This is a genomic window from Bacillus sp. FSL E2-0195, assembly GCF_038003645.1.
In the GTDB taxonomy this organism is placed as follows: Bacteria; Bacillota; Bacilli; order Bacillales; family Bacillaceae_G; genus Bacillus_A; species Bacillus_A mycoides.
This window is the reverse complement of sequence record NZ_JBBOPN010000001.1, coordinates 2,726,303-2,781,722: the sequence shown is the minus strand read 5'-3', so window position 1 is coordinate 2,781,722 and position 55,420 is coordinate 2,726,303. Positions and strand designations below refer to the sequence as shown.

The window sequence follows — 55,420 nt, the reverse complement described above, 5'->3', positions numbered from 1 at the left end:
CACCATATCGACCAATCCAGTAAACAAAGATTTGGGCAATAACCCCACCAATTGTACCGAATATAACTGCGCCTACAAATGAGATACTACCATTGAATACTAAGTATCCCGCATAAGCAAGGACAATCTCACTTGGAATAATTTCAATCATAAGTCCAAGCATTATGCCCCAATAACCTAATCCCTCAAAAAATGTTAATACTGAATGAATAAAACTACTTAACATTGTTGCACCTTCTAATTTATGAATTTTGAATATAAGCCCCTTTATTTAACAATATAAAAGGTTCACTATATGTAGATTATACCTTATTTATATAGGGGATTGCCATTTCAATTCTTTTATGTCTCTCATAAGTATTATAGTAAAGGATATAAGCCCAGTTTTCATGAAGAGATAATGAAAAGATTATTAAAAATTTCTCATAAAAAAATAGAAGCATTTCTGCTCCTATTTTTTACGGTTTCACTTCTAAATTTTGTAAAAACAAAGTTGCTGTTACGTAACGTTTCGCTAACATTTGTACATATGCGGTATGTACAGAAAGGGTGGCGATAATAATGGCGTTACGAATTGCTTCGCGTTGTTCGTTGTTAACCTGATCGAAATTGCTTGCAATTTTATCAGCTCTTTCTTTCACGATATTTTCAATTGTATGGATTGTGTCTGTTGCATTTAATTGTAAGCAATTCCCTTGATTGAGTTCTTCAAATAGAGAAGAGTATGCTCCGTACAAATGAACAGGATTGATTAAGTCATCACTTCGATCGGCCGGGTCATTTACGATGAGTCGTAATAGTTTGCGAATAGATTCAAAATCAAGCGCTGTTTTTAAATCTTCGACAATGAATAGTAATGCTGCTTGTTCGATTGAGTATTTCTTCCCTTTTTGAGGGGAGCCAATCATTTCTTTTATATCTCGTTTCACCCAGTTTTGCATAGCAGTTACAGAGAAACTCGTGTTTTCAATCTGATTGCCAAGCGCAACTATTTCATTTAAAGAAAAACCGACATCCGTATCGTCAATCTTAATCAATTTTTCAAAAATAGGTGAAAGTGCGGTTGTAATAAAAGCAGTAACGCTTTGTCCGCTTTCAATATCTTTTTTATGTGACTTTGCCCAAGCTTCTTGTAAAATGCCGAGAGGCTTCTTCGTATTCCATCCTCTTAGTGATAGAAGGAGCGTTGCCATTTCGTTTCGTGTGAGATGAAATGTTTCCATCTTTTCACCTCCAAAATTATAAAAAGTTCTTATGAACTTATAATATGTTTTGTTTCATTTAAAGTCAATTCCGTTTTGCTTAATTTTTCCTATGTCATGAAATTGTCGTAAGTAAATAATGCTTGCATATTTCGACAAAAGTTCATATAATAAGTTCATAAGAACCTTTAAAATGGTTTTAAAACAAATCTATCATTCTGAATTTACTAGAAAGATAGATTTCACATATATCTATATAAAAGGAGAATGGATATAATATGTTGAAAAAACTTGTAGCAGTAATGACAGCATTCATGGTTATCTTTGGGGCTAGTAGCTTTATGTTCGTAGATCATGCGGCAGCGAAAAGTTACAAATCTGGTAAAAAATCATATACACCAAGTTCAGGTCAAAAGTCAAAAGTTGATTTAAACAAAAAAGATTCTAATGTGAATTCACAAAAAACGACAACTGATTCAAAAACAAAAGCAACAAACACAGCGCCAAAAAGTAATAAAGGTGGCTTTATGAAAGGCCTATTACTAGGTGGTCTTGGTGGTTTACTAATGGGTAGCTTATTTGCAAATATGGGAGCACTTGGTTCTGTATTAGCGTTTATGGTAAATATGTTAGTAATGGCTGGTATCGTAATGTTAGCAGTTCGTGCATTTAAATACTTCAAAGATCAACGTAAGAAAAAGGCAGATGAAGTAGCATGGAAACAATAAAAATTTCTGAACAAGAACTTATAAATGCACTTTGCGTATATATCGCTGAAAAACGACAAGTTGGTCCAGAAGAAGTTTCAGTTGAACTAATGTATGATGATGACTACGGTTTCTCTGCAGAAGTAGAGGTAAATGGTCGCCAGCAAATTTTAATTCAAGCAAACTTAATCGAAGCACTACGCTTGTTGCTTGATCGAGAATACAACGTCAATTCATTTGCAGCAAGATTGCAACTTGAATTAGATGATGAAGAAGGCATTTACGCATTAGCGAAATTTAATAACTCGGACGAGTAGTGAAAAGAGCTGTTGAGAGTAATCTCAGCAGCTCTTTTTAGTATGTGCATATGTAGAAGAATAATCACGCCAAAGTTCATTCATCTTCCGTCTACCAACATCAATCATTGGATTAAATTGAATCGCTGCTTTTTGACGAACAGAGTGAACGTTTTGAATTGCTTGTTGTAATTGTTGGTCGACTACGTCAAGTTTCTCACTTGCATGTTTAGCGACAGATAGACCTGCAACTGTCCCTTGCACCATCGCGATTTTTCCGCTTTCAATACCAGTAATATTTCCAGCTACAAATAAACCTGGAAGAGGGGTTTCCATTTCTTCTGAATGAAGTGGAACATGTCCGCCTAATTCTGGAATGTAATGGAAAGGGCATCCTGCTACAGCGGCAAGCTCAGCAAGCGGATATAAACCTCCGGCTATACAAACGAAGTCTGCCTCATAGATCTTTTCTGATCCGTTAATAATATTCCCTTTAGAGTCAATGTTAGCAACACGTACACCCTCTACTTGATCTGTACCGATAATTTCAAGTGCAGCTTTACGAAGATGAAGCGGCGTCCCGTTTATTTTCATGCCGCTATTTGGATAAAATGTTAATCCAGCTTTTCGAATCCAATCATATTTCATAAAACGGCTACCTATACGTAGGAAGGGAGATGGGGCGAGGTGAGCCGCATTTAAGAGCGATTTTAAAACTTCTTCTGGTTCACCGGCCTTTTGGCTTAACTCGCTTTTTTCAGGGATTACAATATGATCCACTGTGATGCCAGCTAATTGCAATTCGTTTAAAATGGCGAATGACAAAATATTAGCACCGATAATGATTCCCTTTTTACCAACTTGAACGCGGTGAACATTTGTCATAACTTGAGCTGCGCCAATTGACATAACCCCTGGAAGTGTCCAACCGGGTAGGGGAATAGAATACTCCGCAGCCCCAGTAGCAATTAGTACGAACGGTGCTTCTAACGTACCGATATTTGTATGCACGAACCAACAACTCTCATCTTTATCTAAATTATATACGGAAACACCGCACCGAATATCGACTGAAAGGGATTTTGCTTCTTCGTGAAGACGTTTTGATTCTTCTATTCCGTTCCACCATTCCCCAGTAGGCTCTTGATGCAACTGTCCTAACAATCTCCCGCCCGGCTTCATAAATTCATCAATAACAAGTACGTTAAGTCCAAAACGTGCACAAGAGATGGAAGCTGATAATCCTGCTGGTCCTGCACCAATAATAATTACATCGATCATCGCTTTTTCACCATCTCTCTCACGATATTTGGATGCTGTTTTCCGCTGTCAACAACCATATCGTTTTCAACTACAGTTAAGCAAGCTCGTACATTCGTTTGATTGTTTACAGTCACGCGGCATTCAGAACAATGCCCGATATTACAATAAATACCTCGCGGAGTTCCGCTATCTTCATGTACTCTTAACGTTCTTATTCCGTTTGCAAGTAGAGCGGCCGCTATCGTTTCATGTTCATATGCTTCGTATTGTTGACCGTTAAATTGAAAAGTGATGTGCTGATTATTATTTAAATTACCTAAAATAGGGTGATTTGTAATTCTACTCATGATTTTCACCTACCGCTCCAAAAGTAACTGCACGCACGGGTGGTTGATATTTTAATGGAATTTCATTTTGGGATATGTTAGGATTCGCATTTTCTACCATTCGTTCTATCGTCATTCTACATGTTCTACCGCCGCAAAAACCCATACCAGCACGTGTTCTTAGTTTTAGCTCACGAGCTGAGCAATTATATTCAGCAATTGTCGATTGAAGTTGTCCGTATGTAACTTCTTCACAACGACAAACAATTAAGTTCTCTTTATTCGTCATATGTATTCCTCCTCTAGTTCGGTTTACATAAATTATTATGCAAAAACTATGCCAATATAGAGGAGGAGAGGGGTTATTGTAACCCTAGTCTTTTTAAACGGTTATATAAAGTGGCCCTCGTTACGCCAAGTTGTTTCGCACATTCTAATTTATTACCATCTAAAATGCGTAAGGCTCTTTCAATTACCTTTTTCTCGTGCTCATCCATTTCTTCTTGTAAAGAAAGAATCGTATTATTGTTGCTGAGTAATAGGGATTGAGCTGTATGATTGTCTAAAGTTTCATTTGTATGAAATGGTAAATATTCTTGTTTAATAATGCCGTCTGTCGCAAATACGACGAGTCTTTCAACTACGTTTCGGAGCTCGCGAATATTACCAGGCCAATTGTAATGAAGTAGTTCATGCATAATATTTGAAGGTAAGTCTCGAATAGGCCTGTTATAGTTTATTGAAAAATCGTTTAAAAAGGAGTACGTCAATTCGATAATATCCTCTCGTCTTTCGCGCAGCGGTGGAATAAGCAAGCTAACTACATTTAAGCGATAGTATAAATCTTCTCGGAAAGTTCCTTTTCTCATTTCTTCTTGTAAATCACGGTTTGTAGCAGCGATAATGCGGAAATCAATATTTATTTCTTTTTCTCCGCCAACTCGGTAATACTTTCGTTCTTGCAGTACACGTAAAAGCTTCACTTGCATATCGAGCGGCATTTCACCTATTTCATCGAGGAACAAAGTACCACCTTGTGCGAGTTCTATTTTACCTTTCTTACCTTTACTATTTGCACCAGAAAAAGCCCCGCGCTCGTAACCAAATAATTCACTTTCAAATAACGCTTCTGGGATTGCGCCGCAGTTAATTGAAATGAAAGGGGCATTTGCTGTCTCACTTGCTTCATGAATTGCTTTCGCAAACACTTCTTTTCCAACTCCGCTTTCTCCGAGTATTAAAACCGTGGATTTCACTGAACAAACCTTTCTAGCTAATTGAATCGTTCTTTGTATAACAGGGCTTTTTCCATTCATCGCAAGGAAAGGATCGGATGTATCTTTATATTTTGCTACTTCTTGTTCTAATCGGTGCATTTCATGCGACATATTAAATAGTTTTTCATTCAAAGCGACTTGATTTGTAACATCAGTTTCAGAAACGACTGCTCCTATAATTTCATCGTTACAATAAACTGGGTTTGAATTAATTAATACGAACAAATCTGGACGTGGCTGATGGAACTGAGCAATTATGCTTTTTCCGTCATGTAATGATTGTAGAATTTCTAAATCTTTATAATCAAAAAAACGGGTAATGGGTTGTCCGATAATTTCATTATGGTTCACTGAAAAAATCTTTTCAGCGCCATCTGTCCAAGTACGAACGCATTCTTTATCGTCGATGACTGTAACAGAAGAATCAGACGTTTGAATAACAGTGTTATAAAAAGCTAGTAGTTCATTGTAATACTTATAAAGAAAAGGAATCATTTGCTGAGCAGTTATACAGCATAAAGGCTCTTGATTTTCTTTAATGATGACAACGGCTAGTTCATGAGAAAATGCGTCGATTAAAGTAGTGAAAGAGTCATCTTCATATATAACTGCGCACCTCCATTCCTCAGTAGGTGAATGGAGGTAATAAAATTTTTCACCTACCTGTTTCATGCGCTTAACGATACTTGTACAATCAATTGACAAAATTTTTATTAACTCTTTTATTGTTGGGAATGAAAATGCCATATTGCCCTCCTATTATGTATAAAAATTTAGACAGTGATAAAAAAATAATACACCTATTTACGATAAATTTAAAATATTTTTACAAATAAAAATTATTTCATATAAATAGTTCTGTATGTAGAGTTGGCACACCAATTGCATAAATAGAAAGTGAGAGATTTAGGAGAAAGGAGGGGTGCTATGTGAGACACTGTGACGTTTTAATAATAGGCGGTGGTATTATAGGCTGTTCTATCGCGTACTACACATCAAAATACGGAAGAGACGTAACAATCATCGAAAAAGGAGAATTTGTCAGTGGGACGTCTTCACGGTGTGATGGGAACATTTTGGCTATTGATAAAGACCCAGGGTTTGATAGTCAAATGTCGTTAGTAAGTCAAAAATTAGTAACGGATTTAAGTGAAGAGTTGGAGCATTCATTTGAATATAGGGCGCCAGGAAGTATTCTCGTTTGTGAATCAGACGAAGAGATGGAGGCAGCGCATCAATGGGTAAATCGTCAAAAAGAGGCTGGTTTACCATTTCGAATGCTTGATAGGCAAGATATAAGAGAGGAATCACCATTTTTTGCGGATGATTTATTAGGTGGTTTAGAATGCGCAACTGATTCGACTGTAAATCCATATCTTCTTGCTTTTTCACTTCTTACAGAATCGAAGAAATTTGGTACGAAAGCTTTTAATCATACAGAAGTGAAAGAAATAAAAATAGATATAGACGGTTCCTTTATTGTAGAAACGACAAATGGAACGTTTACTGCGAAACAAGTGGTGAACGCAGCCGGTGTGTGGGCTCCTAAAATCGGACAAATGTTAGATGTGAATATCCCAATTGAACCGAGAAAGGGACATATTATTGTAGCTTCAAGGCAACAACACGTTGGCTGCCGTAAAGTAATGGAATTTGGTTATTTAATTTCTAAATTTGGTGGAAAACGAAAAGTGGATGCTTTAACTGAAAAGTATGGGGTGGCACTTGTATTTGAACCGACAGAAAGCCAAAATTTTTTAATTGGTAGTAGTAGAGAGTTTGTAGGTTTTCATACGAAGATAAATAACGAGGTTATTAAATGTATTGCGAATAGAGCAATTCGTTTTTATCCGAAAATGGCAGATATGATGGTGATTCGTTCATATGCTGGATTACGCCCGTGGACAGAAGATCATTTGCCGATAATTTCACGAGTGGAACATATTCCGAACTACTTTATAGCAGCAGGACATGAAGGTGATGGAATTAGTCTTGCAGCAGTAACCGGGAAAGTAATTGAAGAGTTATTAAATGACAAAGAAACAATCATTCCTATTGAACAACTTCGTTTGAGTCGTTTTACAGAAAGGGTGTTAAACGGATGAGGTCACAAAGAGTCTTTACGACGATTGATACACATACGGGCGGGAATCCAACGAGGACATTAATTAGCGGACTTCCTAAGTTAATTGGGGAGACGATGGCAGAGAAGATGTTACATATGAAAAAGGAGTATGACTGGATTCGTAAATTGTTAATGAATGAGCCACGTGGTCATGATGTAATGTCAGGAGCACTATTAACAGATCCGTGTCATCCTGAAGCTGATATAGGTGTTATATACATAGAGACAGGTGGATATTTGCCGATGTGTGGCCACGATACAATCGGTGTATGTACAGCTTTAGTTGAATCAGGTTTAATTCCAGTAATTGAACCGGTTACTTCTTTAAAGCTAGATACACCAGCTGGCTTAGTTGAAGTAGATATTTCTGTTCAAGATGGGAAAGCGAAAGAAGTCTCCTTCTGTAACATACCAGCTTTTTTACTGAAAAATATTTCTGTACACGTCGAAGAAATTGGAACTGTAGAGGCTGATATTGCGTATGGAGGGAATTTTTATGCCATTATCGATGCGAAGTCAGTAGGTTTAGAGTTAGTACCAGAAAACGCATCTACAATCATTGATAAGGCTATTCATATTAGAAATACAATTAATGAGAAGTTTGAAATCATTCATCCAGAGTATTCGTTTATAAGAGGATTAACACATGTTGAATTTTATACAGATCCTACTCATGAAAGTGCGCATGTGAAAAATACAGTTGTTGTTCCGCCAGGAGGAATTGATCGATCTCCATGCGGCACAGGAACATCAGCGAAGTTAGCTGTATTATATGCTCATAAAAAAATTGATATCGATGAAGAATTTGTTCATGAGAGTATTGTAGGTTCTTTATTTAAAGGGTGTGTTATGAATACAACATATGTAGAAAATATTGAAGCTGTAGTAACGAAAATTACGGGATCAGCTTGGCTTATGGGTATGCATAGATTTTTTTACAATGAAAAGGATCCACTTAAAGAAGGCTTTTTGCTAATTCCGCCGATGGAACATGAAACGGAGGATGTAAAATGAACATTCAAAAAATGTATACAGCAGTAGACGTACACGTAAATGGCGAGGCGTTTCGTGTAATGAAAGACGTACCATGCAAATACTATTACAGTTTGGAGCAATTAAATGAACAATTTTCAGGTGAATTAGCAGAAGAAATGAAGCTTTTATTAAATGAACCACGTGGTTTTATCGGTTTAAATGGATGTATTGTCGTTCCTTCTATTCATAATGAAGTGGATGCAGCTGTATTGTTTTTTAATCATGAAGGATCCATTCCTCTTCATTACGGAGGCATTGTCGCAGTAATAACGATGTTACTAGAAAGCGGGTATTTAAAAAAGAGAGAGTCTAATCAATACAAAATCGAAACGCTATCTGGCATATTTTCAGTCGATGCATATGTAGAGAATGATGAAGTTGTATCTGTTTCGATTGAAAGCAAACTATGTTATATGATTGAGAAAAATTTAAAGATTGGTAATATAAGTTACTCTCTCATACAGGCAGATAAAGTATATGCAGTTGTAGAAAAAGATACGTATTCGCCAGAAATCAGTATTGAAAACATCTCTAAATTAAAAAAATGGGGTGAAGCTACACTTCAAACTATACAAAAACAGTCATTAATAAAAAGACTTATTTTAGTAGATTCTATGCAAAAAGAAAAGAACCATATAAAGTCGATTACATTTCATGAAGATAACTTTATAGTACGTTCACCAGGTTTTGTTTCTACTATTGTGTCTTATGTTCATACATTATTTAAAAATGATTATATAGCGGATAAACCTTTTAGAAATGAAAGTATTTTTAATAGCTTTATAACAGTAGAAAAAGTGAAGAAAGAAGAACTCGGATACATTTTTCGATTTGAAAGTAGAGGGTTTATTACAGGTATGCAAACATTTATATTAGATCCTACTGATCCGTTTCCAACAGGTTTCTTATTAAAATAATATGTTAAAGGGAGAGATAAAGATGCAAAAAATTAAAGGGGCATTTCCAGTATTAATAACACCGATGGATGAATTTCAAGAGATTGATTGGAAAGGCGTAAAACAAAACGTAAACTACTTTATTGAGCAAAAGGTAGCTGGAATTATTATTAATGGAAGTACAGGGGAATTTGTTAGTTTATCAAAAGAAGAACGATTTAACATGGTAGAAACAGTATTAAAAGAAGTTGATGGCCGTATTCCTGTCATTGTTGGAACTGCTGCAGAGACGACGAAAGAAACGATTGAATATACGAAACATGCAGAAGCGCACGGAGCGGATTGCGCATTAATTATAAACTCTTACTATTGTAAACCGAAGGAAGAGGAGATTTATTTTCATTTTAAAGAAATCTCAAACGCTGTAAATATACCAATTATGCTATACAATAACCCATTTACTTCTGGTGTTGATATGAGCACAGAGTTAATGCTCCGTATTGGAAAAGAGTGTAAAAATGTTACACATATTAAAGAATCTAGCGGAGATATTCGAAAAGCGAGAGATTTAGTAAGACAAGGTGAAGGTGCTTTCCAAGTCTTCTGCGGATCTGAAGATTTAGTTATGGAATCTTATTTAGTTGGTGCATCGGGATGGGTTTCAGTAGCCGGAAATATCGTTCCAGGACTCGTTACGAAAATGTATGAGCATTTTCAAAATGGTGAATTAGAAAAAGCGTGGGAAATGAACGATGCTATTTTACCTCTTTGTGAGTTTCTTGAAGGATCAGGAAAGTATGTGCAAATCGTTAAACGTTCAATGGAATTACATGGGCAAGTCGGAGGACCTTCACGTTATCCGAGATTAGGATTAACTGAAGAAGAAGATCAAAAGCTTCAAGCTATTTTACTAGAAATTGCAGCTCATGCAGCTGTTTAAATAAGGAGGAGAGTATATATGTTAACGACAAACATTGAGCTGAAACCAAAAGTGAAAGCGTTTTTAAATGAAGAAATTAAAATGTTTATTAATGGTGAATTTGTTTCTTCAATAAGTGGAAAGACGTTTGAAACATACAATCCAGCAACTGAAGATGTTCTAGCAGTCGTATGTGAAGCGCAAGAAGAAGATGTTGATGTCGCAGTAAAAGCAGCAAGATTTGCTTTTGAATCAGGCCCGTGGGCAGAGATGACTACTGCTGAAAGAGCACACCTTATTTATAAATTAGCAGATTTAATTGAAGAGCATAGAGAAGAATTAGCACAGCTGGAAGCTTTAGATAATGGAAAACCATATCAAGTAGCACTTGATGATGATATTTCAGCGACTGTAGAAAATTACCGCTATTACGCGGGATGGGCTACAAAAATTATTGGTCAAACCATTCCAATTTCAAAAGACTATTTAAATTACACACGCCATGAACCGGTTGGCGTTGTAGGTCAAATTATCCCGTGGAATTTTCCGCTCGTTATGTCTTCTTGGAAAATGGGAGCCGCTCTTGCGACGGGTTGTACGATTGTATTAAAACCAGCAGAGCAAACACCTTTATCTTTACTATATACAGCGAAGCTTTTTAAAGAAGCTGGTTTTCCAAACGGTGTCGTAAACTTTGTACCAGGTTTCGGTCCTGAAGCAGGATCGGCAATTGTAAACCATCATGATATTGATAAAGTAGCTTTCACAGGTTCAACAGTTACAGGGAAATATATTATGCGTCAATCTGCAGAAACAATTAAACATGTAACGTTAGAACTTGGTGGTAAGTCACCAAACATCATTTTAGAAGACGCTGACTTAGAAGAAGCGATTAACGGTGCGTTCCAAGGCATTATGTATAATCATGGTCAAAATTGTAGCGCAGGATCTCGAGTTTTCGTTCATCGGAAGCATTATGAAATAGTAGTAAATGAACTTGTAAAAATGGCAAATAACGTGAAGCTAGGGGCAGGTATGGAGGCGGAAACTGAAATGGGACCGCTCGTATCTAAAAAACAACAAGAGCGTGTGCTAAATTACATTGAACAAGGAAAATCTGAAGGTGCTACTGTTGCAGCTGGTGGTAAACGTGCATTTGAAAAAGGTTATTTTGTACAGCCAACAGTATTCACAAATGTTACAGACGATATGACAATCGTTAAGGAAGAAATTTTCGGACCAGTTGTCGTTGTACTCCCGTTCGATTCGACAGAAGAAGTAATTGAAAGAGCAAATCGCTCGTCTTACGGGCTTGCTGCGGGCGTATGGACACAAAATATTAAAACCGGACATCAAGTTGCCAATAAATTAAAGGCAGGAACAGTGTGGATTAATGATTATAACTTAGAAAATGCAGCTGCACCATTTGGTGGATATAAGCAATCTGGTATCGGACGTGAATTAGGTTCATACGCCCTTGATAACTATACAGAAGTGAAAAGTGTTTGGGTAAATATAAAGTAATAGAGAGTCTAACTGTTAATAAATAGAGGGATGAAATAATGAGAGATGCGGACAACTGGAAGGTTTAATAATAGTTGTCCGTTTTCTTATATATAAAATTGCTTTTTCAAAAGAATTATAAGGGGGATTTGGATGGAGCAGTTAGTAGAATGGTTAGTAGGGCAAGTTTGGAGTATTGGCTTAGTTGTTTTCGCATTAGGAGCAGGAGTGTATTTCACAATTGCAACTCGTTTTTTACAAATTCGCTATTTTAAGGAGATGATTAAACTATTATTTGAAGGGAAGAGCTCGGAGACTGGGATATCATCCTTTCAAGCATTTTGTTTGGCGTTATCAGGTAGGGTTGGAATTGGTAATATCGCAGGAGTAGCGACAGCTATCGCTTTCGGCGGACCTGGAGCTGTATTTTGGATGTGGGTGATGGCATTATTAGGAGCAGCTAGTGCATTTGTTGAATCAACATTAGCACAAGTATATAAAAGTAAAGTAGGCAATGAATACCGTGGTGGTACGCCATATTTCATTGAGAAAGGCTTGAAAATGAAATGGTTTGCGGTCATTGTAGCGGTCGTTGTAACACTATCATATGGCGTTTTATTACCAGGTATTCAATCGAGTAGTATCGCAGTTGGATTTGAAAATTCTAATGGTATTAGCAAATATATAACTGGTATATTGTTAGTCGTATTATTAGCAGCTATCATTTTTGGTGGCGTAAAGAGAATTGCGGGCGTTTCTCAAATGCTAGTTCCATTTATGGCAATTGGTTATGTAATTGTTACATGTATCGTATTAATTGCGAATGTAACGGAAATTCCAAGTATGTTTGCTTTAATTTTCTCAAGTGCTTTTGGTGTAAATGAAATGTTTGGCGGCATCGTCGGCGCAGCTATTGCATGGGGTGTAAAGCGTGCTGTATTTTCAAATGTTGCTGGTGTTGGAGAAGCAACGTATAGCTCTGCCGCTGCTGAAGTATCTCATCCTGCAAAACAAGGGCTAGTTCAAGCGTTTTCTGTATATATTGATACAATTGTAGTATGTACAGCGACAGCTCTTATGATATTAATAACAGGTATGTATAATGTAATACCTGAAGGGAAAAGCGCTATTGTAAAGAATATGGGAAATGTAGATGCAGGTCCAATCTATACACAACAAGCAGTTGAAACTGTTATGACAGGATTTGGTCCATTATTTATTTCAATCGCAATCTTCTTTTTTGCATTTACAACTTTACTCGCGTACTACTATATCGCTGAAACGACACTCACTTATTTAGATCGTGACCTCAAATATAGCTGGTTAAAACCAGTTTTGAAAATTGGGTTTTTAATTATGGTTTACATCGGTAGCGTAGAATCAGCTTCGCTATTATGGAACCTTGGAGATTTAGGAATCGGTAGTATGGCATGGTTAAACTTAATCGCGATTCTATTATTAAGTAAAACGGCATTAAAAGTGTTAAAAGACTATGAAACGCAGAAAAAAGAAGGGAAAGATCCAGTGTTTGATCCTAAAAATGTGGGAATTGAAGGTTTAACATTTTGGGAAGAAAGAAGTAAAGAGGTTGAAAGGAAAAATTCTAAAGAAAAAGTGTCAGTAGATAATGGGCTGAAACTGTAGATGTGCAAATTTAAAAGTGAAATAAACTGAAAATTCATTCTATTTTTTAAAGTAAATATTTGTATATGTCCTTTATTTTATCTCATACTAAAGTAAGTGTGAATAAATTGAATGGAGGATATACGATGGAAAATCAACAATATGGCTCTATAAATGATGTATTACTTGATTATAAAGAAGGTATAGGGAATTTTACGCAACAAATCCCTGAAATTGCAGAAACATATAACGCTTTTACACAAGCATGTTTTCAGGAGGGTACATTAACTAAAAGAGAAAAGCAGCTCATTGCATTAGGGATTAGTTTAGCAACACAAGACGAATATTGTACGATTTATCATACGAAGGGCTGTATTGACCAAGGATGTTCTGATAAAGAAATTTTAGAAGCTTGTGGTGTTTCAGCCGCGTTTGCTGGGGGAGCTGCAATGAGTCAGGCAGTAACCTTAGTACAAGAATGTCTGGTGGAATTGAAACATCAAAATCATTAAACAAGAAAAAGCCCTCCTTAAAATATTCTTTTAAGGGGGACTTTCTAGTTTAGTCTAATTTTTTTGAAAGAGTTTCAATTGTTTCATATAGTCGATAGCTTTTGTTTTATTACTCTGTTTAGAAACATAGTGTGCCTCGTTTAAATTTCTATAAAAACTATTAAATATTTCTTCAGAAAGTATGCCGTCAGAGATAGCTTTTTTTACTGCACAGTGTGGTTCATTTGTATGCGAACAATTAGAAAATTTACATTTCCGAGATATACCCGCAATATCTTCATATCCAAAATCAAAGTTACCTTTATGTTCTATCAAGTCAAATCCCATTTTAATATTCTATATTTTTATAAATCGATGTCTCTATATTAGGGAGAAGTGTGTATATGCTCTTACCAATTAAAGATTCTAATTCTTTCTTAATTGCATAGAATCCCTTCCAATGTAAAGAAGTGTGAGAGGTTGTGCCATGACGTAAACCAACTGAAACCAATCTTTTTTCAAGAGTAGTAAAGCCTTCCGCATCAGCAAGTGCGTCACAAAGGGTAATCACCTTATTGTATAAGTCGTAGTCACTGTTTTCATTCAATATTTCAATTAATCGGCTTTCCATATAATCAGGAACAATGCTCCACTCTGCCGCGATATCTAAATGCTCATTTTTGCAAGGAAATGAATGCGTCACACATATAATGGCGTTTCCTGTATACCCTAAATCATTCATATACATATAACCATCATAGGAATGAATAACAGATTTAGTAAAACCTTTATATCTTCCTATGTCATGCAGGAGGGCAGCGTTGTATGCTATATCAGCATCTAGGTCGTACCCATTATTAATAAGTTCAACAACTATCTTTTCAGTTGCAAGGGCAACATTACGTGAATGATCGAACCACGGACCTGGGTTTTGTTCATATGCCCACTGGAGTAATTCTCTTGCATATGTCCTATCTAATATATATTTCATATAGGTATCCTTTCTTTAAAAAATCATATATTTAATAATTTCATCTTAGAATTTCATTATTCCTTCTTTAAAAGTTGTTACAATGAAACAAAAGGGGGAAAAGGAATGCGAAGTATAGTAATAGAAGAAATTAAACGACTTGATGAAGACATTGAAGAGCTTTCTGAACTGTTGAAAACTGTAGTAAATGATGGGGCGTCAATTGGTTTTTTACCTCCACTGGAACAAAAAGAAGCAACAAATTATTGGCAAACTGTATTAGCACCAGAAGTGATATTGTATGTTGCTAAAATAAACAATGAAGTGGCAGGGAGTATTCAATTACATTTAGTTACAAAGCCTAATGGGATACATAGAGCTGAAATTTGCAAGTTAATGACTCATCCGAATTATAGACGAAATGGTATTGGGCGTTTACTTATGCAAAAAGCAGAAGAACGGGCAAAGCGAGAAAACAGATCTCTTTTAGTATTAGATACTAGAGAAGGAGATTCTTCCAATAGATTGTACAAGTCATTAGGCTTTCAAGAATCCGGTAAAATACCGGGGTATGCAATTTCTCCGAATGGTGAGTTAGATGCAACGGTTATTTATTATAAAATGATTTAGTATTTTTATTTAAAAAGAAGGATATTTTCAAACCACAAAGTTGTTATTAGGTCTGAGTATTGATTTATAAAAAGATTGATAAACCCCTGTATAATAGGGGTTTTCTTTTCATTCATTAACTTTATATTGAATGTTCAATTTGAGGGCCAATTTGTATAAGGTTTTAATAGGTTTATAAGAGGTATTATTTAAATAGGAATTTTGAAGTCTTTTGGTGAATATTAAATGTTAATCTAAAAGATGGAGGTTGCTGTGATGTTGAAACTGTTTCAATATAACTGGCAAGTTCGTGATGATTGGTTTACATTGTGCGAAGACATGTCGGCTGAAGAACTGGTAAAGAAACGGGTCGGTGGGTTCGGCAGTATACTACATACCCTATTTCACATTGTAGATGTGGAATATATGTGGATCTTAGGTTTGCGAGGTGAACCAGTGCCTGAGGAGCCATTGTTTGAAGATTATGCTAGCTTGCAAAAAGTGAAAAATCTTTCGGATCAATACCACGAGAAAGTGAAGCCATTTGTGACCTCTTGGACAAATGAAATGGATTCTCGGAAACTTTCAGAAACTGATTTCAATGAAGAACCGATTAGCTCTAGAGACGCCCCAATCAGGCGCCGAGTCATTGAATGTACACACGGAGAGATAATACGTCATGTCATTGTCCATGAAATCCACCATATCGGCCAGTTATCTATATGGGCACGTGAGATAGGAAAGGAGCCAGTTTCCGCAAATCTGAGAGGGAGAGGGCTATTTGATAACTAGACTACCTTTGCCAATTTCGTAATTTATTTATAAACGAATGGTTTAATTGAGTATATTTAAAGCGTGTTTAGATCAATCTTTTTCAAAACACACTTTTTCTTTGTATTATTTTATCTAGGTTTATAGAGTTAATGTAATCAAACTTTTTTCGAAGCTACACTGTGATATATAATTGTAAGTAATTATTAACTACTTTAACGCCGTTTGTATTTTCAGACGGTGTTATAAGTATTTAACAGTAAAACGACAAAATAAATAATAGATTTGATAACTGGTAATTAAAATGCGTGAAGAATTGATATTTTTGTATCTAGAAGAATTTGAGAAAGTTTTTAGAGGGTTCTTTTAGTAATACTCTTCCACTTATAATGGATGTAGAGAAGATGAATAGGCAACTATAGTTATTTTCATTTCATTTTTGGGAAGGGGATGAAAGAATGAAAAAGACAAGTTTACAAAAGGTGAAGAAGGTTATATTAAGTGGCGGGATATTACTTACGGGGTTATTAACATTTGGATTTTCAGAAAAGGCTTCAGCTCATGGGTATGTAGAATCACCAGCGAGCCGATCTTATTTATGTAAGCAAGGGGTAAATGTAAATTGCGGTCCAGTTCAATATGAACCACAAAGTGTAGAAGGAATAGGGGGTTTTCCGCAATTAGGACCTTCTGATGGACAAATCGCAGGAGCTGGCCATTTTCCTGCTTTAGACGTTCAAGCAGTTGATAGGTGGAAGAAAGTTACGTTAAACGGCGGGATGAATACATTCAAGTGGAAACTAACCGCTCCTCATAGTACGAAAGAATGGAAATACTACATTACAAAGAAGGATTGGAATCCAAATATGCCTTTAACAAGGTCTAGTTTAGATTTAGTGCCGTTCTATGTAAAAAATGATGGCGGAGTTAGACCGGGGACAACAGTAACGCATGAAGCAAATGTACCAACTGACCGTAATGGCTACCATCTTATTTTAGCTGTTTGGGAGATTGCGGACACTGGAAATGCGTTTTATCAAGTTATTGATGTGAACCTTGTGAATAATGGTTTAAATTCCAATTTTGCTTTTAACAATGTAGTGCAAGTTCCTAAACTATTTTAAATTAAATATACATTTTGATCATCTAATTCATTTTAGATGATTTTTTTTATGAAAAATATAGAAGAAACTGCAATTATTTATAAAAAAATGTGTCTAAAATATTGTCATATTTGCTTCTTTAAGATATCCTTTTCATGAAGAGGTGGAAAACATGGAAAAAGTACTAGTTTTCGGGCATAAAAACCCAGATACAGATGCAATTTGTTCTGCGATTGCTTATGCAGAATTGAAAAAAGAATTAGGAATGAATGCTGAGCCTGTACGTTTAGGCGAAATCAGTGGTGAAACTCAATTTGCGTTAGACTCTTTTAAAGTAGAAGGACCGCGTTTTGTTGAGACAGTAGCAAACGAAGTGGACAACGTTATTTTAGTTGACCATAACGAGCGTCAACAAAGTGCTAACGATATCGAATCTGTTCGTGTGTTAGAAGTTATTGACCATCACCGTATTGCTAACTTTGAAACAAGCGATCCTATTTACTACCGTTGTGAGCCAGTTGGATGTACAGCTACAATCTTAAACAAAATGTACAAAGAAAATGGCGTTACAATTCGTAAAGAAGTTGCTGGTTTAATGTTATCTGCAATCATTTCAGATTCTTTACTATTCAAATCTCCAACTTGCACAGAACAAGACGTAGCAGCAGCTCGTGAATTAGCGGAAATCGCTGGTGTAGATGCAGATAGCTACGGCTTAGAAATGTTAAAAGCTGGTGCTGATTTAAGCGGAAAAACAATGGAGCAATTAATCTCTCTTGACGCTAAAGAATTCCAAATGGGTAACGCGAAAGTTGAAATCGCACAAGTAAACGCTGTTGATACAAACGACGTTCTTGTACACCAAGCAGAACTTGAAAAAGTTATCACTACAGTAGTAGAAGAAAAAGGTTTGGACCTATTCTTATTCGTTGTAACTGATATCTTAACTAACGATTCTGTTGGTCTTGCGATTGGTAAAGCAACAAACGTTGTTGAGAAAGCTTACAACGTAACATTACAAAACAACACAGCTACTTTAAAAGGTGTTGTATCTCGTAAAAAACAAATCGTTCCTGTATTAACAGAAACATTCCAAGCTTAATATTATTGAGTATGGATAAAAGAAAGGACAAGTAGTCATATTGGCTACTTGTCCTTTTTATTATAAAATTACAGAAGAGCCTATTGGATGGAAATAAAAAAGGATAGCAATAGCTATCCTTCTTATCATTTATTCATAAGATCGTTTCTTATTTATATAAAATGTGATAATAGCTGCAATAATGAAAATAGGTATTGCGTACGCTTGCCCAACAAAGAATTTCCAACCTACAGTATTATAGCCCTCAGATGCTGGAATGATAATCGCGATGATACAAACAATAATATAAGCTAATAATGCTGGGAGTATATTTTTCATAGTTGTTCACCTCCTTTTTATACTATATTTATATATTGTGCTATTGAATAGAGATTGGGAGATTAAGTGTACTTGATTTTACGAAATCTTTACAAATTCACTAAAGGATGAGGAGTCTGCATGCTGTATGAAAGTGACTTTAGTACGGTGTGTTTATGTAATAATACATATGCTTAATAGACTGTTCTGAAATAAATTAAACCAAATATAGGATATAATGTAATTTTATCTTTCGAGATAAGTATATAGTATTCTGTAAAAAAATGTACTGAAAAATTGATATTTCATAAGAAATATAGAATCGAGGTAAGAAATAACGATGAAAAGGTTATGCATAATTCCATGCGGAAAGAAGAAAATTTGGGATAAGTACTCAGATTACAGAGAGGCAGAGGCAAAAGATGTATATATTAGTCCATTCGGAAAAGCATGTCAGGCGTATGCAACTGAGTTTTTCGAGAATTGGGTTATATTATCAGCAAAGCATGGATTTTTAAGACCAAATGATATTGTAAAGGGAAATTATGATCTTGCATTTGATTCAAATAGTAATGAGATTATTAGCATAGATCAATTAAAACAACAGATGATTGATAAAGATTTACTTCAGTTTGATGAAATAGTATTACTTGCAGGGAAGAAGCATAAAAAAGTTGTGACGAAGCTATATCCAGAAGAAATCATTACATATCCATTAGAAGGGTGTAAAGGAATTGGGTATATGTTGCAGAGGTTGAATGGGGCAGTGGAAGCGCAGAAGGAAGTATAGGGATAAATTAGTAATATAGATTCAAATTATACCAAATTAATACATTTAAAATAGACTAGTAAACAAGCCTTTTTACGTTTTTAAACATAGAATATGATGAACGCTATTGAGGGGAGAGTCATATTCATGTGTAATAATTGTGGTTGTAGACGCAGAGATTGTAATAGATTTTGGGATGATTTAATGTTTGGAAGATGTAGACGCAGAGATTGTGATGATTGTGGTTGTAGACGTAAACGTGACTGTGATTGTGATGATTGCCGTCGCAATCGTAAACGTGACGACGATGATGATAAATGTCGTAAGTGGTAATATTTTAAAAAGAGTACTTCGAAGTAAGTACTCTTTTTGTGTATAAACCTTTTAAATTCCATCTTGAACAGATTTTTTTTCAATTTCCCATGAATCCTGTTTTATAATCTTTAAAGCTACATTAGTACCATTAGATTCCTTATAAAAGATATATCCGTGGTTTGATTTAACGTAAGTTAAAGGCTCGCCAATGCAATCTTTAGAACAAGATGTGTTGATAAGTTCAATTAAGGATAGTTCGCTAGGATCGGTTTTACTAGCATCTATAAGTGTATCAAGGTTTGTTTTACGAAAACCTTGTAAGTTTACATCGAAATTCTTTTCTATTTCTCCAGTAACGCTAGTATTCATTACTTCAACTGAATTTTTCTTTTCTAGAAGAAAACCATTTCCATAAAGGAATTTTGTATATCCAAGCCAGGCGATTAAAAATAGTATAAAAAACATACCAGTTGTTTTAAGTTTTCGAAGCCGTTTACTTACGATTGATTCTGAATATTTCATTCAGCCTAATCCTCCAATGTTTTTATTTTAAAGTATGCTTGGGTATATATATTTAGAAGGAGATGAAAGTTAGAGAGTTACTGATTCAAAAAAAGAAAGCATCTGAAGTTAGGTGCTTTCTTTTTGAATACTGTCCGCTATCTGTTAGTTACTTGTTTCATAAGCGGTCTTATTTCTTTAACAGGTGGTTTTTTATCATAGGCATCAACGTAAGAAAAGTAATAATTTAAGTTTCTAAGAAGTCCCTTTCCTATTTTTGTGCTTAAGAAGGGGAATACTTGTCCAGTATAATCATCGAGAGATTTACAATAGTATTTTTCATCTAAGTATATGCTGTATTTACATGTTAGTTCTACTAATGAGTTACCTTCATCATCAAATACTTCTTTAGAATCAATAATGTCTATTAATGCGAATTTTTCATTCAGATAAACTTTCTTCTTTTTCTCGTGCTTATTTGTGAGAATAAATACGAGACCAATTGCGTTAATCAAACTATTTCCTCCTATAAAAAACGGATATTAATAAAATATATCGATATACGTTAAATGTAAAGAGGAGTAGTGAAATATCATTGATAGAAAACTAAACAAGCCGATTTGTTTTTTCAAATCGGCTTGTTTTTATTGAAATACTTGCGGAAATTGTTTTACGATTGCGTCTGTTATCATGTCGGCCATTTCTAATGCTTCTTTTTCAATTTTATCGTATAGTTTTACACTGGCATCATAATCTTTATTTAGGAAGGCAAGTGCTTCCGCTTTCGTTAACGCTAAATGCTCATAAAACATTTTTCTAAATTCTTCTTTTTCTATATGTGGATTGATACTAGTTAGAAACTCAACAATTTCGTCTCCATTAGCGTACCATTTCTTTTCTATAGCGGCCGCTTCGTTTTGATCACCAGCTTTTGCGGCTTTAACAAGATCAGCAGCGATTGTTAAGTGGTCTTTAATTAATGCACTATATTTTTTTACTGCATTTTCTCCGTAGAATGGTTCAAGTGATAGCCCCATGTGTGTTGCATTTTGTAGAAGACGTCCAACGGTAACGTTTACGTCGGGCAAGTTAAAGATGATGCCTATAATGGCTAATCGTGTCCAAGCAACGTGTTGTTCCCATAAAGAACGCATATATCCTTTTAGAAAGTTTTCGTTTTTACTAACTCGGTAATTTCGTACAAATGAATCGAAGTTTCCATTAGTGATATGATAAGGGGAGTAATACGATTGCCAATAAGTATACATAAATAGTTACACTCCTTTGAACATGTATATCTCACAATATGATAAACGTTATTTTTAAGTTACGTGTCCAAGAGATTTTTTGAGAGTTGGAAAAGGAGAAAGTTGAAGGGGAATAAAAAACACATTTATGATATATATGAATAAAAAGAATTTTAAAATAATAGAGGTCCTGCAAGGGAAATTGCAGGACCTCAAAAGGGTATTGCCGAGATGTCGGACTCGACTACGTAATATTAACATAAAATTCTTTCGAAAAAACCTGGTAAATGTGTCCAAATGAGAAGGGTGCTTTTTAATAAAGTTAAAGGGATCTGCTTCCCGCGGCAGATCCCTTTAACTAGATAATGTTGATGAGCAAAAACTCATCTAGAGTACTTTTATAGTAACAAATGAAATTCACTTTGTGTATTGAGAAAAAATGAATTGCTTGTATGAATGTAGCGGATTTATATTTTGCTTTTTGGAATTATAATCATTTGTGGAGAGCGGAATAGGGTTCTAAAATGGAGAAAAGACTTTTCAGCCAGGCTACGATACATTGCAATATGTAAGTATAAAAAAAGACCTGCTAATTTAAGCAGGTCAACATAAGGGGTTTATCTAACAGATTATTATATATGGTAACAACTGTATTGTAGTAAGTCTATAAGTTATATGTTGAGAAAATTTGTTTGAATGATATATATTTGGCACATGTATTAACGTTTAAAAAGTTGAGAAAGGAAATTCATAAGCTTGCTATAAGAAAATAAGGGCTGATACTTATAAAATGATTCATATTTCCACGCATCATTATTAGAGAATTGGAGTTGTTTATTTGATGCTTTAGGTTTGTTGGAATTATTGTAACGACTCTTCATAATTTAACCTCCTCAAATTCATATGTATACGATTAGTAGTATTCTAGGAAGGTAAATTAAATGAATATTTATTTTGAAATTCTTTCTTCTTGTGTACTAGATTTGTTTTTTTATGTTGGAAAACGTAGGAAGCAAATAGAACTCAAATACTTATAAAATTCAAAGTGGCGAGAATCAGTTTGATGATATAATGGGAATAGATGAAAGATAAAGAAAAGCAGGTGACTCTTTTTTGTTTACAAAAGCACAAGAACTTTTAGCGTCTTATTTCGGTTATTCGTCATTCCGAAGAGGACAAGATGAAACAATTAAAAATGTATTAGATGGGAAAGATACAGTCTGTATTATGCCTACGGGTGGTGGTAAGTCAATTTGTTATCAAATTCCCGCATTAGTATTCGAAGGAACGACATTAGTTATTTCACCTTTGATTTCACTTATGAAAGACCAAGTAGATACATTAGTACAAAACGGTATTTCAGCGACTTATATTAATAGTTCTATTTCTATTACAGAAGCAAATCAACGAATTCAATTAGCGAAACAAGGCCATTATAAGTTACTTTATGTGGCGCCTGAGCGTCTTGATTCAATGGAATTTGTTGATCAACTTATCGATATGAAAATCCCGATGATTGCAATTGATGAGGCGCACTGTATTTCGCAGTGGGGACATGATTTCCGTCCTAGTTATTTACATATACATCGCATATTAGATTATCTTCCAGAAAAGCCGCTCGTATTAGCGTTAACTGCTACGGCAACACCACAAGTTCGTGAAGATATTTGCAATACGCTTGGAATTAATCAAGAAAACACGATTATGACAACGTTTGAGCGCGAGAACTTATCATTCTCTGTCATTAAAGGACAGGATCGTAATGCTTATTTAGCGGATTATATTCGTCAAAATCAGAAGGAATCTGGGATTATATATGCAGCTACAAGAAAAGTTGTCGATCAGTTATATGAAGATTTAGGGAAAGCAGGAGTTTCTGTATCGAAATATCATGCTGGTATGAGCGACCACGATCGAAATGAACAGCAAGAACTCTTTTTACGAGATGAAATAAGTGTTATGGTGGCAACATCTGCATTTGGAATGGGTATAGATAAATCGAATATACGTTACGTTATCCATTATCAACTTCCAAAAAATATGGAAAGTTACTATCAAGAAGCAGGACGTGCTGGTCGTGATGGATTAGATAGTGAATGTATTTTGTTATATTCTTCTCAAGATGTGCAAGTACAACGCTTTTTAATCGATCAATCAACTGGAGAATCACGTTTTTCAAATGAGCTTGAAAAACTCCAAAATATGACCGATTACTGTCATACAGAACAATGTTTACAATCATTTATTTTGCAATACTTCGGAGAAGAGCCGAAGGAAGATTGTGGTCGCTGCGGTAATTGTACGGACGACCGTGAAAGTATCGATGTGACGAGAGAATCCCAAATGGTACTATCTTGTATGATTAGGACGAACCAACGATTCGGAAAGCAAATGATTGCACAAGTATTAACTGGATCTAAAAATAAGAAAGTCATTGAATTTAATTTTCATACTTTGCCAACGTACGGTCTTTTATCAAACCGTAGTGTAAAAGAAGTCAGTGAGTTTATTGAGTTTTTAATTTCAGATGAGTTAATTGCAGTTGAACATGGTACGTATCCAACATTAAAAGTAACGGAAAAAGGAAAAGAAGTATTACTTGGTAAAGAGAATGTTTTACGCAAAGAACGAGTAGAAACGAGACAAATTGTTCAAGACCATCCTTTATTTGAAGTGCTTCGTGAAGTGCGTAAAGAAATTGCACAAGGAGAAGGTGTACCACCGTTCGTTATTTTCTCTGACCAAACGTTAAAAGATATGTGTGCGAAAATGCCACAAAGTGACTCCGAACTCCTAACTGTAAAAGGAATCGGAGAACACAAACTTGTGAAGTACGGGTCTCACTTCTTACAAGCAGTTCAGCACTTTATTGAGGATAACCCAAACTATGCGGAAACAATTAAGACTGAAGTTGTTTCAGAGAGTAAAAAATCAGGAAAAGCGTCAGCGAATTCTCATTTAGAAACGTATGAAATGTATAAACAAGGCATTGATCTAGATGAAATTGCTAAAGAACGTAGCTTATCAAGACAAACAATTGAAAATCATTTAATTCGCTGCTTTGAAGATGGAATGGAAGTAGACTGGAACAGTTTTGTTCCTGCAGAATATGAATCACTGATTGAAACTGCCGTGCAAAATGCAGAGGGTGGTCTGAAATCGATTAAGGACCAACTTCCAAATGAAGTGAGTTACTTTATGATTCGTGCTTATTTACAAATTAGAAAGTAGAGACATATAAAGGGGATAGGGATTTATGCATCACGTTTTCGTGTATGGCACGTTAAGAAAAGAGCAAACGAATGCTCATTTTATGCAAGGTGCAATATGCATCGCAGACGAAGCATGGACGTATGGTAAATTATTTGATACATACGAAGGGTACCCTGCGATGATTTGTTCAAATGAGGACAAAGTATACGGAGAAGTTTATGAAGTAAATGATGATGTTCTGCAAAAGTTAGATGAACTTGAAGAATACACAGGTAATACAGAGAGTGATTTATATGACCGAATCACCGAAACGATTTATTTAGGTGATAGAGAAATACGTGCATTTGTGTATATTGCTCAAGATAAAGAGATGCTAAAGAAAGTCATCATTTCTGGTGATTGGGTGGAGTATCAACAAGGAAAATAAAAGCAGCTATAGAGCAGATAGTGGAATCGACCATTATCTGCTTTTTATATTGGTAATTTCAAAATTCTTATTATTTTGATAAATCATAAATATAGAGAAATAAAAATGGTTTTTTTCATGGGTGTCAGAAATTTAGTTTCTCACCTGTAGCAGAAAAATCTAGTGCAGGAGGAGAATAATAATGAACGAATTAAATGTGAAGGAATTTTACCAAAAACAATTCGAACTGTCGAATTACGATATCAATACAGAAAGCTGGTTAGAGCAGGTTGCTAAAGAAGTTCAAGAACAAGTTGGTCATCCATTTCAAGCGATGTTAGAACTAGGAGCAGGAAATGGTAGATTTGCAAGGGCGATGTCTAGGTTACAAGTGAAAATGACTACGGTTGAACTTGTACCAGAGTTAGTTATGTTTGCAAAAGAACATTCTACTAATAATATAGATATTCATTGCGCTGATTTTTATAAAATTAACTTTGAAGAAAAGTTTGATGTTGTTAGTTATTTAGACGGATTTGGTGTAGGAACAGATGATGAGCAATTGATTCTATTAAAACGGATTAAAAATTGGATGAAGGATGATGGATGTGCACTTATTGATATTTATCAACCATTGTATTGGAAAAAAGTAAGTGGACAAGAAATGTCCTTAAGTGTAGCTATGCGAAAATACGAATATGATAGTATAAATGAAAGAATGTTAGATCATTGGTGGGACCCTAATTATCCAAATGATGTAGTAACACAGTCTTTACGATGTTATACGGTAGATGAGATTAGCAATCTATGTGCTGAAGCTGGTTTAAGTATTATGGGATTCTTCCCTGGGGGAGCATATGATTTTGAAAAACGAAAATATAAAGAATTGGCAACATTAAATGAATGTTTGGCATATCGAATTAAATTAAAAAAGAGTAGGGATTAATCTCTACTCTTTTTTAATTTAGAAAATTCTTACTAAAACTATTGACTTTATGAATGGATTTTTAATAAAATTATATTTCGACTGAAAAAATTGGAACGGACAGGAGGGAATCATCAAATGAACAACATTTTTGACGAAGAGTTACAAAAAATGAAAGATACTTTAAGTACGATGGATGATCAATTAGAACAGCTTGAAAAAATCCCGGTTTATTATGGAGAAGATTTTAAAGAGCAAATTCTTGAAAGTATGAGGGAGTCTAATAGACAAAGCTTACGTATTGGTGTACATGAGCCGTATTTTGGAAGATTAGACTTTCAGGAGGATGGCAAGGAAGACGTAATGCCGATTTACATCGGTAAAGTAGGTGTTTCAGATAAAGATACGATGAAACCAATTGTAATTGATTGGCGTGCACCTGTCGCAAGTATGTTTTATTCATTTACCGGTGGTGAAGAATTAGCATTTTATCATTCACCAGACGGATTAGTAGAAGGCGATGTTTATTTAAAACGAAACATTTCGATTCGAAAGAGAGAACTAGAACGTGTTGTTGATACATATGTGAAAGGAAATGAAGATGTCTCACATGCTGATGATTTTCTTCTATATCGATTAGGCGAGAATAAAGATAATAAATTGAAAGATATCGTTTCGACTATACAATCGGAACAAAATGATATTATTCGTGCGGAAAGAAACTTACCATTATTAATTCAAGGGGTTGCAGGGAGCGGAAAAACAACGATCGCTTTACATCGCCTTGCTTTTTTAATTTATGAATATCGTGAACAACTTGAAGCGGAGAGAATGATCGTATTCGCTCCAAACAGTTTGTTTTTAGACTATATTTCGAGTGTACTTCCTGAGTTAGGGGTAGGAAATATTAGTCAAACAACGTTTCCAGATTGGGCATTACGTACGTTAGATGGTTCGGTGAAACTAAAGCAGACAGAAGAAAAATTGAAAGAAGCTTTTTCAATTAATCGCGATGAAAAAAAGGTTATGCTCGGAAAATTAAAAGGCACGCTGGAATTTAAGTCGTTTATTGAAGAAAGAATGATTCAATTTGAAAAAGAATTAGTACCGACAAAAGATTTTGAGGCATGGGATAAAGCAGTTATTCCAGTGGAAGACGTTAAAAAATGGATACAAGTTGAATATAAACATTATCCATTAAAGAAAAGAAGAGAACGTTTAGTCGGCCGAATGAAGCGCTGGATTGAAATTGAACTTAAAAAGTTTGGAGAAACAAACGAGAAAAAGTTACTAAAAAAAGAAGCAACAAAGAGATTAAACACATATATGAATTTTTGGCCAAAAATGAGCCCACTTTCACTATATAGTTCGATGATGAAGAGTAAAGAAATACTCGAAGTATTACCTGAAGAACTTGTTCAAGAAACAGAAAAGAATTGCCGTAAAAAAGAAGTATATGTAGAAGATTTACCAGCTTTAATTTACATACACCATCGCATAAATGGAATTGAAATCGGACAGAAGTTTCATCACGTCGTTATTGATGAAGCACAAGATTTTTCACCATTCCAAGTGTATGTATTAAAAGAAATTACACTAGGTAATTCTTTCACCATATTAGGTGATTTATCTCAAGCGATTTATGATTATCAAGGAATTGAAGACTGGAATGCTTTTAAGGAAGTATTCCAAGAAACAGGTTATTATGAACTGACGAGAAGTTATCGTTCTACAAAAGAAATTATTGAATTCGCGAATGAAATAATTAAAAATGCAGAGATTCCAGTGGGACTCGCAACTCCAGTTTTCCGTAGCGGTGAAGACGTGAAAGTAATTCCGTCAGAGGACCAATTTACTGAAGTTTTAAAGACATTACAGCATTTGCAAACTGAAGATGTGAAAACAATCGCGGTAATTGGAAGAACAGACGATGAATGCCGTGATATATATGAGAAGTTAACAAATGCAGAGTTGACTGTTAATGTCATTGAAGCAGATCAAAGCAAATATGAAGGTGGTATTTCGGTAGTACCTGTATATTTGGCGAAAGGTTTAGAATTTGATGCCGTACTTCTAATCGACGTTGATGAGGAACATTACAAAAATACAAAACATGATGCGAAATTATTGTATGTCGGATGTACGAGATCGCTTCATGATTTATGGATTTTCCATAGTGGGGAAGCGTCGCCATTAATTAAGGGATTAAAATAAATAAAAAAGAGGATTTTCTAGTAATAAACAGAAAAACCTCTTTTTTTCTATATAAAGATATAGGAGGAATGGATATGATTACAAAAGTAATAACAAAAAGAAATTGGGAAATCGCAAAAACAACTAGAGAGATTAATGAAGCCTCACTTAAAGAAGAGGGGTTCATTCATTGTTCATTATTAGACCAAGCTTTAAAAGTTGCGGAAACACATTTCAGTCATGAAGAAGATGTATTATTACTTACAATTGATCCATCCCTAGTAAAAGCAGAAATAAAATATGAACTTGCTTCTAACGGTCAAGAATACCCGCATGTATATGGAGTAATCAATTTTGAGGCAATTGTAGGTGTTGCACCATTTCTTAAAGAAAAGGGAGATTTTTTATTACCAGAGGGACAAAGTTAAGAGTGTTATAGGTATTTAAGTTAGCTAGAAAAGCGCAAATTATATAGTTTGTGCTTTTTATTGTATATATTTTTTGAAAAATTATTGTTTTTGTCACACTAATACTGTACGATACATAGTATAAAACACATACTGTATGACATATAGTAATGGAAATGAGGTGGGTGAATGGATACTTTATTAAATTCATTAATTACTGAGCTAAGGAGAGGGACATTGACATTAGCGGTTTTAAGTCAACTAAGAACGCCGCAATATGGATATTCGCTTGTCCAATTATTGGAGCAATCAGGGATCATGATAGATCAAAGTACTTTATATCCACTACTTCGCCGATTAGAAAAGCAGGAGCTAGTGACGAGTAGTTGGGATAAAACGGAGAGTAGACCTCGTAAGTATTATGTTTTAAGTGAATATGGATTAGAGATATTTTTGCAGTTGAAAAAGGAATGGATAAAGGATTCAAAAGAACTTTATAACTTATTAAAGGAGGAGGAAGAGAATGAGTTTGATTGATATGTACGTCCAAGAAGTTGCGAAGAGATTACCTGAAAAAAATCGTGAAGATATTACGCTTGAGCTACGGTCGACAATAGAGGATATGTTACCTGATGAATACAATGAGGAAGATGTAAAGAGTGTCCTTGAAAAATTGGGGAGCCCAGTTTCATTGGCTAATGGGTATTTGGATAGACCGATGCATTTAATTGGACCACGCTATTTTGATGTATATACGACGCTATTAAAAATGATTATACCAATTGCAGCTGTTATCGCACTCATTGCAATGATTGCAGAAAATTTTATAGGCTATACTGGTGATCAAGCAGTATTAAATGTTATTTTACAATTGATAGGTAAAGGCATTGGGGAAATTGTCGAAGTAGGCCTCCATGTATTTTTCTGGTTGACACTTGTATTTGCTATTTTAGAAAGAACAGATAAAGACAAAGGTACCCAACCGTTGACGACAAGTTTAAAAAAATGGACTCCTGATGATTTGAAAAATATCTCGTATGTTCCAAAGAAAAAGTCGATCTCAAAGTTTGAAGTTTTTGGAGGTTTGATGTGGACAGCAGTTTGGGCTACCCTTTACTTTTATGCGAATCATCTTGTTGGCGTATATAATGGTGCAGCAGATGGACTGAAATTTGTCGCACCAACTTTCAATCAAGATGTTTTACTTCAGTATTGGCCAATCGTTGTAATTATGAGCGTTTTCGAAATAGGTATATCTCTTTATAAGTTAGTGCAAGGACAATGGACGCAAAAATTGGCAATTGGGAATGCAATCCTACAGTTAGCTGCAACAATAGTATTCATTGTAATTGTAGTAAATCCTCATTTATTTAACGAAGGATTCATTATGTATGTGGCAAATGTGTTTGCAATTTCTCCAGAGGAATTTAAAACGTGGTTAATTGGTGGAGGGATAATTATCTTCATATTATCTGCGGTACTAAATGCAATTGATGGTTTTCGAAAATCTAGAATTCGGTTGTAAAAATAAGTTTGAATTATTATTAGGTAGATCAGTTGAAAGAAAGGTACAGAGAAATATCATTATGAAAGGAAGAAAACAATGATAAGGGAAGCAATGAAAAAAGATGTAACATTTATTTTAGATATTTATAATGATGCAATCCTTAATTCAACAGCTGTATATGCGTACAAACCTGTAACCCTTGAAAATAGAATAGATTGGTATGAACAAAAAAAGGCTGATGGCTATCCAATTTTAGTCTACGAGCTAGATAATAAAGTAGTAGGATTTGCGACATTTGGCCCCTTTAGGGCATGGCCTGCCTATAAATATTCAGTTGAACATTCTGTGTATGTTGATAAGGAATATAGAAAAAATGGAGTTGGGTCCTCTTTAATAGAAGAATTAATTACAATAGCAAAAGAAAGAGAATATATGACCTTAATTGCTGGAATTGACGCAGAAAATGAGAAAAGTATTGCCCTGCATCAAAACTATGGATTTGTTCATGCAGGAACAATAAAAAAAGCCGGTTATAAGTTCAATCGATGGCTAAATTTAGCTTTTTATCAATTGGAGCTTAATGGTCCTAAAAATCCTACTGAAGAATAGCTGTATCTATTACTTTAAAAATAATTTTAAAAGAAATTGTATATATTTCAAAAGGTAGTATGAAGAAATCTCATGCTATCTTTTTCTTGTTGTATTCATGATTATCATTTAACAAAAAAGGATTCTTATATTCTATATCGAATTTTGAGAAGATGATAAAACGATATAAGAAGAGGGATGAATATGCAGGCTGTCATTAAAAAAATAAAAGAAATACAAATTGGTCAAGTTGGAATACTTGTTTATTCAACAAAGAATGGAAATATAGTTGCTACCCATAACAATGAGCTATACGTTCCTTTAGCATCAGCAGCAAAAGTGGCAATTGGATTTGCAGTAGCGAGGATGGTAAAGGACAAACAAATTAATTGGAATGATACACTTCATCACATTAAGTTTAATCCAAATGAGGATAGTGTGCAGTTATATCCTCATTTACAAGGAAGAACTACATTAACACTTAGTAAAGCGGTTGAAGTAATGATAGCTTGCCACGACAGTTATATTGCTCACTCGGTTGTAATGCACTGCGGAGGATGGGAAACCGTCAGAGAAAATGTTTTAACGTACTTTTCAAAGATTCATATACAGGAAAACCCTAGAGATGAGCAAAATGTCGGAGAGTTAAATCAAGTTCTTTCACTTTTAGTACATATTTTTCAAGGATATAAATCAGAACCAGAATTATGGGAACCCATTATTAATGGAATGGTAAGGCAACAAGGTGATTATGAAGGGATACCGTATTATCATTTAGCTCATATGACAGGTGGTTTATCCACCGCTATAATAAATATTGGTATAATAGGAATGTTTCATAAATTTCCGTTTCTTTATGTAATTGGGGGAAGAGATTTACCTAATCGATTTGATAATAAAGAGGTTGATGAAACAATTCTAGAAGCTTTGAAGTGCTTATATAAAGAATATAAGATAACAAGTCAAACAAACGTTGTAACCGATAATTGAATAAAAACGTTATTTTAATAGCAGGGAGGGGAATAGTGCACCTAAAGGAGTATACCGTTTACAAAAGTGAATCGCTCATATGTATCGGGACTATAAAGGAATGCGCTCAGCATATGGGAGTGTCTGGTGATTTCTAACATAAAAAGAGAGCACAAAGGCTCTCCTTAATGGTTTTGTGATCCGCCAGCAAAACGAAAAGATTCAAGTACTTCAATACATTAGAAATTTTGTGAACATGAAGTACAAGGTCCACCAGTCGGCTGAAATACAACATTGTCAACAAAAGCTGTTGCGCCTTCTCCCCCTGTAGCAGTATTTTGGAAAGAAATACATGCTGTAGTTACAGTAGCAGGTATACACACAACAAGAATATAATGTTGGAAAAGAGATTGTGGTTGATTCATAACTGGTACAATATGTGGAATGTTTAATGGACCAAGAGTTACAGGGGCAGGAGGACATGCTTGCCCAAGTTCTGGGAAAGATACTGAAGCTATAAGAAATGCACCATCCCTTACATCTGCAGCAAAAGAAAACGTATAACAACAACCTGCGTCAACATCAACTGTTTGATTAATACTTCCACCTGGATTAATTGATGCAGCTAAGAGACTAAATGAACCATTTGACAGAAACCGGCCACTATGAACGTTTGGAAACCCTACTTCTGAAACGGAACCTGCTTGATTCCAACCTGGAACTGGATCTCCTACTACTGCCGGCTCGTCAAATCCAGGGTTGTCAAGAATATTATTACATGGACAACATCCTACTGCTGTTGGACCCGTTGGACCTGTTGGACCTGTTGGACCTGTTGGACCTGTTGGACCTGTTGGACCTGTTGGACTTGTTGGACCTGTTGGACCTGTTGGACCTGTTGGGCCCGTTGGACCAATTTCAGGTGGAGGTAAAGGGGGACCGAAACATTCGCACGGAATATGAAAATTTTTTTTAAATTTACTCATTTTTACACCATCCTTATCATTCACCCACTTACACTCTATAGTTTATGAATCAGCTAACACGCAAGTATAAGGAAAAAGCCTTTAAAAATAAAAATAAGCATAAGCCCTTATGACACAAATATAAACCCATTCTATAATATATAAGGAACATGGCTTTACTCCAAACAGTACTTATTTTTTGGCCATCTATTTTATTATTAATTGCTAGTTTTGCCGTTATAAGTTATGTGAGAACAGGCTATGTCTCTGTACCAGGCATAATTGGTTTTTCATGCTTTGTTACATATGCTGGATTTATATTCATCAGTATATTAAAGAGAAGAAGTAAAAATTAAATGTAGCTTACTAAGTTGAAAGGAAGAAATATATGAAAAGCATAGAGAATGGTACTCGCACTGAAGGAGAATACATTAAAAATAAAGTAATTCAATATAACATGTCTATTTTAACAGATGAAGTAAAGCAACCGATGGAACAAGTAAGCTTCGTAGTGAAAGATGAAGATGGAAAAATCTTTGGCGGGGTAACAGGAACGATGTATTTTTATCATCTTCATATAGATTTTTTATGGGTTGATGAATCTGTTCGTCATGATGGTTATGGTAGTCAATTGTTACATAAAATAGAAGAAATTGCGATGGAAAAAGGATGTAGACTCATTTTACTAGATTCATTTAGTTTCCAAGCACCAGATTTTTATAAAAAGCACGGATACCGAGAATATGGTGTTGTTGAAGATCATCCTAAAGGGCATAGTCAACACTTTTTAGAAAAGAGATTATAATAATATTATGCATACTGGTTGAGGGGAGAAAAAATGTACACGTATAAATTACAACATGAACAACCAATCTGTGTAGAAAAAATAAAGAAACTTTACGATTCTGTAGGTTGGTGGCCAGAAAGAAAAGAAGTCGATATTCAAAAAATGTTAAAGAATAGTATAGCTATTGGAGTATGGGAAGAAAACGAATTAATTGGATTTGCTAGAGTTGTTACTGACGGTGTTTTTCGGGCGTATATTGAAGATGTTGTCGTACATGAGAGTGTAAGAAATAAAGGTATTGGTGAGAAGATGCTTACAATGTTACTTCGAGAGATATCTCATATTGATATTGTAAGTCTATTTTGCGGCGAGAAACTAATAAAGTTTTATGGTGAACAGCAATTTAAAGCGACGAAGCAAATTGTGATGCATCGTAATCAAATAGTGAAAGAATAAGAGGTGCCAATTAGAATGAATGCAACAAGAGCGTATTGTTTATCGAAAAAAAAAGCGACAGAGGATTCTCCAGATGGCTGGAGTGCAACATGTATGAGGTTAAATAATAAAATATTTGCGATAGTGAATCATGAAGAAGGGGAAAAAGCTGCGATTACATTAAAATGTGATCCAGAACTCTCTTTACGAATAAGAGAAGATTACCCAGAAACAATAATTCCTGGATATCATATGAATAAAAAGCATTGGAATACAGTGTACATACATAAGGATGTGGGGCAAGAACAAATTAATAAAATGATAGATTGGTCGTATGATTTAGTATTACAATCATTTTCAAAGAAAAAGCAGCAAGAGTTATTGGATTAAATACAAAGTGAAGTCGACTATAAATAGCTAGTAAAATGATTATATTTTACTAGCTATTTGCAGTTTTACATTATATATTAGGGGATTTTGAAATGAATACGAAACGAAATAGATTACTATATGCGGTGTTTACTATAGTTGTTATTATTTTAGGTCTTAGTTCAAGAAAGTTTGCTTTTGCGTTACCAGATTTGTTAAATGGGTACTTAGGTGATGCTTTATGGGCATTAATGATTTTTACTGGATTCGGATTTTTGTTTCCTAAAATAGAAATGAAGAAATTAGCTTTTATTAGTTTGATATTTTGCTACGGGATTGAAATTAGCCAATTGTACCATGCGGAATGGATTGATAGCATTCGCGCAACGACTTTAGGTGGACTCGTATTAGGTTACGGATTTTTATGGAGTGATTTAGTGGCTTACACAATTGGTGTTGGAGTAGGAATGCTTGGTGAGTTTATGCTACGGAAGAAATAAAAGATGTAAAAAGGGGTATTTATGAAAAAAATAATATTAATAGGTTCTGGTGGTTCAGGAAAATCTACATTAGCAAAACAGTTAGGGAATAAATTAAATATTAAGGTGCATCATCTTGATGCACTATTTTGGAAACCAAATTGGGAGGGTGTACCGAAAGAGGAGCAAAGAACGGTTCAAAATGAATTAGTTAAAGGGGAAAAGTGGATTATTGATGGGAATTATGGCGGGACAATGGACATAAGAATTAACGCAGCTGATACAATTATCTTTCTTGATATTCATAGAACAATTTGTGTTTATCGTGCTTTTAAAAGAATTGTGCAATATCGGAATAAAACAAGACCGGATATGGGGGCTGGATGTGAAGAAAGATTTGACTTGCAATTTTTCAAATGGATATGGGAATATCCTAAGTCGAAAAGACCTGCAATTTTAAAAAGAATCGATCAATTCAATAAGGATAAAAGAATTATTATTTTAAAAACACCAAATGAGGTTCAACGATTCATAAAGGAAGTGCAGTAAGTATAAATTGATGCATTAAAAACATTAAATTATGTTCCATTTTGAATGGAGGAATAATATTGAATGAAATAATTCGCTTGATTGATTCTTATATGGTAAAAATCCCAGCAGGGGAGATAGTTTTAAGAGACGATCGAATTAAAAGAGAATGGAAGGCCCAAATTAAGCCGTTTCTTCTTGCGCAATATACTGTAACGATGGAATTATATTATACTGTTATAAATGAATCATCAAATTCTTTTTTAGGCAATCATAAACCCGTTGTTAATACTTCTTGGAATGATGTGATTATATTTTGTAATTTACTTTCAAAAAAAGCGGGATTAAAAGAATATTATTCTATTAGTGATGGCGGTCAAAAGGTTAGTTGTAATGTAGAGTCCAACGGCTACCGATTACCTTCTGAGGGAGAGTGGCAATATGCATGTAAAGCAGGGACTACTGGGTATACATATGGAGAACTTGATAAGATAGCTTGGTATAATAAAAACTCGGATGGGAAAATTCATGAGGTCGGTAAAAAAGAACCGAATGCATGGGGAGTATATGATATGTTAGGGAATGTTTGGGAATGGTGTTATGATTTGTATGATGAAAAGGTATATGGATCGTACCGAATTTTCAGAGGCGGTAGCTGGGCTGAAGAAGCGAGAGGGTGCGGTGCTACTTGTCGCCGTCGTAGTCATCCTACATTTCATATAGATGATCTCGGTTTTAGGCTTGCTAGGTCAATTTAGCAGGAAAATGATACATATAACTCCGTAAAGAGTATGGAAAGTATCCATACTCTTTACAACATAGAAATTTTAAAATTTAAGGAGTGTTTTGAATGGCACGTGTTTTATTCATTAACGCTGGATCAGAAGGACATATAAATCCAACATTACATGTTGTAGAAGAACTGATTTCTCGCGGTGAAGAGGTAGTTTATTTTTCAATAGAGGCTTTCAGGGAGCGTATTGAGAAGACAGGTGCTACTGTACGAACGATTGATGATGAAAAATTTATAAAAGCATTTCTTTCCGGTGGTCGAAATTATTTACAGGAAAGAATAAACGGCCTTCTACATACAGCTGATATTGTAATACCTAGTGTTCTAGAACAAATTGAAGGTGAACATTTTGATTATATTATTCATGATTCGATGTTTGGCTGTGGTCGCTTAATTGCCCAAATTCTTAATCTTCCAGCCATAAATTCATGCACATCTTTTGCACAAGATGAAAAATCATTTAAACAAATGTTAGACCATCTTTCTAAAAATATCCCACTGGAAGTTCAGGATAGAATACATAATGATTTTGAAAACTTAACTAATGGAATTACAGAAAAATATGGTGTTAATATAAACTCACCGTATGAAGTTTTCTGTAATCCAGCTTCACTTACTATTGTGTATACAATTAAGGAGTTCCAACCTTTTGGGGATACATTTAATGAAACATTCAAATTTGTGGGTCCATCTATCTCTACACAAGTGAAAAATGAAGGTTTTGATTACACTTCAATTGAAGAAAAAAGCCTGATTTACATTTCACTAGGTACTGTTTTTAATGAAGCGCTTGATTTTTATAAACTTTGTATGAAGGCGTTCGAGAATAGTAAGCATACAATTGTTATGTCTATTGGCAACAAAATGGAAATAAGTGATTTAGGTAATATCCCTAAAAACTTCATTGTGAAAAACTATGTACCACAAACTGAACTTCTCAAATATACGAAACTATTTATTACACACGGCGGTATGAACAGTACGCATGAAGGGATATATAACGGTGTTCCACTCGTTGTAATTCCGCAAAGTGCAGATCAGCCAGTAATCGCAAAGCAAGTGGAGAGTCTCGGGGCAGGAGTTAAATTGCAAATGCAAGGATTAACTGCGGATCAACTAAGTGAAAGTGTAGAAATAGTATTAAATAATCCGTCATGTAAAGAAACCACTTTGAATCTGAAGGAGTCTCTCCGAAAATCAGGTGGGTATAAGCAAGCAGTTGATGAAATTTTTAAATTTACAGGCTGTTATTAAAACTATACATGTGAAAGGGTGTCTATATTAAATGATATAGACACTTTTATGTTATATGAAGCGAGGAATTGATGAAATGGAAAGAATGAAAATACTAGATGTAAATTTTGCTGACATGACAGCTACACCATTTTTTCAAGTGGAGGCGAAAAATAGAATTAGATTCGATATAGAATTATTTGAGGGTAATTTGAGAGGGTTAAGAGGGATTTTGACTGAACTTTTTAAAAGTCCTGATACAATTGATGTTTCATTTATTTCCGGTTACATAACATATGGTAAAAGTAAGAGAATAAATGAGAAAACAAAAATTGGAAGGTTCATGAAGATTAAGAATTGGGCAGAAACGAAAGTAGACGTTGATGATCTTGAAAGTACAATCATATTTACTACGATTAAAGGTGTACATGAAGATGAAGTATATAAGTATTGCAAGTATGTCGTTAATGGTGGTCAGCAAGCGTATATTTCTTTTTATAACGATACTTATTTATTGTATATAAGTATCGTTATTGACATTGTTTCACTAGATACAAGTTTAATAGAAAAATTAAAAATCCAATACTGTGAAGAATATGATAAGTTTTATGAAACTATATTGACGGATTCGGAAATGTTTACAAGTGATAAGTAATTTCAAAGTATTGATAGAAAGATATATGGAAAATGGAGATGGCACGTTGTTTTAAAATAATGTGATCTCACATTGCCATGCGTTTTAAGTTAACGATGAAGGGTTTCAAGACGACTTGGTGCAATTCATCCATATATATACCTAAAATTTTTCATTACAAGTACTACAATTTCTATTGCTCACTTTTACTTTATAAATTTAGGATGTAGTTTTACGTGTTAGTAGTAATTTCACTGTTTCTGCACAACTTCTGCACACGTTTAGGTGATTTCTATGTCATGATATATTCAGTAAGTGAAATATATCACAAGAAATGAAATGTTTCTTTACGACGGTGTATGCATATTTACGCATACACGAAATAAGGTTGACTCTTGTTATTCTTTTACATCAAAGCCCACATTACACTACGAAGTATAACAAGAAGGGGACAGGAACATGAATAATCGATTTTTAAAACAACTACAAAACTTGAAAATGAACAAAAAAAGTATAGGAGCTGTTGCATTAACAGCTGGAATTATCAGCACGACACTTATTCCTCAAAATGCATACGCGCACGGCTTTGTTGAAAAGCCTGGTAGCCGTTCCGCTTTATGTAGTCCAACTTATGGTGCTCTAAATGTAAACTGCGGAAGTGTTATGTATGAACCACAAAGTTTAGAAGCTCCAAAAGGATTCCCACAAGGTGGCCCAGTTGATGGGCAAATCGCTTCTGCAGGTGGAAAATTTGGCGGTATTTTAGATCAACAAACAGCAAATCGTTGGTTTAAAAATACAATCACTGGTGGGGAAAATACATTTACTTGGAAGTATACAGCACCTCACTTAACAAGCAAATGGCACTACTATATTACAAAAAAAGGATGGAATCCAAATAAAGCACTAACAAGAGCAGACTTTGAGCCAATTGGCACTGTACAACATGATGGTTCTGCAGCTTCAAATAATTTAACTCATAAAATCAATGTACCTACTGACCGTAGTGGATATCATGTGATTTTAGCTGTATGGGATGTAGCTGATACAGCAAATGCGTTCTATAATGTAATTGATGTGAATCTCATCAATAATGTGAAACCAGACACAGAAGCGCCAAGTATTCCAAATGGAATTCAGGCGCAAAAAGTAACAGCGAATAGTATAGAACTAACATGGAACGTTTCTACGGATAATGTAGGAGTAAAAGGGTACCAAATCTTCCGTAACGGAGAGATGATTGACACAGTACCAGGCACTTATTTTATTGATAAGAAATTACAACCAAGCACAGAATACACTTATACTGTAAAAGCAATTGACGCAGCTGGCAATGTATCGAAAGAAAGTACAGCGCTTACAGTGAAAACAACAGTTGAAGCTCCTGATACAGAAGCACCAACACAACCAAAAGGATTACATAGCATGGGAACAACAGCGTCAAGTGTGGATCTAATGTGGAGCCCATCTGATGATAACGTTGGAGTAGACTATTACGATATTTATAGAGAAATAGAAGGAACAATGAAAAAAATTGCAACATCCAATACGACTTCTTATATGGATAAAAATTTACTCGCTAATACTACTTATAAATATGCAGTGAAAGCAGTGGATGTAGTTGGAAATGAATCCGTACAAAGTGATACGTTCACAATTACTACAAAAACTGAAAGCACTTCATATGAAGCGTGGGATGCAAAGAAAGCATATAAAAAGGAAGATAGAGTTTTACACGAGGGAAAAGTGTATGAAGCAGTCCAGAATTATGAAGGACATGGGGATCCAAACTGGATTTTTGCTTTATCCTTATGGAAAACAGTGTAAGCTTTACCTCAAAATGAAATGAAAGATGATGGGCTTTGATGCAAAAAAAGGAAGTTTGAGAGTTAACTTTTCTGCTTATAAAAAAGAAGACGTATTCAGCGTCGTCTTTTTGTATTAATCTAGAATATTCATCAAAGAGACTTTCAAACGAATAAGCTACAGAAAGGTTACTATACGAATACATAATGTAGAATCATATAGTAACCTTTCTATTATGATAACACTTTCGTCATAAGAATATGTGGAATTCCATCTTCCATAAATACGTCGGAAGAAGTTTGATAGCCTAATTTTTCATAAAACCCTTCAGCTTGTGTTTGACCGTGTAGTTTAACTTTGTTTGCTTCTTTGTTACGAGCAATCTCTTCTAACTTTTGAATGATTACTTTGCCTAATCCGTATTTGCGATAGTCTTTTAAAATACAAATTCTTTCTAGTTTACCCATTCCGTCAACGAATCGTATACGGCCAGTTCCTACAGGAAGTTCATTATAATAAACTAATATATGTTTGCATGCCTCGCCAATTTGGTCATATGTATCGAATTCATCTTCAAGAGGGACACCTTGTTCTTTTACAAAGACTTCTTTTCGAATGTGAAAGGCAGTTTCTAAATCTGTAAGTTCTGTTATGAGTTTGGATTGCAAATTGTTCAGCCCTTTCTAGTGTGATATGAATGTGTTTTCATAGTATATCATACTGTAATGCTATAAAAGAAAAAACTGACTTGCAAAAGTCAGCCTTTAAAATGCTTAATATTCTTTTATACCGTTTTTTGTTCCGATGATCGCTTTGCTCGTCATATTGATAAATAATCCTGTTTCAACTACACCGGTAATCATCTTTAACTCTGTATGTGTATCATTTGGATTCAATATTTTGTTTGGAAAAATACAATCAATAATTAAATTGCCGTTATCAGTTATAAATGGTCCGCCATCTTTCATACGTAAACGCGTTTCGCATCCTAAAGATTGAATTCTCTTTTCAGTTTGCTTCCAAGAGAAGGGGATGATTTCAATAGGAAGTGGAAAGGTACCTAAATGTGAAACGAGTTTGGATTCATCTGCAATAATAATAAGTTCTTTAGAGGAGGTGGCAACAATCTTTTCGCGAAGTAATGCACCACCACCACCTTTTATTAATTGTAAATCATTATTGATTTCATCTGCGCCATCAATTGTGAGATCAAGTATATCAATTTCATTTAAAGAGATTAGCGGAATAGATAATTGTTTTGCTAATACTTCAGTTTCTTTTGATGTCGGTGCAGCTTGAATAGATAACCCTTCTTGTACACGGTGACCTAACTTTTGTATCGTCCAATATACGGTTGAACCCGTACCAAGTCCAATCGTCATACCATCTCTTACAAAGCCAGCAGCATATTCGCCTGCAAGCTGTTTTAAATTCATCATTTTACTCCGCTGGGCGTGGTCCAGCATCTAAACCGGAATTTTCAACTGTAAGTATAGGGCGAACGGTAATATCTTTATGTACACGCATTTGGCACGATAATCGTAAGTGGTCTTCAATTCCTTTTTCCGTAATAGCTTGTTTTTCATCATTTGTCGCCTCACAAAAATCACCTGCAATGACTTCAACTCTACAAGTTGTACATCTTGCTTTGCCACCGCAACGATGAAGAATGTGTACACCGTTATCTTCAAGTGCTAATACTAATTTCGTTCCTTCTTTAATATCGAAAGTTCCGGTACCTTCAACTGTTAATTTTGGCAAATTGATTCCTCCTCATGTAAAATGCTATATAACATATTTATGACCCGTATTCATGAACATAAACATAAAATTAATTATAAGCCCCGTAACTTTTTTATTTGTTCAATCGTTTATTAAGTAAGCGCTGAAAAGGAGTGGTTATTTTGTGCACAAAAGTAACTCAGGTTTTAAAGGATCATATCGATATGAATCATTCAAATATAAATTTTTTAATTACACATTATGCAGAGGTAAAAAGATACTGTACGTTTTTGACGAAAAACAAATGGGATGGGGAAGACCTTGCCCAAGAAGCAATTTGCAAAGTTCTTCAAAAGTATAGTGAGAAGGAAATTTGTATAACGCTTCTGTATAAAATTGCTCGAAATCAATGGTTAGATCAAATGAAATCAAAATCCGTTCAAGAAAAGTTAGAACAGCAAAATACATTTGAAGAACCACATGGAAAAATTGCAGATTTGCATGAAATGGTAGGGAAAGTATTGTCTTCGTTAAATGTGCAACAATCCGTAATTTTATTATTGAAGGATGTTTTTCAGTATAGTATCGCGGATATTGCAAAAATATGCTCTGTATCAGAAGGCGCAGTGAAAGCATCTTTATTTAGGAGTAGAAATAGGCTGAAAACTGTAAATGAAGAAGGCATTGAAATAGTGGAGTACACGGATGATGTTGAAATCGTTGTAACTTCTATTCGAGAAGAAAGACCTGAATTGTTGACGAAACTTCTCCCAACAATAGATTTCACTAAGTTACCATCAATACAACCAGTGTTATTCTTCAGTATGAAACAATCTTCTTCTTACAGTTGTATGCTTAATGCGGCATAAAACAGATGGAGGGATTTATAATGAGTGTAATTCCTTACGTAATAGAACAAACGAAATTAGGAGAACGCTCCTATGATATATATTCAAGATTATTAAAAGACCGAATTATTATGATTGGTTCAGAAATTAACGATCAAGTTGCCAGCAGTGTAGTAGCACAATTATTGTTTTTAGAAGCGGAAGATGCAGAAAAAGATATATTCCTGTATATCAATAGTCCGGGTGGTTCAACGACAGCGGGATTTGCAATATTAGATACGATGAACCTTATTAAACCAGATGTGCAAACACTTTGTATGGGCTTTGCGGCATCATTTGGTGCGCTTTTACTATTAGCTGGCGCAAAAGGAAAAAGATTTGCGCTCCCTAACAGTGAAATCATGATTCATCAACCGCTCGGCGGTGTAAAAGGGCAAGCAACGGAGATTGAAATTACAGCAAAAAGAATATTAAAGTTAAAACATGATATTAACAAAATTATATCTGATCGAACAGGGCAACCAGTAGAAAAGGTAGCTCATGATACAGAAAGAGATTATTTTATGACGGCAGTAGAAGCGAAGGAATATGGAATTGTTGATGCAGTTATTGAGAAAAAATAACGTAAAACAGGCTAGAGAATATACTAAATTCTCTAGCCTGTTTTTGTCATTCTTTATTCTTTTATCCATTCATCAACTAAAGCTTGATTCTTTTTTATCCATTTTCGAGCAGCTTCTTCTGGATCTTTCGTTTTATTTAACATGACCATTAACGTACCAAGTTGTTCATCGTTCATTTTCCATTGATCAAAGTATTTCACAATATCCGGATGATCTTTTTCGAAACCTTTACGAACGGAGTAATAAATGTCATCTTTTTCACCATATACTTTCTTAGGGTCTTTTAAATATTTTAAGTCAAATTCTGAAAAGCCCCAATGAGGATTCCAAAGCGTAACAGCGATTGGTTTCTTTTTCGTATATGCCTTCTTTAGTTCGCTCATCATCGCAGCTTCTGAAGATTGGACAAGTTTTAGTTTTATATCATATTCCTTCATTGCTTTATTCGTTAAATTCATTAGGCTACTACCAGGTTCAATCCCAACAATTTTATTATCTAGCTCATCTTTATGTGCATTTAAATCTTCAATACTGTTAACGTTTTTCACATAAGAAGGGACGACTAAACCAAGCCCAGTACCTTCATACCATTTTGATTTTAAGACGAAGTCATCTTTGTAACGGGCATTTAATGGTTTATCCGTAACAGGAAGCCATACTTCTAGATTCGCATCAACATCACCACGTGCGACGCCAGTCCATATCGCAGCTTTTTCTAAATACATGAGTTCAACTTTATAGCCTTTTTCTTCTAATAAAACTTTCCACATATTTGCGGTTGCGATATTTTCTTTCCAACTTGTTACACCAAGTTTAATTTTTCCTTTCGAATTTGCATTTGTTGCATTACAAGAAGTGAAAATCATACTAATAAATAGTAACAGACTTATAATCCATATTTTTTTTCGCATTCAAAACCTCCTGTGAAGCTTTTGCTTTTTATAAATTAATCTATAAGTGAACCTTCTTATTATGAACGGAAACAAGAATTTTTAAAGAAATCTTATATATGTCATTTTTATGTAATATTTCTCTGTAAAATCGCAACACTATGTAAATAGATGGGTAGAAAAGGAGTAGTGACATGGATAATACAAAGGTACGTGTTGAAAATGTAACAAAAGTCTTTGGGAAACATCCGCAACGGGCGCTTACCTTATTAAAAGAAGGAAAAAGCAAATCGGAAATTTTAAAGGAGACAGGAATGAACGTTGGTGTGAAAAAGGCAACGTTTGAAGTATACACTGGAGAAATTTTCGTTATTATGGGTTTGTCTGGTAGTGGGAAATCTACATTGGTTCGAATGCTAAATCAATTAATTAAACCGACAGCGGGGCATATATACATAGATGGTGAAGACATCGCAACGATGGGAAAAGAAGAATTGCGAAGAGTAAGAAGGACGAAAATGAGTATGGTTTTTCAGAAGTTTGCTTTATTTCCACATCGTACGGTAATACAAAACGTTGCGTACGGGTTAGAAATTCAAGGAGTTCCAGTAGAGGAACGAGAAAATAAGGCGTTAGAATCGCTACAGTTAGTAGGACTCGATCATCATAAAGATAATTACCCTAGTCAACTTAGTGGTGGTATGCAGCAGCGTGTTGGAATTGCAAGGGCACTAACGAATAATCCAGATGTATTACTAATGGACGAGTCATTTAGTGCATTAGATCCACTAATTCGAAAAGAAATGCAAGATGAATTGTTAGAGTTACAAGATAAAATGGAAAAAACAATTATTTTTATTACACATGATTTAGATGAAGCTCTTCGAATTGGTGATCGTATCGCATTAATGAAAGATGGAGAAATTGTCCAAATTGGAACACCGGAAGAAATTATGATGAGCCCTGCAAATGAATTTGTAGAGAAATTCGTTGCGGATGTGAATTTAGGAAAAGTAATTACGGCAGAATCTATTTTAAAAAGACCAGAAACGTTATTAATCGATCGTGGGCCGCGTGTAGCTTTGCAAATTATGAGAAATGCAGGTGTTTCTACGGTATATGTTGTGAACAAAAAGTATGAGTTTTTAGGTATTTTAACAGCGGATGATGCAAGTAAAGCAATGAAAAAACAATGGCCAATTGCTGATTTATTACTTAACGATATTCCACACGTTTATCTAGATACATTACTGGAAGAAACGTATGCAAAAATGGCGGAGATGAAATATCCATTACCCGTAATTGATGAAAAGAAAAGGTTGAGAGGAATTATTAAACGTGAAAGTGTCATTCAAGCTCTTGCAGGTAACATTGAGGAAGAGGTGAAAGACGATGAATAATATTCCGCGCATTCCATTAGGCGAATGGGTCGATTCATTTGTTGCAAGTTTATATGAGCACTTTGAAGGCTTGTTCCGAGGATTCTCCTATATTATCGGTGGATTTGTTGATTTACTCACTAATTTTTTAACAATAATACCAGCCATAGTGATGATTATCATCTTATGTTTCCTCATTTGGTACACAACGAGGAAATTATCTTTAGTCATTTTTACGCTCATCGGATTATTATTTATTTTAAATATTAACTACTGGGCACAAACGATGCAAACATTAGCGCTCGTACTTACGTCAGTTATTATTTCAATTATTATCGGAATTCCCATTGGCATTTTAGCATCTCAAAATGAACGTTTCTCAAAATTTTTAAAGCCGACATTAGATTTTATGCAAACAATGCCGGCATTCGTCTATCTCATTCCCGCGATAACATTTTTTGGAGTAGGCGTCGTACCAGGCATTATTGCTTCCGTTATTTTTGCTATGCCACCGACAATCAGATTTACAGACTTAGGAATTAGACAAGTTCCAGAAGATTTAATTGAAGCTGCGAATGCATTTGGCTCTACCGCATCACAAAAATTATTTAAAGTACAATTACCGCTCGCAACCGGAACGATCATGGCTGGCGTGAATCAAAGTATTATGCTTTCGTTATCAATGGTTGTAACAGCTTCACTTGTAGGAGCGCCAGGACTTGGCGTCGATGTATATCGCTCTGTAACACAAGTAAATATCGGAATGGGATTTGAAGCTGGACTAGCTATCGTCGTGATTGCGATTATATTAGACCGAATTACGCAAGGGTTTTATACAAAAAGAAAATAATTCAAAAAACACACTTTATACTACAAAGTGTGTTTTTTGAATTCGAATTACATCCGAACAATAACAGAGCCTCCAGCTGGTGCACAAACTTGGTTTTGCTGTTGTTCCATTGATTTTATTAATTGATTATTTTCTTCGATTAATGAGATTAATTTAGCTAATTGGCTTTCAAGGCTTGCGATGCGCTGCATCATGTATTGCGAATCATAATGCAGTGTATTCCTTACTGGATGGGGGGAGTAAGCATATTGTTGATTTATATTTGGATTCCAATGAGGATACATTTGAATCGTTCCTCCTTCAATAAATTACTGATCTTTCTTATAGTAAATGCCTATGTATATGTAATGGTGACTTAAAAATTCTTTCAAACGAAGAGGATTATGTAGGGGGAATGGAAAAGTAATAAAGTACATTTTCTGGAAATTTTCAAGCGGAATAGCAAATATATTAGGAGACAGCAACGTTCATGTAAATGGATATTATATGGGGAGAAATTATGAGAGGAGATGCTATTTTGGCTAATAATAAAAAAAGAAATGATGCTATGACAATTGGTGTCGCTATAGGTGTTGTAATCGGTGTAATTCCTGGTGTATTTACTGATAATATAGCAATCGGAATAGCGATTGGGATTGCAGTTGGAATGGGGATTACGCTTTTGAAGAAATAATGAGTTATAAATTATTTTAATGTGAAAATTCTTGTTTCAAGAGATTGAATTTTCGGAATATAAAACCTATTTTCCTTTTTTTATGATATTATATATGCAAAGGATGGTGATGGATATGCCAATAAACAATCAAGCAGAACAAAACTGCTTCATTTGTGAAAAACATAAAGGGAACATTACAGTTTCAGGTGGAGCTATTTACGAAGATGAACTCATTTACGTTGGACATGTCCATTGGATGCAGAAGAAACATATCTTGGTTATGTAATGATTGATATAAAGAGACATGTACCTGGTCTCGCTGAATTAACTGAAGATGAGGCAAAGGCATTCGGACTGATAACAAGTAGAGTAAGTAAAGCGCTTAAAGAAAGCAAAGGTGCAGAACATATTTACAGTTTCGTTTCAGGTAATGGTGTACCACATTTGCATATGCACATTATTCCACGTTATCCAAATACACCAAAAGAGTTTTGGTCACCGACTGAAGTAGCAAATTGGACTGGTGCACCACATGGAGATTCAGAGAAAATTAAAAAACTATGCGAAAGAATACGAAAGTATATGGTAAATGAGTATGCATACAACAAATAATACACAATATTCATGGGTTGGAAGTAGGGAAATGTGTTTAGACGAAGTTTCAGTAAAGCAATATGGTGATATCGTACTTGGTAGATACGGCGGGAATATAAGTGCCGGAGCAAAAAAGAATGAAGACGGTGCATTAGTTTTGTCGAATGGTGATTGGGAATTCGCCGTTATATTAGACGGGCATAATAGTGCAGAAAGTGTTGAATTAGTAGTAAATACAATCCAAAAAGAATATGAAAATATAGAAGTGATTATGAAAGAATCAATTGAAACCGTATTTCGATCTGTTGAAAATTATATACTTACGATATTTCAATCCCGCTCATTTAAAGAAAAGTGCGAAAGGGTAAAAGGTGAAACTGCTTGCTTAATATGCGTAAGAAAAGAAAATTACATATGGTGGCTTTCCATAGGTGATTGCTTAGTTTATGTATTTCATGATGAATTACATAAATTAGGACAATATACATTGAATCAACGCCACTTTTACGAATGGATTGGAAATGTAAACACATTTGATTTACCCGTTCCTTGCTATTCATCAGGAATTCGTGAATTACGTACTGGAAAGAATCGAATTGTAATGGTGACAGATGGGGTATTAGAATGCGGGGAACGCCGTTATGAAACTCCATTAAATCTTTATAATGATATGAATGGAAATAATGTAGAGCTTAAAGAACATGTTCACAATGTTTTAGAACACGTTCATCATCAATTAGGACGAGATAGTGCGACCATTATTAGTTGGGACCTAGAAAACAAAACAAATGCTACGTATCCGAGTGATCAGCCGGAGAAAATTAAAGTAAAAAAATAAAAAGGAGAGGGTTTTCTGTCCGTTACAAAAATATCCTTATTAATTTTATGGGTGCTATCTTTATTGGTTTTTGAAAGAATAGCGAGAAGACAGTTAAATATACCGAAACAAAAAGGATGGAATAACCAATATGTGAATGATACACATAAGTGGGGAAATAGAATTATCATTTCCTCTTATATAGTTGTTATTGCTATAAGCACTTTTCTTCCAAATCGTATATATATGGGCTATGTACCTCTTTTATTTTTTATTACGTTATATGGATTTCAATCATATATGGAGTGGAAATATGATAAGGAATCGCGGGAGTTTTTGATTTCATTATTAGGAGTTGTAGCATTAATAATAACAGGGTTCATACTAAAATGATTATTGATGGTACAAATAATGAGATAACTAATTAATAAGAAACCATTCATCTATACATGAATGGTTTCTTATTATGTGTACGAAGTTCGGTCTTCGCAATTTAATCATTTATTTTAGCCAATATGGATTTAATGAAATTTGTTTTATCCTCTGCATATTTATGCTTATCATTAGGGTTAGCTGTTGAAAGTTGAATCTTTAACTGTTCATACTGCATACGAGAAGTTTTATTGTCTATTAAGTAATCTCTGAATTTTAATTGTTCTATTAAATATGGATTCCCTTGTTCATACATATGAATTTGATGAGTTCTTGGCTCACCTTTATTGAAATAATACCTTTCGGGTAATACATCTTTTCTATATTTATAATTTAATTGTTCTAGGTTCGTAATACATTTTAGACCACTTTTGGAATCTCTTAATTCCATCGCAATATCAATAATAGGTTTTGCGCTTAAATGCGGGATGGAAGTACTTCCAATATGGTGTATCGCTAAAATATATTTTCCAATGTGTTCCTCAATTAATTGTTTTTCTTTTGAAAACTCAAATTCCCACTCTTCGGACCACGGAACTAAAAACACTTTACCATAGGGTAAACCTAGCATTTAATTAGCACCCCCTTACATATTTTTTCAATAAAGTTACTTACATCTTCTTAAAACTCCTCAATACAAGAAACTCCCACAATCTCCAAGGAAGAACCTTCTTCGCAAAGATCATAAATTTTACACCTTTCCCAATTGGGTATCGTAATGTAGTACGCCTTGCTTCAGCAATTTCTACGATTTTATTTGCAACATCCATCGGATTACCAAGTGTATCGTTGCCATTGTTTATGTGCTTTTGTATTTTATCCATATATTCTTTGTAAGGAGAGGTTGTATCAGATTGGTTTTCAGCTAATTGTTTACCAACTTCCCATATGTTCGTGTTATAAGAACCAGGTTCAAGTAAGGCAACGTCTATTCCGAAAGGCTTTACTTCTAAGCGAAGGGATTCACTCCAGCCTTCTAATGCATATTTTGAAGAAACGTAAGGAGATAGACCAGGGAATCCTACTTTCCCGCTAATACTGCTTATATTAATGATTTTTCCGCTTTTCTGCTTTCTCATATATGGTAAGACAAGTTGCGTGATGGATATAGCTCCAAAAAGATTTGTTTCAAATTGTTTACGGTAGTCCTCCACTGGGATTTCTTCGATAAAGCCCCCATTTGCATATCCTGCATTATTTATGAGAATGTCTATTCTGTTTATTTCGTTTAAAAATAATTGGAAGTTATGTATAGAACCTTGATCTGTTACATCTAATTGTTTAACTTTTATATTTTGTTGTAAGTCGAGTTTAGTAGCTTGAGATATTAAGTCTATTTGTTTCTCAAGATTGCGCATTGTAGCAATGACAAAATAGTCTTTTTTTGCAAGTTCAAGTGTCGTTAAAAGTCCGAATCCACTTGATGCTCCTGTAATAATCGCGATTTTTTTATTCATTGTTCGCTCGCTTTCTTTTTCTTTTATCATAACGAGTTATAAAGAGAAAATCTATTTATTGTATAAAGATATTTGATATAATTGAAAATAATTATCAATTTAATTTTGGTTTTTACATAAAAGGAGTGTGGGTTTCATGGAGACTAACGGTTTTCATGATATTTTTCATAAATATTTTTATGGTTTACAAGTTGTAGAGGAAAGACATATGAATGTTCCAAAAACAATAGGTATGGGTGAAATACGAAGATGTACTTCATTTTCAGGTATGGAAATTGTGTTATCAAATTATCAATTTCATAATAACCATCGCATCCAGTTTGCATCTGATGCAGCAATGGTGGAGCTTAATTTTTGTTTACAAGGGTTCGGAGGAGTGCAAGTTGGTCATTCTTCGTATGAATTAATGACTGGAAATAGCTATTTATATTTTATGAATGATTTTGATGTAGTATTTGAATATGAAAAAGAAACGCCTCTATATTCATTAGCGATTGGGATTCCTGTACAATTGTTTAATCATTTCATGATGAATAATGCTATTGAAAAAAGTCTTGATTTTCATTCTATATTAGGAAATCAATCTTTTAAAAAGTTTCAAAATCCAATTGATTCTATAACATCTAATCTTATTAAGAGAATGATAGAGCATCCCCAAAAGGATCGTATTAGTCAACTAGAATTAGAAAGTAAAGCGCTCGAATTGCTTTCTATACATTTGGGGAGAGTGTTGCTTAATGATTGTGACGCAAATAAAAGGAGTCAATTATCAAAACAGGATTTGAATAAAATAAAACAGGCTGAAGAAATTTTACTTCAACGAATGGAATCACCCCCATCATTATTAGAATTAGCTAAAATAGTAGAGTTAAATGATTATAAATTAAAAATTGGGTTTAAAGAATTATTTGGGATGTCCACATTTGCATATTTACGAGAAAAGCGTATGGAGCATGCGATAGATTTACTGCGTTCGGGAAATAGTAATGTGACCGAAACGGCATTTGCAGTTGGATACAATAATGTCAGTCATTTTTCAGAGTTATTTCGTAAAAAGTATGGAATGAATCCATCAGAATTTTTACGTATTTATTAACGTAAAACAGGAATAATCCGCTATACCGTAAATTCCTCCGTCATTTGGTAGTTGCTTTTTGTAATGGTCATTATAATTACAAACAACATCCAATTGGAAATAACTTTTTATGGAGGAATTTAAATGAAAGAACGGAATGAAAGTCATTTTTGGATATTTGTATTAACAGGAATGTTTCTTATTATAACAACGACGGGTTTTGCACGTATGGCATATGGAATTATATTGCCGTTTATGCAAGAAGGACTCCATTTATCTACAGCTCAAGCAGGTATGTTAGGAACCATACTCTTTTTAGGGTATTTATTAACAGTCGGAACATCTGGAATACTTACTATCCGTTTTGGAGCAAAATCAGTTTTATTAATAGGGAGTTGGCTCGTCGTTATAAGTTTAATAGGATTAGCATTTGTCTCCTCATTTTGGATAGCCTCTATTTGTATGTTATGTGCTGGAGCTGGTAGTGCCCTTGTATATACACCACTCATGTCAATAACAGTAGGATGGTTTCCAGAAAAAAGAGGAACTGCAATGGGGCTATTATTAAGCGGTGCTGGCATAGGCATGCTATTTAGTGGAATAATTGTTCCTTATATAGTACGTGCATTTCCAGAGTATAGTTGGCGTGGTTCATGGCTTTTGTTTGGAGTTATTACATGTATTGTTGTATTCGTTGCCTCAATTGTTTTGAAAAATCCAGAAGTTACTGAAGATGAGGGGGAAAGGAATAATAAGTCGTTTTTATGGAAAACGAAAGAGCTATACATCATTGCATGGATGTATTTTATTGTGGGCGTTGTTTATTTAATTCCAAATTTATATCAAACTAGTTTTATGATTAATAATGGTATTGCGGCATCAATTTCGGGAACTGTTTATGCGATTGCAGGAATGTTTTCAATCGTAGGAGCTCCTGTCTGGGGATTGATTTCGGATCGGGTTGGTATAAAGAAGACGTTATGTATTGCACTTTTATTAGCTGTAATAGGTGATATGATTCCAATTATATTTGGACATACCATTGGCTTTATCATGTCGGCAATTATTTGGGGTTCCAGCCTCGGAGGTATCCTTTTATTAATTCAAGTTGCTGCTTCAAAGCAAGTATCTCCGAAATATGTCTCAATGGCAATTAGTTTTATATCCGTTTTCTATGCAGTTGGTCAAATGATTGGACCAGGACTTGCAGGATGGATTATCGGGGAAAGTGGATATACAACAGCTTATGGATTAGGTGCTTTTGGTTTCTTTATGTGCATATGTTTGGGATTAAGGCTAAAAAGAGGGGATCTGGCAAACTCAGCGTATATAGAGAAGTGAGTATTGTCTTGAAATGAATCTTTTTAATGGGGGGAAGCAAAGTGTTCCATGTTAAAGACGTATTAGCAGATCAGTTATTAGCAAATGCGAATGATCCCAGTTGGTATATTCCATTTTCAGATGCAGTTAAGGATTTATCTGAGAGAGAAGCTTTCTGGAAACCGAATGAAGAGTGTAATAGTATAGCTGAAATTGTACAACATTTACTGTATTGGAATACGACGTGGCAAACTAGGTACAAAGAATCAAATGTTAATGCTGTGCCCGCTATTGGTGATAATAACAAAAGTTTTATGCTATCAGATAATCAAACATTTGAAGAGTTAAGAGAAAAACTATTAGAGAAACTGTTACAATGGCAAAGTCTCATAAATGAAGACAAGGTTGAAAGTGATGTAATTGGATTTCCTGTATCTGCGAAGTGGTGGGAAGTATTAGCTAATGTAACGACTCATAACGCGTATCACATTGGTCAAATTATTTACATTCGGAAATTACAGAAGAGTTTTGATAATGAATAAGATAATAATTCTCAAATTAGGTGAACAAAAGTGGACAAAACGAGACAGATGTCTCATTTTGTCCACTTTTTTATTATGAAAGAAAAGAGAAAACCTATTAAATCAGGGATTAGAATTTGGCACAGTACTTGCAATATAAAAGATGAACAAGAAAATAGGAGGGCTGGACATGTTAAAAACAACTGAAAGTAAAGGGAATGAAATTACGAAAGAACAAGCTCGTTGGATGTATGAAAAAATGTTAGAGATTCGTAAGTTTGAAGACAAGGTGCATGAATTATTCGCGCAAGGCGTTCTGCCAGGTTTCGTTCATTTATACGCTGGTGAAGAAGCAGTAGCAGTTGGTGTATGTGCCCACTTAACAGATAGTGACAGTATTACAAGTACGCATAGAGGTCACGGCCATTGTATCGCAAAAGGTTGTGATTTAAATGGCATGATGGCCGAACTTTTTGGGAAAGCGACAGGGTTATGTAAAGGTAAAGGTGGTTCAATGCATATTGCCGATTTAGATAAAGGAATGCTTGGTGCAAATGGGATTGTAGGCGGAGGTTTTCCACTTGCTTGCGGTTCAGCATTAACAGCTAAATATAAAGGAACGAAAGATGTAAGTGTTTGCTTCTTCGGTGACGGAGCAAATAATGAAGGAACATTCCATGAAGGGGTTAATTTAGCAGCGATTTGGAAGTTACCAGTTATTTTTATCGCAGAAAATAACGGTTACGGTGAAGCAACAACATTTGAATATGCTTCTAGTTGTAACTCTATTGCTGATCGTGCAAAAGCATATAACATTCCGGGTGTTCAAGTAGATGGAAAAGATCTATTAGCAGTATATAAAGCGGCGGAAGAGGCTGTTGAGCGTGCACGTAATGGCGGTGGCCCAACTTTAATTGAATGCATGACATATCGTAATTACGGTCATTTTGAAGGAGAAGCACAAACGTATAAAACAGCGGAAGAAAAAGAAGAACATTTAAATGAAAAAGATGCGATTGTGCATTTCCGCAAGCATTTAATTCATGAAGCTTTATTAACGGAATCCGAACTTGTGGATATGGAAAAGGCAGTAGATGAAGCAGTACAAAAATCAATTGAATTTAGTGAAAACAGTCCATATCCAGAGGATGAAGAATTATTAAAAGATGTATACGTTTCTTACAAATAAGAGGAGGGTGAAAAATAATGACTAGAACAGTAAGTATGTCAACTGCAATTAATGAAGCGATGAAAATATCAATGCGTCGTGATGAAAACGTAATTTTAATCGGAGAAGATGTTGCAGGCGGTGCACAAGTGGATCACTTGCAAGATGATGAAGCATGGGGCGGTGTACTCGGTGTTACGAAAGGACTTGTACAAGAATTTGGTCGAAATCGTATTTTAGATACTCCAATTTCAGAAGCGGGTTATATGGGAGCGGCGATGGCAGCTGCTGCAACAGGTTTACGTCCGATAGCTGAATTAATGTTTAATGATTTTATCGGTAGTTGTCTTGATCAAGTATTAAACCAAGGTGCAAAGTTCCGCTATATGTTCGGTGGAAAAGCGAAAGTGCCAGTTACAGTACGTACGATGCACGGTGCTGGATTTAGCGCAGCGGCACAGCATTCACAAAGTTTATATGCGTTATTTACGAGCATTCCAGGTATAAAAGTTGTCGTTCCTTCCACTCCTTATGACGCAAAAGGCTTATTATTAGCGGCAATTGAAGATGACGATCCAGTAATCTTCTTTGAAGATAAAACACTTTACAATATGAAAGGCGAAGTACCAGAAGGGCACTATACAATTCCTTTAGGAAAAGCAGATATTAAACGTGAAGGTTCTGATGTAACAATCGTTGCAATTGGAAAACAAGTTCATACAGCACTTGCAGCTGCAAAGCAATTATCGGAAAAAGGACTCGAAGTAGAAGTAATCGATCCACGTTCTTTATCACCGCTGGATGAAGATACGATTTTAGCATCTGTTGAAAAAACGAATCGCCTGATTGTTATTGACGAAGCAAATCCAAGATGTAGTATCGCAACAGATATTGCGGCAATTGTAGCGGATAAAGGATTCGATTTGTTAGATGCACCTATTAAACGAATTACAGCACCACATACACCAGTTCCGTTTTCGCCACCACTTGAAAAGTTATATTTACCAACGCCGGAGAAAGTAATTGAAACTGTATCAGAAATGATCGGAGACCAATCTTTATTACATGTGTAATGAAACGATGAGAAGGGAGAGAGAAACATGGCTGTAGAAGTTGTAATGCCGAAGTTAGGTATGGCGATGAAAGAAGGTATTATTACGAGCTGGAATATTAAAGCAGGTGATAATGTAGAAAAAGGTGAACTAATTGCTAGTATTAACTCGGAAAAAATCGAAACTGAAATAGAAGCACCAGCTGATGGAACTGTTCTTGATATAGCTGTAAGTGAAGATGAGGGAGTGCCGCCGGGTACTGTAATTTGCTACATCGGTAAACCGGACGAAAAAGTAGAAGTTCATGAAAACATACATGTTGTAGAAGAAAAAGCATCTAATCCAGAACCTAAAAAGGTACAACATCCAGAACCATATGCGATAGATGTGACGAAGCAAAGAGTTAAAATATCTCCAGTAGCAAAGAAAATTG

The 55,420-nt window shown here is 34.9% G+C and carries 67 protein-coding genes and 1 pseudogene (2 of these 68 cut by a window edge); 48 read left to right on the top strand and 20 right to left on the bottom strand.

Features of this window, described 5'->3' with window-relative positions; all coding sequences use genetic code 11:
* Both MHH59_RS14270 and MHH59_RS14265 read right to left on the bottom strand, forming a co-directional pair.
* Nucleotides 1–226: the 5' portion of a DedA family protein gene (locus MHH59_RS14270; protein ID WP_002032601.1), read on the bottom strand. The gene continues 380 nt to the left of window position 1, outside the view; the window shows 226 of its 606 coding nt (coding positions 1–226); the start codon lies at nt 224–226; the stop codon falls past the left edge of the window.
* Nucleotides 227–458: 232 nt separating this feature from the next.
* Nucleotides 459–1,223, bottom strand: a complete 765-nt coding sequence (locus MHH59_RS14265; protein WP_016127125.1) for a DUF1836 domain-containing protein — start codon at nt 1,221–1,223, stop codon at nt 459–461.
* Nucleotides 1,224–1,480: 257 nt separating this feature from the next.
* Between MHH59_RS14265 and MHH59_RS14260 the strand changes: the two genes are divergently transcribed.
* Together MHH59_RS14260 and MHH59_RS14255 are read left to right on the top strand one after the other, a co-directional pair.
* Nucleotides 1,481–1,930, top strand: coding sequence for a hypothetical protein (locus tag MHH59_RS14260; RefSeq protein WP_002032604.1), 450 nt, complete (start codon nt 1,481–1,483; stop codon nt 1,928–1,930).
* Nucleotides 1,918–2,226, top strand: coding sequence for a YxcD family protein (locus MHH59_RS14255; protein ID WP_002127770.1), 309 nt, complete (start codon nt 1,918–1,920; stop codon nt 2,224–2,226). Before MHH59_RS14260 ends, MHH59_RS14255 begins: the two co-directional genes overlap by 13 nt.
* Nucleotides 2,227–2,250: 24 nt before the next feature.
* Here MHH59_RS14255 and MHH59_RS14250 read toward each other — a convergent pair whose 3' ends face one another.
* The 4 genes from MHH59_RS14250 to MHH59_RS14235 form a co-directional block, all read right to left on the bottom strand.
* Complete coding sequence (locus MHH59_RS14250) at nt 2,251–3,486, bottom strand: NAD(P)/FAD-dependent oxidoreductase (protein WP_002127769.1); 1,236 nt, start codon at nt 3,484–3,486, stop codon at nt 2,251–2,253.
* The gene (locus tag MHH59_RS14245) at nt 3,483–3,815 is read right to left on the bottom strand and encodes a (2Fe-2S)-binding protein (protein ID WP_033713751.1); all 333 of its coding nucleotides are present in this window, start codon (nt 3,813–3,815) and stop codon (nt 3,483–3,485) included. Before MHH59_RS14245 ends, MHH59_RS14250 begins: the two co-directional genes overlap by 4 nt.
* Nucleotides 3,808–4,083, bottom strand: coding sequence for a (2Fe-2S)-binding protein (locus MHH59_RS14240; RefSeq protein WP_003189776.1), 276 nt, complete (start codon nt 4,081–4,083; stop codon nt 3,808–3,810). The genes MHH59_RS14245 and MHH59_RS14240 overlap by 8 nt, the downstream gene beginning before the upstream one ends.
* A 73-nt stretch (nt 4,084–4,156) precedes the next feature.
* The gene (locus tag MHH59_RS14235; protein WP_003189777.1) at nt 4,157–5,818 is read right to left on the bottom strand and encodes a sigma-54 interaction domain-containing protein; all 1,662 of its coding nucleotides are present in this window, start codon (nt 5,816–5,818) and stop codon (nt 4,157–4,159) included.
* A 182-nt stretch (nt 5,819–6,000) separates the two neighbouring features.
* On the opposite strand from MHH59_RS14235, the gene MHH59_RS14230 reads away from it, so the two are divergent.
* From MHH59_RS14230 to MHH59_RS14200, 7 genes are all read left to right on the top strand, one after another.
* A complete protein-coding gene (locus tag MHH59_RS14230) occupies nt 6,001–7,176 on the top strand; it encodes an NAD(P)/FAD-dependent oxidoreductase (RefSeq protein ID WP_016127121.1) in 1,176 nt (391 codons plus the stop codon).
* Entirely contained in the window at nt 7,173–8,210 is a 1,038-nt protein-coding gene (locus MHH59_RS14225) for a proline racemase family protein (protein ID WP_001257535.1), read from the top strand. The genes MHH59_RS14230 and MHH59_RS14225 overlap by 4 nt, the downstream gene beginning before the upstream one ends.
* Complete coding sequence (locus MHH59_RS14220; RefSeq protein WP_016120361.1) at nt 8,207–9,148, top strand: proline racemase family protein; 942 nt, start codon at nt 8,207–8,209, stop codon at nt 9,146–9,148. Before MHH59_RS14225 ends, MHH59_RS14220 begins: the two co-directional genes overlap by 4 nt.
* A 22-nt stretch (nt 9,149–9,170) precedes the next feature.
* Complete coding sequence (dapA, locus tag MHH59_RS14215; RefSeq protein WP_002127763.1) at nt 9,171–10,067, top strand: 4-hydroxy-tetrahydrodipicolinate synthase; 897 nt, start codon at nt 9,171–9,173, stop codon at nt 10,065–10,067.
* Between the two features lie 18 nt (nt 10,068–10,085).
* Nucleotides 10,086–11,570, top strand: coding sequence for an aldehyde dehydrogenase family protein (locus tag MHH59_RS14210; protein WP_002032614.1), 1,485 nt, complete (start codon nt 10,086–10,088; stop codon nt 11,568–11,570).
* A 132-nt stretch (nt 11,571–11,702) separates the two neighbouring features.
* Nucleotides 11,703–13,193, top strand: a complete 1,491-nt coding sequence (locus MHH59_RS14205) for an alanine/glycine:cation symporter family protein (protein ID WP_002185654.1) — start codon at nt 11,703–11,705, stop codon at nt 13,191–13,193.
* 125 nt (nt 13,194–13,318) lie between these two features.
* The gene (locus tag MHH59_RS14200) at nt 13,319–13,684 is read left to right on the top strand and encodes a carboxymuconolactone decarboxylase family protein (RefSeq protein ID WP_002168216.1); all 366 of its coding nucleotides are present in this window, start codon (nt 13,319–13,321) and stop codon (nt 13,682–13,684) included.
* A gap of 54 nt (nt 13,685–13,738) precedes the next feature.
* Here the strand turns inward: MHH59_RS14200 and MHH59_RS14195 are convergent, their stop codons facing one another.
* Together MHH59_RS14195 and MHH59_RS14190 are read right to left on the bottom strand one after the other, a co-directional pair.
* The gene (locus MHH59_RS14195) at nt 13,739–14,011 is read right to left on the bottom strand and encodes a hypothetical protein (protein ID WP_033713265.1); all 273 of its coding nucleotides are present in this window, start codon (nt 14,009–14,011) and stop codon (nt 13,739–13,741) included.
* Nucleotide 14,012: 1 nt separating this feature from the next.
* Entirely contained in the window at nt 14,013–14,654 is a 642-nt protein-coding gene (locus MHH59_RS14190) for an HD domain-containing protein (protein ID WP_003189790.1), read from the bottom strand.
* 105 nt (nt 14,655–14,759) lie between these two features.
* On the opposite strand from MHH59_RS14190, the gene MHH59_RS14185 reads away from it, so the two are divergent.
* From MHH59_RS14185 to ppaC, 4 genes are all read left to right on the top strand, one after another.
* Nucleotides 14,760–15,263 carry a GNAT family N-acetyltransferase gene (locus tag MHH59_RS14185; protein ID WP_048516846.1) on the top strand — a complete coding sequence of 168 codons (504 nt, stop codon included), beginning with the start codon at nt 14,760–14,762 and terminating at the stop codon, nt 15,261–15,263.
* A 255-nt stretch (nt 15,264–15,518) separates the two neighbouring features.
* Nucleotides 15,519–16,034 carry a DinB family protein gene (locus MHH59_RS14180; protein ID WP_002168219.1) on the top strand — a complete coding sequence of 172 codons (516 nt, stop codon included), beginning with the start codon at nt 15,519–15,521 and terminating at the stop codon, nt 16,032–16,034.
* Between the two features lie 437 nt (nt 16,035–16,471).
* The gene (locus tag MHH59_RS14175) at nt 16,472–17,137 is read left to right on the top strand and encodes a lytic polysaccharide monooxygenase (protein ID WP_002127752.1); all 666 of its coding nucleotides are present in this window, start codon (nt 16,472–16,474) and stop codon (nt 17,135–17,137) included.
* 151 nt (nt 17,138–17,288) lie between these two features.
* The gene (gene ppaC, locus MHH59_RS14170) at nt 17,289–18,218 is read left to right on the top strand and encodes a manganese-dependent inorganic pyrophosphatase (protein ID WP_002032629.1); all 930 of its coding nucleotides are present in this window, start codon (nt 17,289–17,291) and stop codon (nt 18,216–18,218) included.
* Between the two features lie 129 nt (nt 18,219–18,347).
* Here the strand turns inward: ppaC and MHH59_RS14165 are convergent, their stop codons facing one another.
* Nucleotides 18,348–18,536 (bottom strand): DUF4017 family protein, encoded by a 189-nt coding sequence (locus tag MHH59_RS14165; RefSeq protein ID WP_002012993.1) that lies wholly within the window; start codon nt 18,534–18,536, stop codon nt 18,348–18,350.
* Nucleotides 18,537–18,855: 319 nt separating this feature from the next.
* On the opposite strand from MHH59_RS14165, the gene MHH59_RS14160 reads away from it, so the two are divergent.
* Nucleotides 18,856–19,305: a DUF6884 domain-containing protein gene (locus MHH59_RS14160; RefSeq protein WP_002127751.1), complete on the top strand. Its 450-nt coding sequence runs from the start codon at nt 18,856–18,858 to the stop codon at nt 19,303–19,305.
* A gap of 126 nt (nt 19,306–19,431) precedes the next feature.
* Nucleotides 19,432–19,617, top strand: coding sequence for a hypothetical protein (locus MHH59_RS14155; RefSeq protein ID WP_002085081.1), 186 nt, complete (start codon nt 19,432–19,434; stop codon nt 19,615–19,617).
* A gap of 51 nt (nt 19,618–19,668) precedes the next feature.
* Here the strand turns inward: MHH59_RS14155 and MHH59_RS14150 are convergent, their stop codons facing one another.
* From MHH59_RS14150 to MHH59_RS14140, 3 genes are all read right to left on the bottom strand, one after another.
* Nucleotides 19,669–20,121 (bottom strand): hypothetical protein, encoded by a 453-nt coding sequence (locus tag MHH59_RS14150; protein ID WP_002012998.1) that lies wholly within the window; start codon nt 20,119–20,121, stop codon nt 19,669–19,671.
* Between the two features lie 137 nt (nt 20,122–20,258).
* Nucleotides 20,259–20,615: a hypothetical protein gene (locus tag MHH59_RS14145; protein WP_002012999.1), complete on the bottom strand. Its 357-nt coding sequence runs from the start codon at nt 20,613–20,615 to the stop codon at nt 20,259–20,261.
* Between the two features lie 129 nt (nt 20,616–20,744).
* Complete coding sequence (locus MHH59_RS14140) at nt 20,745–21,368, bottom strand: hypothetical protein (RefSeq protein ID WP_002127750.1); 624 nt, start codon at nt 21,366–21,368, stop codon at nt 20,745–20,747.
* A gap of 1,092 nt (nt 21,369–22,460) precedes the next feature.
* On the opposite strand from MHH59_RS14140, the gene recQ reads away from it, so the two are divergent.
* The 9 genes from recQ (at nt 22,461) to MHH59_RS14095 (ending at nt 31,576) form a co-directional block, all read left to right on the top strand.
* Nucleotides 22,461–24,578, top strand: a complete 2,118-nt coding sequence (gene recQ / locus MHH59_RS14135; RefSeq protein ID WP_002013002.1) for a DNA helicase RecQ — start codon at nt 22,461–22,463, stop codon at nt 24,576–24,578.
* A gap of 25 nt (nt 24,579–24,603) precedes the next feature.
* Nucleotides 24,604–24,987, top strand: a complete 384-nt coding sequence (locus MHH59_RS14130) for a gamma-glutamylcyclotransferase family protein (RefSeq protein ID WP_002127749.1) — start codon at nt 24,604–24,606, stop codon at nt 24,985–24,987.
* A 181-nt stretch (nt 24,988–25,168) separates the two neighbouring features.
* On the top strand, nt 25,169–25,912 hold the full coding sequence (locus MHH59_RS14125) for a class I SAM-dependent methyltransferase (RefSeq protein WP_002127748.1): 744 nt from the start codon (nt 25,169–25,171) through the stop codon (nt 25,910–25,912).
* 117 nt (nt 25,913–26,029) lie between these two features.
* Nucleotides 26,030–28,105 carry a HelD family protein gene (locus MHH59_RS14120; RefSeq protein ID WP_078178862.1) on the top strand — a complete coding sequence of 692 codons (2,076 nt, stop codon included), beginning with the start codon at nt 26,030–26,032 and terminating at the stop codon, nt 28,103–28,105.
* A gap of 74 nt (nt 28,106–28,179) precedes the next feature.
* Nucleotides 28,180–28,512, top strand: a complete 333-nt coding sequence (locus MHH59_RS14115; protein ID WP_002127746.1) for a DUF952 domain-containing protein — start codon at nt 28,180–28,182, stop codon at nt 28,510–28,512.
* A 168-nt stretch (nt 28,513–28,680) separates the two neighbouring features.
* On the top strand, nt 28,681–29,028 hold the full coding sequence (locus MHH59_RS14110; RefSeq protein ID WP_340851557.1) for a PadR family transcriptional regulator: 348 nt from the start codon (nt 28,681–28,683) through the stop codon (nt 29,026–29,028).
* Complete coding sequence (locus MHH59_RS14105; RefSeq protein WP_340851555.1) at nt 29,015–30,016, top strand: HAAS signaling domain-containing protein; 1,002 nt, start codon at nt 29,015–29,017, stop codon at nt 30,014–30,016. Before MHH59_RS14110 ends, MHH59_RS14105 begins: the two co-directional genes overlap by 14 nt.
* 78 nt (nt 30,017–30,094) lie before the next feature.
* Nucleotides 30,095–30,607, top strand: a complete 513-nt coding sequence (locus tag MHH59_RS14100; protein ID WP_002127744.1) for a GNAT family N-acetyltransferase — start codon at nt 30,095–30,097, stop codon at nt 30,605–30,607.
* A gap of 183 nt (nt 30,608–30,790) precedes the next feature.
* Nucleotides 30,791–31,576, top strand: coding sequence for a serine hydrolase (locus MHH59_RS14095; protein ID WP_033715779.1), 786 nt, complete (start codon nt 30,791–30,793; stop codon nt 31,574–31,576).
* 218 nt (nt 31,577–31,794) lie between these two features.
* On the opposite strand, the gene MHH59_RS14090 is transcribed toward MHH59_RS14095, so the two are convergent.
* Nucleotides 31,795–32,541: a collagen-like protein gene (locus tag MHH59_RS14090; RefSeq protein WP_340851552.1), complete on the bottom strand. Its 747-nt coding sequence runs from the start codon at nt 32,539–32,541 to the stop codon at nt 31,795–31,797.
* Nucleotides 32,542–32,690: 149 nt separating this feature from the next.
* Here MHH59_RS14090 and MHH59_RS14085 point away from each other — a divergent pair, with 149 nt between their 5' ends.
* From MHH59_RS14085 to MHH59_RS14040, 10 genes are all read left to right on the top strand, one after another.
* Nucleotides 32,691–32,876 (top strand): hypothetical protein, encoded by a 186-nt coding sequence (locus MHH59_RS14085; RefSeq protein WP_002013016.1) that lies wholly within the window; start codon nt 32,691–32,693, stop codon nt 32,874–32,876.
* 32 nt (nt 32,877–32,908) lie between these two features.
* Entirely contained in the window at nt 32,909–33,325 is a 417-nt protein-coding gene (locus tag MHH59_RS14080) for a GNAT family N-acetyltransferase (protein ID WP_016127110.1), read from the top strand.
* 33 nt (nt 33,326–33,358) lie between these two features.
* The gene (locus MHH59_RS14075; RefSeq protein WP_012261072.1) at nt 33,359–33,763 is read left to right on the top strand and encodes a GNAT family N-acetyltransferase; all 405 of its coding nucleotides are present in this window, start codon (nt 33,359–33,361) and stop codon (nt 33,761–33,763) included.
* Between the two features lie 15 nt (nt 33,764–33,778).
* The gene (locus MHH59_RS14070; protein ID WP_016127109.1) at nt 33,779–34,132 is read left to right on the top strand and encodes an MmcQ/YjbR family DNA-binding protein; all 354 of its coding nucleotides are present in this window, start codon (nt 33,779–33,781) and stop codon (nt 34,130–34,132) included.
* Between the two features lie 92 nt (nt 34,133–34,224).
* The gene (locus MHH59_RS14065; RefSeq protein ID WP_078178867.1) at nt 34,225–34,611 is read left to right on the top strand and encodes a ribosomal maturation YjgA family protein; all 387 of its coding nucleotides are present in this window, start codon (nt 34,225–34,227) and stop codon (nt 34,609–34,611) included.
* 21 nt (nt 34,612–34,632) lie between these two features.
* A complete protein-coding gene (locus tag MHH59_RS14060; protein WP_002013022.1) occupies nt 34,633–35,139 on the top strand; it encodes a DNA topology modulation protein in 507 nt (168 codons plus the stop codon).
* A 59-nt stretch (nt 35,140–35,198) separates the two neighbouring features.
* Entirely contained in the window at nt 35,199–35,876 is a 678-nt protein-coding gene (locus MHH59_RS14055) for a formylglycine-generating enzyme family protein (RefSeq protein WP_002127738.1), read from the top strand.
* A 92-nt stretch (nt 35,877–35,968) separates the two neighbouring features.
* Entirely contained in the window at nt 35,969–37,165 is a 1,197-nt protein-coding gene (locus tag MHH59_RS14050; protein WP_016127106.1) for a macrolide family glycosyltransferase, read from the top strand.
* A gap of 76 nt (nt 37,166–37,241) precedes the next feature.
* Nucleotides 37,242–37,799, top strand: coding sequence for a phosphatase (locus MHH59_RS14045; protein WP_340851549.1), 558 nt, complete (start codon nt 37,242–37,244; stop codon nt 37,797–37,799).
* A 438-nt stretch (nt 37,800–38,237) separates the two neighbouring features.
* Nucleotides 38,238–39,605 carry a lytic polysaccharide monooxygenase gene (locus tag MHH59_RS14040; RefSeq protein ID WP_098632528.1) on the top strand — a complete coding sequence of 456 codons (1,368 nt, stop codon included), beginning with the start codon at nt 38,238–38,240 and terminating at the stop codon, nt 39,603–39,605.
* Nucleotides 39,606–39,817: 212 nt separating this feature from the next.
* Here MHH59_RS14040 and MHH59_RS14035 read toward each other — a convergent pair whose 3' ends face one another.
* From MHH59_RS14035 to MHH59_RS14025, 3 genes are all read right to left on the bottom strand, one after another.
* Entirely contained in the window at nt 39,818–40,252 is a 435-nt protein-coding gene (locus tag MHH59_RS14035) for a GNAT family N-acetyltransferase (RefSeq protein WP_002189834.1), read from the bottom strand.
* A gap of 105 nt (nt 40,253–40,357) precedes the next feature.
* The gene (rpiA, locus tag MHH59_RS14030) at nt 40,358–41,020 is read right to left on the bottom strand and encodes a ribose 5-phosphate isomerase A (protein WP_002136714.1); all 663 of its coding nucleotides are present in this window, start codon (nt 41,018–41,020) and stop codon (nt 40,358–40,360) included.
* A gap of 4 nt (nt 41,021–41,024) precedes the next feature.
* A complete protein-coding gene (locus MHH59_RS14025) occupies nt 41,025–41,345 on the bottom strand; it encodes a 2Fe-2S iron-sulfur cluster-binding protein (protein ID WP_001125405.1) in 321 nt (106 codons plus the stop codon).
* Between the two features lie 143 nt (nt 41,346–41,488).
* On the opposite strand from MHH59_RS14025, the gene MHH59_RS14020 reads away from it, so the two are divergent.
* Complete coding sequence (locus MHH59_RS14020) at nt 41,489–42,175, top strand: RNA polymerase subunit sigma-70 (RefSeq protein ID WP_002127730.1); 687 nt, start codon at nt 41,489–41,491, stop codon at nt 42,173–42,175.
* A gap of 20 nt (nt 42,176–42,195) precedes the next feature.
* Complete coding sequence (gene clpP, locus MHH59_RS14015; protein ID WP_002136712.1) at nt 42,196–42,777, top strand: ATP-dependent Clp endopeptidase proteolytic subunit ClpP; 582 nt, start codon at nt 42,196–42,198, stop codon at nt 42,775–42,777.
* A 53-nt stretch (nt 42,778–42,830) separates the two neighbouring features.
* Here the strand turns inward: clpP and MHH59_RS14010 are convergent, their stop codons facing one another.
* Complete coding sequence (locus MHH59_RS14010) at nt 42,831–43,688, bottom strand: glycine betaine ABC transporter substrate-binding protein (protein ID WP_002085124.1); 858 nt, start codon at nt 43,686–43,688, stop codon at nt 42,831–42,833.
* 173 nt (nt 43,689–43,861) lie between these two features.
* Between MHH59_RS14010 and MHH59_RS14005 the strand changes: the two genes are divergently transcribed.
* Nucleotides 43,862–45,067, top strand: a complete 1,206-nt coding sequence (locus MHH59_RS14005) for a quaternary amine ABC transporter ATP-binding protein (RefSeq protein WP_002013036.1) — start codon at nt 43,862–43,864, stop codon at nt 45,065–45,067.
* Complete coding sequence (locus tag MHH59_RS14000; protein WP_002127727.1) at nt 45,060–45,896, top strand: ABC transporter permease; 837 nt, start codon at nt 45,060–45,062, stop codon at nt 45,894–45,896. The genes MHH59_RS14005 and MHH59_RS14000 overlap by 8 nt, the downstream gene beginning before the upstream one ends.
* A 47-nt stretch (nt 45,897–45,943) precedes the next feature.
* Here MHH59_RS14000 and MHH59_RS13995 read toward each other — a convergent pair whose 3' ends face one another.
* Nucleotides 45,944–46,180: a hypothetical protein gene (locus tag MHH59_RS13995; protein WP_002085127.1), complete on the bottom strand. Its 237-nt coding sequence runs from the start codon at nt 46,178–46,180 to the stop codon at nt 45,944–45,946.
* A 215-nt stretch (nt 46,181–46,395) separates the two neighbouring features.
* Here MHH59_RS13995 and MHH59_RS13990 point away from each other — a divergent pair, with 215 nt between their 5' ends.
* The 4 genes and pseudogenes from MHH59_RS13990 to MHH59_RS13975 all read left to right on the top strand — a co-directional run bounded on the left by MHH59_RS13990 (nt 46,396) and on the right by MHH59_RS13975 (nt 48,355).
* Nucleotides 46,396–46,569, top strand: coding sequence for a hypothetical protein (locus MHH59_RS13990; protein WP_002127725.1), 174 nt, complete (start codon nt 46,396–46,398; stop codon nt 46,567–46,569).
* Nucleotides 46,570–46,672: 103 nt separating this feature from the next.
* Nucleotides 46,673–47,163: pseudogene (locus MHH59_RS13985) on the top strand (HIT family protein).
* Entirely contained in the window at nt 47,147–47,983 is an 837-nt protein-coding gene (locus MHH59_RS13980) for a PP2C family serine/threonine-protein phosphatase (protein ID WP_170935230.1), read from the top strand. Before MHH59_RS13985 ends, MHH59_RS13980 begins: the two are co-directional and overlap by 17 nt.
* Nucleotides 47,984–48,046: 63 nt before the next feature.
* The gene (locus MHH59_RS13975) at nt 48,047–48,355 is read left to right on the top strand and encodes a DUF4181 domain-containing protein (protein ID WP_003189862.1); all 309 of its coding nucleotides are present in this window, start codon (nt 48,047–48,049) and stop codon (nt 48,353–48,355) included.
* 100 nt (nt 48,356–48,455) lie between these two features.
* Here MHH59_RS13975 and MHH59_RS13970 read toward each other — a convergent pair whose 3' ends face one another.
* Both MHH59_RS13970 and MHH59_RS13965 read right to left on the bottom strand, forming a co-directional pair.
* Nucleotides 48,456–48,965 carry a GrpB family protein gene (locus tag MHH59_RS13970; protein ID WP_002200267.1) on the bottom strand — a complete coding sequence of 170 codons (510 nt, stop codon included), beginning with the start codon at nt 48,963–48,965 and terminating at the stop codon, nt 48,456–48,458.
* Nucleotides 48,966–49,005: 40 nt separating this feature from the next.
* Complete coding sequence (locus MHH59_RS13965) at nt 49,006–49,851, bottom strand: oxidoreductase (RefSeq protein ID WP_016127101.1); 846 nt, start codon at nt 49,849–49,851, stop codon at nt 49,006–49,008.
* A 136-nt stretch (nt 49,852–49,987) separates the two neighbouring features.
* Between MHH59_RS13965 and MHH59_RS13960 the strand changes: the two genes are divergently transcribed.
* The 6 genes from MHH59_RS13960 to MHH59_RS13935 all read left to right on the top strand — a co-directional run.
* A complete protein-coding gene (locus MHH59_RS13960; protein ID WP_003189870.1) occupies nt 49,988–50,947 on the top strand; it encodes a helix-turn-helix domain-containing protein in 960 nt (319 codons plus the stop codon).
* Nucleotides 50,948–51,070: 123 nt separating this feature from the next.
* Nucleotides 51,071–52,267 (top strand): MFS transporter, encoded by a 1,197-nt coding sequence (locus MHH59_RS13955; RefSeq protein ID WP_002013052.1) that lies wholly within the window; start codon nt 51,071–51,073, stop codon nt 52,265–52,267.
* Nucleotides 52,268–52,308: 41 nt separating this feature from the next.
* Entirely contained in the window at nt 52,309–52,788 is a 480-nt protein-coding gene (locus MHH59_RS13950; RefSeq protein WP_002085139.1) for a DinB family protein, read from the top strand.
* A 169-nt stretch (nt 52,789–52,957) separates the two neighbouring features.
* Nucleotides 52,958–53,956: an acetoin:2,6-dichlorophenolindophenol oxidoreductase subunit alpha gene (acoA, locus tag MHH59_RS13945; RefSeq protein WP_002127717.1), complete on the top strand. Its 999-nt coding sequence runs from the start codon at nt 52,958–52,960 to the stop codon at nt 53,954–53,956.
* Nucleotides 53,957–53,973: 17 nt separating this feature from the next.
* Nucleotides 53,974–55,008 carry an acetoin:2,6-dichlorophenolindophenol oxidoreductase subunit beta gene (gene acoB / locus MHH59_RS13940; RefSeq protein WP_002127716.1) on the top strand — a complete coding sequence of 345 codons (1,035 nt, stop codon included), beginning with the start codon at nt 53,974–53,976 and terminating at the stop codon, nt 55,006–55,008.
* A gap of 27 nt (nt 55,009–55,035) precedes the next feature.
* On the top strand, nt 55,036–55,420 hold the 5' portion of the coding sequence (locus tag MHH59_RS13935) for a dihydrolipoamide acetyltransferase family protein (RefSeq protein WP_002127715.1). 815 nt of this gene lie beyond the right edge of the window; the window shows 385 of its 1,200 coding nt (coding positions 1–385); its start codon is at nt 55,036–55,038; the stop codon falls past the right edge of the window.

What these genes read in the sequence shown, in the direction of transcription:
- MHH59_RS14265 (WP_016127125.1), bottom strand. Translation starts at nt 1,223, where the DNA reads ATGGAAACATTTCATCTCACACGAAACGAAATGGCAACGCTCCTTCTA.
- MHH59_RS14260 (WP_002032604.1), top strand. Translation starts at nt 1,481, where the DNA reads ATGTTGAAAAAACTTGTAGCAGTAATGACAGCATTCATGGTTATCTTT.
- MHH59_RS14255 (WP_002127770.1), top strand. Translation starts at nt 1,918, where the DNA reads ATGGAAACAATAAAAATTTCTGAACAAGAACTTATAAATGCACTTTGC.
- MHH59_RS14250 (WP_002127769.1), bottom strand. Translation starts at nt 3,486, where the DNA reads ATGATCGATGTAATTATTATTGGTGCAGGACCAGCAGGATTATCAGCT.
- MHH59_RS14245 (WP_033713751.1), bottom strand. Translation starts at nt 3,815, where the DNA reads ATGAGTAGAATTACAAATCACCCTATTTTAGGTAATTTAAATAATAAT.
- MHH59_RS14240 (WP_003189776.1), bottom strand. Translation starts at nt 4,083, where the DNA reads ATGACGAATAAAGAGAACTTAATTGTTTGTCGTTGTGAAGAAGTTACA.
- MHH59_RS14235 (WP_003189777.1), bottom strand. Translation starts at nt 5,818, where the DNA reads ATGGCATTTTCATTCCCAACAATAAAAGAGTTAATAAAAATTTTGTCA.
- MHH59_RS14225 (WP_001257535.1), top strand. Translation starts at nt 7,173, where the DNA reads ATGAGGTCACAAAGAGTCTTTACGACGATTGATACACATACGGGCGGG.
- MHH59_RS14220 (WP_016120361.1), top strand. Translation starts at nt 8,207, where the DNA reads ATGAACATTCAAAAAATGTATACAGCAGTAGACGTACACGTAAATGGC.
- dapA (WP_002127763.1), top strand. Translation starts at nt 9,171, where the DNA reads ATGCAAAAAATTAAAGGGGCATTTCCAGTATTAATAACACCGATGGAT.
- MHH59_RS14210 (WP_002032614.1), top strand. Translation starts at nt 10,086, where the DNA reads ATGTTAACGACAAACATTGAGCTGAAACCAAAAGTGAAAGCGTTTTTA.
- MHH59_RS14205 (WP_002185654.1), top strand. Translation starts at nt 11,703, where the DNA reads ATGGAGCAGTTAGTAGAATGGTTAGTAGGGCAAGTTTGGAGTATTGGC.
- MHH59_RS14200 (WP_002168216.1), top strand. Translation starts at nt 13,319, where the DNA reads ATGGAAAATCAACAATATGGCTCTATAAATGATGTATTACTTGATTAT.
- MHH59_RS14195 (WP_033713265.1), bottom strand. Translation starts at nt 14,011, where the DNA reads ATGGGATTTGACTTGATAGAACATAAAGGTAACTTTGATTTTGGATAT.
- MHH59_RS14190 (WP_003189790.1), bottom strand. Translation starts at nt 14,654, where the DNA reads ATGAAATATATATTAGATAGGACATATGCAAGAGAATTACTCCAGTGG.
- MHH59_RS14185 (WP_048516846.1), top strand. Translation starts at nt 14,760, where the DNA reads ATGCGAAGTATAGTAATAGAAGAAATTAAACGACTTGATGAAGACATT.
- MHH59_RS14180 (WP_002168219.1), top strand. Translation starts at nt 15,519, where the DNA reads ATGTTGAAACTGTTTCAATATAACTGGCAAGTTCGTGATGATTGGTTT.
- MHH59_RS14175 (WP_002127752.1), top strand. Translation starts at nt 16,472, where the DNA reads ATGAAAAAGACAAGTTTACAAAAGGTGAAGAAGGTTATATTAAGTGGC.
- ppaC (WP_002032629.1), top strand. Translation starts at nt 17,289, where the DNA reads ATGGAAAAAGTACTAGTTTTCGGGCATAAAAACCCAGATACAGATGCA.
- MHH59_RS14165 (WP_002012993.1), bottom strand. Translation starts at nt 18,536, where the DNA reads ATGAAAAATATACTCCCAGCATTATTAGCTTATATTATTGTTTGTATC.
- MHH59_RS14160 (WP_002127751.1), top strand. Translation starts at nt 18,856, where the DNA reads ATGAAAAGGTTATGCATAATTCCATGCGGAAAGAAGAAAATTTGGGAT.
- MHH59_RS14155 (WP_002085081.1), top strand. Translation starts at nt 19,432, where the DNA reads ATGTGTAATAATTGTGGTTGTAGACGCAGAGATTGTAATAGATTTTGG.
- MHH59_RS14150 (WP_002012998.1), bottom strand. Translation starts at nt 20,121, where the DNA reads ATGAAATATTCAGAATCAATCGTAAGTAAACGGCTTCGAAAACTTAAA.
- MHH59_RS14140 (WP_002127750.1), bottom strand. Translation starts at nt 21,368, where the DNA reads ATGTATACTTATTGGCAATCGTATTACTCCCCTTATCATATCACTAAT.
- MHH59_RS14130 (WP_002127749.1), top strand. Translation starts at nt 24,604, where the DNA reads ATGCATCACGTTTTCGTGTATGGCACGTTAAGAAAAGAGCAAACGAAT.
- MHH59_RS14125 (WP_002127748.1), top strand. Translation starts at nt 25,169, where the DNA reads ATGAACGAATTAAATGTGAAGGAATTTTACCAAAAACAATTCGAACTG.
- MHH59_RS14120 (WP_078178862.1), top strand. Translation starts at nt 26,030, where the DNA reads ATGAACAACATTTTTGACGAAGAGTTACAAAAAATGAAAGATACTTTA.
- MHH59_RS14115 (WP_002127746.1), top strand. Translation starts at nt 28,180, where the DNA reads ATGATTACAAAAGTAATAACAAAAAGAAATTGGGAAATCGCAAAAACA.
- MHH59_RS14110 (WP_340851557.1), top strand. Translation starts at nt 28,681, where the DNA reads ATGGATACTTTATTAAATTCATTAATTACTGAGCTAAGGAGAGGGACA.
- MHH59_RS14105 (WP_340851555.1), top strand. Translation starts at nt 29,015, where the DNA reads ATGAGTTTGATTGATATGTACGTCCAAGAAGTTGCGAAGAGATTACCT.
- MHH59_RS14100 (WP_002127744.1), top strand. Translation starts at nt 30,095, where the DNA reads ATGATAAGGGAAGCAATGAAAAAAGATGTAACATTTATTTTAGATATT.
- MHH59_RS14095 (WP_033715779.1), top strand. Translation starts at nt 30,791, where the DNA reads ATGCAGGCTGTCATTAAAAAAATAAAAGAAATACAAATTGGTCAAGTT.
- MHH59_RS14090 (WP_340851552.1), bottom strand. Translation starts at nt 32,541, where the DNA reads ATGAGTAAATTTAAAAAAAATTTTCATATTCCGTGCGAATGTTTCGGT.
- MHH59_RS14085 (WP_002013016.1), top strand. Translation starts at nt 32,691, where the DNA reads ATGGCTTTACTCCAAACAGTACTTATTTTTTGGCCATCTATTTTATTA.
- MHH59_RS14080 (WP_016127110.1), top strand. Translation starts at nt 32,909, where the DNA reads ATGAAAAGCATAGAGAATGGTACTCGCACTGAAGGAGAATACATTAAA.
- MHH59_RS14075 (WP_012261072.1), top strand. Translation starts at nt 33,359, where the DNA reads ATGTACACGTATAAATTACAACATGAACAACCAATCTGTGTAGAAAAA.
- MHH59_RS14070 (WP_016127109.1), top strand. Translation starts at nt 33,779, where the DNA reads ATGAATGCAACAAGAGCGTATTGTTTATCGAAAAAAAAAGCGACAGAG.
- MHH59_RS14065 (WP_078178867.1), top strand. Translation starts at nt 34,225, where the DNA reads ATGAATACGAAACGAAATAGATTACTATATGCGGTGTTTACTATAGTT.
- MHH59_RS14060 (WP_002013022.1), top strand. Translation starts at nt 34,633, where the DNA reads ATGAAAAAAATAATATTAATAGGTTCTGGTGGTTCAGGAAAATCTACA.
- MHH59_RS14050 (WP_016127106.1), top strand. Translation starts at nt 35,969, where the DNA reads ATGGCACGTGTTTTATTCATTAACGCTGGATCAGAAGGACATATAAAT.
- MHH59_RS14045 (WP_340851549.1), top strand. Translation starts at nt 37,242, where the DNA reads ATGGAAAGAATGAAAATACTAGATGTAAATTTTGCTGACATGACAGCT.
- MHH59_RS14040 (WP_098632528.1), top strand. Translation starts at nt 38,238, where the DNA reads ATGAATAATCGATTTTTAAAACAACTACAAAACTTGAAAATGAACAAA.
- rpiA (WP_002136714.1), bottom strand. Translation starts at nt 41,020, where the DNA reads ATGAATTTAAAACAGCTTGCAGGCGAATATGCTGCTGGCTTTGTAAGA.
- clpP (WP_002136712.1), top strand. Translation starts at nt 42,196, where the DNA reads ATGAGTGTAATTCCTTACGTAATAGAACAAACGAAATTAGGAGAACGC.
- MHH59_RS14010 (WP_002085124.1), bottom strand. Translation starts at nt 43,688, where the DNA reads ATGCGAAAAAAAATATGGATTATAAGTCTGTTACTATTTATTAGTATG.
- MHH59_RS14005 (WP_002013036.1), top strand. Translation starts at nt 43,862, where the DNA reads ATGGATAATACAAAGGTACGTGTTGAAAATGTAACAAAAGTCTTTGGG.
- MHH59_RS14000 (WP_002127727.1), top strand. Translation starts at nt 45,060, where the DNA reads ATGAATAATATTCCGCGCATTCCATTAGGCGAATGGGTCGATTCATTT.
- MHH59_RS13995 (WP_002085127.1), bottom strand. Translation starts at nt 46,180, where the DNA reads ATGTATCCTCATTGGAATCCAAATATAAATCAACAATATGCTTACTCC.
- MHH59_RS13990 (WP_002127725.1), top strand. Translation starts at nt 46,396, where the DNA reads ATGAGAGGAGATGCTATTTTGGCTAATAATAAAAAAAGAAATGATGCT.
- MHH59_RS13980 (WP_170935230.1), top strand. Translation starts at nt 47,147, where the DNA reads ATGCATACAACAAATAATACACAATATTCATGGGTTGGAAGTAGGGAA.
- MHH59_RS13970 (WP_002200267.1), bottom strand. Translation starts at nt 48,965, where the DNA reads ATGCTAGGTTTACCCTATGGTAAAGTGTTTTTAGTTCCGTGGTCCGAA.
- MHH59_RS13965 (WP_016127101.1), bottom strand. Translation starts at nt 49,851, where the DNA reads ATGAATAAAAAAATCGCGATTATTACAGGAGCATCAAGTGGATTCGGA.
- MHH59_RS13960 (WP_003189870.1), top strand. Translation starts at nt 49,988, where the DNA reads ATGGAGACTAACGGTTTTCATGATATTTTTCATAAATATTTTTATGGT.
- MHH59_RS13955 (WP_002013052.1), top strand. Translation starts at nt 51,071, where the DNA reads ATGAAAGAACGGAATGAAAGTCATTTTTGGATATTTGTATTAACAGGA.
- acoA (WP_002127717.1), top strand. Translation starts at nt 52,958, where the DNA reads ATGTTAAAAACAACTGAAAGTAAAGGGAATGAAATTACGAAAGAACAA.
- acoB (WP_002127716.1), top strand. Translation starts at nt 53,974, where the DNA reads ATGACTAGAACAGTAAGTATGTCAACTGCAATTAATGAAGCGATGAAA.